The organism is Xanthomonas codiaei (assembly GCF_002939785.1).
Classification (GTDB): Bacteria; Pseudomonadota; Gammaproteobacteria; order Xanthomonadales; family Xanthomonadaceae; genus Xanthomonas; species Xanthomonas codiaei.
Genome location: NZ_MDEC01000012.1, coordinates 1 through 57,671 on the forward strand (window position 1 = coordinate 1; position 57,671 = coordinate 57,671).

Consider the following 57,671-nt stretch of genomic DNA (forward strand, 5'->3'; position numbering starts at 1 on the left):
TCTGCGTATGCCCAACAACTGGCAAACGCCGCTATCATCAACCCTGGATTCTAAACCCGGCCGCTACTCAGGACGGGGGGGCGTCGTTGGCAAAAAGTCTTCGCACCTTGCTGTATGGCGGATGGTCGAACTTCTTAGGCCGGTTCATTTCCTCTTGGATGACATGGGGCAGCTGGCCCATCAAAAAGAGGCTGAAAAAGGTGAGAGTCTTCCTCTAGTGCCGCACTTTGAAGACTTCTTCTGGTTCCTCTTGGCAAATCGGTCTGACATCATAAAGAGGAAGTCGTCGTGGTTGCGCCTATTCAATTCCTGAGCTGAATGGGTCTACTGGGGGCTCTTATCGGCGTTCTGCGCCCTTGCGCAAGCGACTCCGTTTCTGCTCCCGTAGCAGGCTTGAACCGCCATTCCTGCTGCTTGAATAACGGTTCGAATAACGGTTCCAGGTTAACTTTCTTTACCATCGCGCCCATACCGCCACGCGGCAGGCATGGGCGCAACATGCTGGGATCTAGAACTTGTAGGTCAGCCCAAGGTACGCCAGCCGGCCTGCGTAGCCGCCGGTATAGAAGCGGGCGCGGGTGTCCTCGCCCAGGTGCGAGCGGGACTCCTGCTTGGTCAGGTTCAGCACCGAGGCGGTGAGGCTGAGCGCGGGGGTGATGTTGTAGGCCGCATTGACATCGATCTGGTAGTACGGCTCCTCGAAGACGTTCAAGCCGTTGACCAGGCCTTGCACCAGCTCGCCGCGACGGTTGTAGGAGGCGCGCAGCAGCAGGCTGTCGGTCTCGTAGAACACGGTGAGGTTGGTCTGGTTCCTGGCGCTGCCCGGCATGGCGGTCTCGCCGGCCTCGGTGCCGTCCTCCAGCCGCACCGCGGCCTTGCTGGCATCGTTGTAGGTGTAGTTGAACTGCACACCGAGGCCGGACGGCAGCGTGTGCTGCGCGTAGAGCTCCACACCCTGCGAGACCGCGTCCTGGCCGCCGGCCTGGGTGCTGTAGTTCTGCACGGTGACCGGTTGCCCGTCGACCATCATGTTGACGTCGCTGATCACGTCGACCGCAAAGTTCTCCACGTTCTTGCGGAACAGCCCCACCCCCGCCACCGAACCCGGGCGGAAATACCATTCCAGCCCCAGGTCGAACTGGGTGGCCTTGTACGGCTCCAGGTTCTTGTTGCTGCCCGAGCCGTACCAGCCCTGCTCGCTGGCGCCGCCGGTCAGGCGCCGGTCGGCCACGTACTCGGGGCTGTAAAACTCCAGGCTGCCAGGGGCGGCGATGTCGTTGTAGCTGGGACGTGCGATCACCTTGGCGGCTGCCGCGCGCAGCAGCAGGTTTTCGGTCAGGTCGTAGGCCAGGTTGAAACTCGGCAGCACGTCGGTGTAGTTGCGGTCCAGCCCGCTCACCACAAACGATTCGGTGCGTTGCACGCTGTCGGCCAGACGCCAGTAGCCTTCGGTTCCGCAATAGGTGTCGGCCGGGGCGCCGCCGGGGGGGGCGGCGCCCTGCTGGCAGGCCAGCGGATTGCCGTCGGCGCCGTCGAAGAAATAGTCGTTGTAGGCGGTCACCTTGTCGGTGGACTCGGCACGCTGGCCGGTGCGCGCCACCCGCACGCCGACGTTGCCACGCAGCCGCTCGGTGTGGAAGTTGAGCTGCAGGTAGCTGGAATAGATCTCTTCGTCGACGTTGTAGACGAAGTTGTCTTCGCTGCGGGTCTGCATCGCGCCGTAGGTCTGGTTCAAGTAGCCGATGTAGCCCGGGAAGTTGATCGCCGGGAACGCGCTGGCGTTGACGCCACCGGCCAGATTGTCCTGCGCGAACAGCAGCCCCGGCGAGAATTGGGTGGCGATGGCATTGCAGCGCCCGTTCCAGTAGCGGTTGTCGTAGTCGCCCGGGTCGGTGCCCGGGCACACCCAGTAATTGTTGCCGGTACTGCGGTGGATGCCGCCGTCGCGCCGTTTGATGCCGAACTGCAGCGAGTCGAAGACCTCGCCGTCGAAATGCCAGGTGGTATCGATCTGCGCGTACTGCTGCTGATTGGTGTTGCGGGTCCACGACGAGCCGGTCGAGCCCAGGTCGACCTGCAGGATGCCGTTGCGCAGGTTCTGCATCAGCTCCGGCGAGAACGTCATGGACGGCGTACCGGTCAGGTCCCAGGCGCTGGCGAAGTTGCCATTGGTCCAGCTGCCGTCGGCGTTTTGCAGGCGCGGCTTGATCGGCAGGGAGAACTGCAGCTCCGGCCCGCCCTTGGCCCAGGTGCGGCCGGCCTTGAAGGCCACGTCCACCTGCTCGCCACGCCATTCGCCGCCCAGGTCCACCGTCTGCGACTGCGATTTCTCGATGTTGTAGCTGCCGGTGATCTGCGGCGTCGGGACTGTGCAGTCGTCCGAGCCCCAGCCGCCCGGCGGCAGGCCGGCTGCGGCGGCCTCGGCCTCGCTGCAATAATAGGTCTTGCCCGGACGCAGGCTGTAGGCGGCGCCGGTGACGATGGTGCCGCTGGGATCGAACTGCAGCCGGTCGAGCAGACGGCCGCCGCGCCAGTTGCCGTCGCCGTTGTAGCGGGCGATGTTCCACTCGGGAACCTTGATGGTATTGGTCTGCGAGTCCTGCGACAGGTCGAAGCGGAAGTAGTTCGCGGTCAGGGTCAGGTCGTCTGTGGGCTTGAACTGCAAGGTCAGTTGCCCGCCCTTGCGCTCGCGCTCCTCGCGTTTGGCGCCCAGGCTGACTGCCGTGGGCATCATGAAACCGGTGGAGTAATTGCCGTCCTGGTCCCAGAACCCGGTACCGCCCCACCAGTTGGCGTTGAAGTCCGACGGATTTCCGTTCACGTCGACCGCCGGGCCGACTTCGTCGCGTCCATACCACTGCCAGCTCTCGGTACTGGCATCGAGGGTACGTGCGGTGCGCTTCTGCTGCGTGTAGCCAACGAAGACACCGAAGCGGTCGTCCTTGTCGTGCCACGAATACGAACCGGAGAACTGGCCGTCGGTCTTCCTGCTGGTATCGGACCAGGTGCCCTCGGCAGAGACGAAGCCGGAGTTTGGCTCCAGTTCCAGCGGGCGCCGCGTCTGCAGGATCACCGTGCCGCCGATGCCGCCTTCGTCGATGCGCGCTTCCGGGGTCTTGTACAGCTCGGCGCTGCCCAGCAGGTTCGACGGCAGCAATGTGTAGTTGAACGAGCGCGTCGGGTCGCCGTTGGACTCGGCGGTGGCGATGTAGTTGCCGTTCAATTGGGTCAGTACCAGCTCCGAGGACAGGCCGCGCACACTGACGTTCTTGCCCTCGCCGCCGTCGCGGCTGATCACCACGCCGGGCACGCGCTGCAGCGCATCGGCCACGTTCTTGTCGGGGAACTTGCCCACGTCCTCGGCGGTGATCACATCGACCACGGCGTTGGCGTTGCGCTTCTGCTCCAGGCTTTTTTCGATCGCATAGCGGTAGCCGGTCACCGTCACCGCGTCCAGGTCCGTGGCCTGCACCGCGGTCTGGCCCGTGGGCGCCGGCGTGCCGCCGGCCTGCTGGGCGGCGGCGGTGGAGGCGGCGCCCGCGAACAAGGCGATGGCGATACCGGCGGACAGCCTGCTGCGGTGGCGTGCGAATGGCATGCAGTTCATGTCGATCATGCTCTCCCAATGGTGATCGGCTTCGGCGGACTGCGTCGATCCCAACGATCGGACAACAACGCCGCGCGAAGTGGCACAGAAATATCCGGCGCCGTTGCGGCGACCCGGTCCCCCCTCCTCTTGCGTCCGCTTCTGCGCGGACGCAATTAGATCGTTCTAATACAGTGGGAAACTAAGTACCACAGCCCATGCAGCAACGCATTCTGCCGCGCAGCAGGCCCGCGGCGTCGTGGGGCATCCACGCTATGAGAAAGGCTTGCCACGCTTGAACGCTGCACGGTACAGCCTGCCTGCAGCAACGCGATCGCGAACAGCAAAACACCGCGTCCGCAACCAGGCGCAAGCGGTTTAGCGAAGCGACTGCACTCCTCCCTTCGTTCGCAACCGAGCTCAATGAGAGACAAGGCCGACATGCGTGTTGGCACACGCCAGGAGACGGCCCAGCACACGCCGCCTGGCTGCCATGGCCATCCCAGGGATGTACCGTGACGGCGAGTCATAGAGAATGTTTGGAAAGCCGAAGAGACGACTCCCAGCGGCGCTCGCGCTCCTCATCGAAGCCGGCGACCGAAAGCCGCGCCTGGACGTACCCTCACCCCAACCCCTCTCCCGCAGGAGAGGGGCTCAAGAACGCGCAGGCCGTGCGTTCTCTCTGCTCTCCTAAAGCAGGGCTGACGCTAGGCATCACTGAGTTCGTTGAGACGTTTCCCGACCGAGGACCGATCCCCGGCCGGGCATACCGCCCGCAACGAAGCCGGCAATTGAAGACCCATCCCCCAGAACGACAACTTTCTGGCGCTCTCAACCATCTGGCTCTATCAAGTCCGCCGCGCCTGGGCCGATACCGCTTGCATGGACAGATTGAGCATCATCGGACTGGTGCTGGCGATCGTGGCGATCGTCGGCGGCAGCGTATTGAAAGGCGCCGGCATTTCGTCGCTGTGGTCGCCGGCTGCCTTCGTGATCGTCATCGTTGGCACGGTGGCGGCGATCCTGCTGCACACCTCGCCGGCGGTTTTCCGGCGCGCCTTCAAGATCCTGCGCTGGGTGATCCGGCCGCCGGCCAGCGACCGGCCGCAGCTGGTCGCCCGCATCGTGGAATGGAGCAATACCGCACGTCGCCAGGGCCTGCTCGGCCTGGAAGACCAGTTGCCGCGCCTGGATGACCCGTTCCTGCGCAAGGGCCTGCAGATGCTGGTCGATGGCGTGGAGCCGGAGGCCATGCGCCACATGCTGGAAATCGAAGTGGACAACCAGGAGCGTCAGGATCTTGCCGCGGCCAAGGTGTTCGAGGGCATGGGCATTTACGCGCCTACGCTGGGCATCATCGGCGCGGTCCTTGGCCTGATGGCGGTGATGAAGAATCTGGCCGACCCGGCCATGCTCGGCCACGGCATCGCGGCGGCCTTCACGGCCACCATTTACGGCATTGCCTCGGCCAACCTGTTGTTTCTGCCGGTGGCGGCCAAGCTCAAGAGCGTGATCCATTGCAGCACCAACGAGCGCGAAATGGCGATCGAAGGGCTGATTGCGATCGCCCAAGGCGAGAACCCGCGCAACATCGAATCGAAATTGGCAGGCTACTTGCATTAGAGCGTGTCATGGACGTTGAGATGAGATGCAACCCGCTCGGGAAGTGGTCTGTGGCGCGCCGGCATTGCGTTGCCCGCCTTGCCCGGGCAGCCAGCCTGGGCAGCAGTGCAGGCCTTGTCTCGACGCACCACGGACCGCTTCGCACTCACCTCAACGCCCATCACACGCCCTGACCCCCCATGGCCCGTCGTCACAAACACCACGAAGAGCACGGCAACCACGAAGCGTGGGCGATTCCCTACGCCGACCTGATGACGTTGCTGCTGGCGTTCTTCGTGGTGATGTACGCCATTTCCTCGCTCAACGAGGGCAAATACAAGGTGATGGCGCAGGCGCTGACCAGCGCCTTCGGGGGTTCCTCGAACACCGCAAGCCCGGTGCAGATCGGCAAGACCCAGACCCTGGGCGCCGACTACGACCGCCCGTCGGTGATCAAGGCCGGCGTGCCGATGGCCGCCACCCATGGGCAGACCGACGCCACCTTGCTGCCGTCGATGGCCGCGCAGATGCGCATGCCGGTGTCGTTGCGCAACCAGGCGCAGCTGGCCCGCGCACAGCGCCAGATGGACGCGGTGGCGCAGCAGCTGAGCAAGACGCTGTCGCCGCTGATCGACAAGAAACTCATCACCATCCGCCGCAACGATCTGTGGATCGAGGTGGAGATCAACAGCGACATCCTGTTCGGCACCGGCTCGGCCACCCTGGCTGGCGGCGCCCGCGAGACCCTGTCCACGCTGGCCTCGGTGCTGCGCGATGCGCCCAACGGCGTGCGCGTGGAGGGCTATACCGACAACCAGCCCATCGCCACCGCGCAGTTCCCCTCCAATTGGGAGCTGTCGGCGGCGCGTGCGGCCAGCGTGGTGCACCTGTTCGCCGACGACGGCATCGCCCCGCAACGATTGGCGATGGTGGGCTATGGAGAATTCCGCGCACGTGCCGATAACAGTACCGAGGCGGGACGGAATGCGAACCGGCGTGTGGTGTTGATCATCCTCGCTGACTCGGCTGGCTCACTCGCACCCGATCCGCCATCGCAGTTGCATGCGACCGCCGCCGGGGCGCCGAAGCTTCCCAAGTCTGACGGCGGCCAAACGGCCGTCACCACCGAAAGCGGCACAAGTTCCGTCCCCGCCGTAATTGAAGGAGTGCAGTGAGATGCGTATCTGGGCAATCGCCAACCAAAAGGGCGGCGTAGGCAAGACCACCACGACGCTGGCGCTGGGTCGCGGCCTGGCCGCGCTCGGCCATCGGGTGTTGTTGATCGACCTCGACCCGCACTCCTCGCTCACCCGCGCGTTCGGCGTGGCGGTCGACCCGCCGCCGCGCGGGGTATTGGAGCTGTTCGGCACCCCGCCGAGCGATCTGGCCAGCCTGGCCCACGAAAGCGCCATCCCCGGCCTGTCCTACGTCTGCGCACAGGCCGCCCTGGCCACGCTGGAGCGCCGCAGCGCCAACCAGCCCGGCCTGGGCCTGGCCTTGCAGAACGCGATGACCCGCCACGCCGGCCAGCACGACTACATCCTGCTGGACTGCCCGCCCACCCTGGGCCTGTTGATGATCAACGCCCTGGCCGCCTGCGACCGCGTGGTGGTGCCGACCCAGGCCGAACCGCTCGCCCTGCATGGCCTGGCCAGCATGGTGCGCACCGCCGACATGGTGCAACGCTCGCGTCGCCGCGAACTGCCGGTGTCGATCCTGCCGACCCTGTTCGACCGTCGCACCCGCGCCGGCAACGAGACGCTCAAGGAAATGCAGACCACCTACGGCCCGGCGGTGTGGGAAGACGCGGTTCCGATGGATACCCGTATCTGCAATGCCGCCGCACTCACCGTCCCGGCCACTGGCGGCGACTACCAGGGCCGCGGCCTGTCCGCCTATCGCCGCGCGCTGGAATGGGTGCTGGCCGATGACGCGATGCGCATGGAGCAAGCCGCATGAGCAACCACACCGCCAACGGTGAGCTGGACGATTATCTGGAGGGCCTGCTGCACGATGCCGGCGTGGAGATTCCCGCTGCCGCACCCGCGGTGGCAGAGCCGCCGGCCGCGCTGGCCGCGTTCGACCAAGCCGATGTCGCAGTGGCCGAACCACCGGCCGCCGCCGTCGCCTCGCCCGAGGCCATCGCCGCCGACCTGCTGGCCGAGATGCATTCGGATCCGGCCTTCGGCGCACCGGTAGCCGCCGCGCCCACGCCCGAGCAGATCGCCGCCGACCTGTTGGCCGAGATGGATTCCGATCCGGCCTTCGGCGCACCGGTGGCCGCCGCGCCCACGCCCGAGCAGATCGCCGCCGACCTGCTGGCCGAGATGGATTCCGATCCCGCCTTCGGCGCACCGGTGGCCGTCGCGCCCACGCCCGAGCAGATCGCCGCCGACCTGTTGGCCGAGATGGATTCCGATCCGGCCTTCGGCGCACCGGTGGCCGCCGCCCCCACGCCCGAGCAGATCGCCGCCGACCTGTTGGCCGAGATGGATGCCGACCCGGCCTTCGGCAGTGCCGTCCCAAGCGCGGACATGATCGCTGCCGATCTGCTGGCCGAAATGGATTCCGATCCCGCCTTCGGCAGCGCCGTTCCCAGCGCGGACATGATCGCCGCCGATCTGCTGGCAGAAATGGATGCCGACCCGGCCTTCGGGCTGGAGCCCGCAGCGGTCGCCGTGCCGGCGCCTGCACCGGCTCCCGCCGCGCTGCCGTCACGCGCCGCACCGGCAGCTGCACGTGCCGCGCCGGCGCCGATCGCGCCGACCGGGCTGCAGGCGCTGCTGGCTCCCGGCCAGGCCGACAAGATCCACGCCGAGCGCCGTGCCAGCGAACGCAGCACCCGCTGGCTGCGCCTGCGCTGCGGCGAACAGACCTATGCGCTGGAACTGCTCAAGGTGCAGGAAGTGGTGCTGCCAGTGCCCTTGCTGCCACTGCGCGGCACACCCAGCGCCATGCTCGGCATCATGAACCTGCGTGGGCAGGTGGTGCCGGTGATCGACCTGGGCATCCACCTGGGCTCGTCGCCGGTGGACATGGACCTGCAGACGCGTGTGGTGGTGCTGGAAGAGAACGGCGAAACCATGGGCCTGCGCGTGTCGGCCGTGGAAGACGTCACCAGCCTCACCGACCAGCAGATTGAACCGCCGGACAACGCCCGACTGTGCCGCATCTCCAACAACCTGTTCCGCGGTGTCGCGCGCCTAGGTCATCAGCCGATGATCCTGCTCGATGCCACGCATCTGCTGCACTGACACGCGTGTGGAACCTGATCCCAGGCTTGCACAATCTGGCGTGTCACCGATTCACCGTTAAAGCTTTCCCGCCCCCCGCCGTTAGTACGCATAGAACCATCCGTTCGGAGCAACAATGAGCACAGTGACATTGGGTGAGGATCTCGGCATCGAGACCAGCGCCGACCTCAAGCAGAAGCTTGCCGGATTCCTCACCCAGGACGGCGACCTGGTGCTTGATGCCGGCGAAGTCCGGCGTATCCACACCGCCAGCGTGCAGTTGCTCTGCGCCTTCGTGCAGAGCCGCCGCCAGGCCGGCCTGCATACCGAATTCGATGGCTGTAACGACACTTTTAGAGATGCGGCGCGTCTGCTCGGCGTCACCGACGCCCTCGGGCTTCCCGCATCCAATGACAACCTGAAATCTGTGGAGAACGCCGCATGAGCGCACGTATCTTGGTGGTGGACGATTCGGCGTCGATGCGCCAGATGGTCTCTTTCGCCCTCACCTCTGCCGGCTTTGCCGTCGAAGAAGCCGAAGACGGCGCCGTTGCGCTGGGCCGCGCGAAGGGCCAGCGCTTCAATGCGGTGGTCACCGACGTGAACATGCCCAACATGGACGGTATCTCGCTGATCCGCGAGCTGCGCCAGCTGCCGGACTACAAGTTCACCCCGATGCTGATGCTCACCACCGAATCGGCGGCCGACAAGAAATCCGAAGGCAAGGCGGCCGGTGCCACTGGCTGGCTGGTCAAGCCGTTCAATCCCGAACAGCTGATCGCCACTGTCCAGAAAGTTCTGGGTTAACCCTTACTCGCTCCACGATCGGATCTCACGCCCATGAGCATGGACCTGCAACGTTTCCACGCCACCTTTTTCGAGGAAAGCCGCGAAGGGCTCGACGCGATGGAGGCCGGGCTGCTGTCCCTTGAAGAAGGCAACCGCGACCCGGAAATCATCAACTCGGTGTTCCGTGCCGCGCACTCCATCAAGGGCGGCGCTGCCACCTTCGGGTTCGAGGCCGTCGCCGGCCTGACCCATGTGCTGGAGACGCTGCTGGACGAGTTGCGCTCCAACAAGCGCCAGCTCGAAGCCAATGCGGTCGATGCCATGCTGGGCTCGGTAGACGTGCTGCGCGCCCTGCTGCGCGAAGCCGAACACGGCACCCCGGCCGACCCGGCCGCGGTCAAGGCCGTGCATACCCGCCTCAACGCAGTGCTGGCCGGCGAAGCGCCGACCGCGGCGGCGGCCAAGCCGAAGGAAGAAGAACCCGAAGCCTGGCACATCGGTTTCACCCCGGCACCGTCGCTGTTCATGAGCGGCAACGACCCGCTGCGCATCATCCGCGAGCTCGAACACCTGGGCCCGCTGCAGATCGCCGCGCGCCTGGAGCGCATGCCGGGCTTTGAGAACATCGACCCGCTGGAAGCCTACCTGGCGTGGGATCTGGGCCTGATCGGCAAGATTCCGCGCAGCAAGATCGAAGATACCTTCGCCTGGGTCGTGGACGACTGCGAGCTGGATATCCGCCCGATGCCGGTGCCGGGCCCGCCGCCGAGCCTGGCGGTGGAAGCCGCTGCGCCGGCGCCAGTGGCCACTGCTGCCCCGGCCGCACCTGCAGCCGCTGCCGAACCCGCCGCTGCCGCCGCCACGCCGGCCAAGGCCGCCGCGGCCGAAGCCGAAAGCTCGATCCGCGTCAGCGTGGACAAGGTCGATGCATTGATCAACCTGGTCGGCGAACTGGTGATCACCCAGGCCATGCTCAAGCAGGTCTCCACCGGCCTGGACCCGGCGCATGCCGAACGTCTGTTCGCCGGCCTGGATCTGCTCGAGCGCAATACCCGCGATCTGCAGGAAGCGGTCATCGGCGTGCGCATGCTGCCGGTCGACGCGGTGTTCCGCCGCTTCCCGCGCCTGGTGCGCGACCTGTCCAGCCGCCTCGGCAAGCAGGTGCGCCTGCGCACCATTGGCGAGGGCACCGAACTGGACAAGGGCCTGATCGAGAAGATCGCCGACCCGCTGGTCCACCTGGTACGCAACTCCATCGACCACGGCCTGGAACTGCCCGATGCGCGTCGCGCCGCGGGCAAGGACGAGACCGGCACGATCACCCTGGCGGCCTCGCATCAGGGCGGCCACATCGTGATCGAAGTCAGCGACGACGGCCGCGGCCTCAATCGCGCCAAGATCCTGGAAAAGGCGGCCGAACGCGGCATCGCCGTGCCGGACAACCCGACCGACGCGCAGGTCTGGGACCTGATCTTCGCACCGGGCTTCTCCACCGCAGATGCGGTCACCGACCTGTCCGGTCGTGGCGTGGGCATGGACGTGGTCCGCCGCAACATCCAGGGCCTGGGTGGCGAAGTGCAGCTGGAAAGCAATGCCGGCAGCGGCACCCGCGTGCTGATCCGCCTGCCGCTGACCCTGGCCATCCTGGACGGCATGACCGTCTCGGTGGCCGGCGAAACCCTGATCCTGCCGCTGGCCTACGTGCTCGAAGCGCTGCAGCCGGCGGCCGAAGACATCCGCTCGATGGCCGGCGACGGCCGCGTGCTGCGGGTGCGCGGCGAGTACCTGCCGATCCTCTCGCTCACCAACTACTACGGCTTTGGCGGGCAGCAGTCCTCGCAGGAACCGCTGGTGGTGGTGGTCGAAGGCGACGGCCAGAAGATCGCGCTGGAAGTGGACGAACTGCTCGGCCAGCAACAGGTGGTGGTCAAGAACATCGAGAACAACTACCGCCGCATCCCCGGCGTCTCCGGCGCCACCATCCTCGGCGATGGCCGTGTGTCGCTGATCGTGGACATCGGCGGACTGGTGCGCTCGCTGAAGGTGCCGCAGGCGGCGTAAGCCAACACCACCGCGGCATGGAGGCCGCGGCCGCCCGACTCCACCACGCGATCGACGAACGATCGGCGCTGGAGTGATCGCCGGCAGTATGGGGACTGCCGGCATCAGCAACACCCGTCCGGCCCGACACGACCGGCGGGAGATTCTGGCCCTTTGTCCGGATCTTTCGACTCTGCCATCGTCCCTCGCCCAACACCGACGGGCGCCCACGAGGCCAGTCGTTCTCTGCAACACGAGAAGACCGTTATGAACTGGTTCCGTAATCTTGCCGTTGCCCGCAAGTTGGCCGTGGCGTTTTCCTTCACCGCATTGATCACCCTGAGCCTGGGCGTGTTCGCGCTGGCGCGCATGCAATCCAGTGCGCACCTGTTGCGCGAGATCGGCAATGTGTGGGCGCCGGCAGTGCAGCAGCTGAGCGAAATGCGCGCCTTGCTGGGCGAATTCCGCACCTACGAACTTGCCCAGCTGGCACACGCCGACGATCCGAAGGCGGTGCAGAATTATTTCGAACGCATGGACAAGGCGCGTGCCGAGATCGACGCGGCGCAGAGCGCCTATGCCAAGACCACCACACCCGGCAAGGAAGCCGAACTGTACGACCAGGTCAAGCAGAAGCTGGGCGACTACTACAAGGCCAATGCCGCGCTCAGTGCCGCCGTGCGTGCCGGCGATCTGGTCACCGCAAACAGCGTGTCCGATGAGCAATCGCGGCCGGCGCGGCGCGAACTGTTCGCCAAGCTGGTGGAGCTGACCAAGTTCAACACCGCCCACATGGACGAGGAAATCGCCAGGGCAGAAGCCACCTACCAGCGCTCGGTGCAGGTGATGATCGCGGCGATGGTGCTGGTGGTGCTGCTGGCCGCATTTGCCGGCTGGTTCATCGCGCGCAGCATCGCCGGCCCGCTCGGCCGTGCCACCCGCGTGGCCGGGGCCATTGCCCGTGGCAAGCTGGACAACGCCATCCAGGTCGATAGCCGCGACGAAGCCGGGCAGCTGCTGGAAAGCATGCAAGGCATGCAGCATCAGCTGCAGGCCGTGCTGGCCGCGCAGTCGGAAATGGCGCAACGCCATGATGCCGGGCAGATCAGCTACCGCATGGATCCGCAAGCATTTCCCGGCGATTTCGGCACGATGGTGCACGACACCAACAGCCTGGTCGGCGCGCATGTCACCGTGCAGACCAGTCTGGCGCAGATCATGTCGCGCTATGCCATCGGCGACCTGAGCCAGGACATGCAGCGTTTGCCGGGCGAAAAGGCCGTGCTGAGCGACACCATGGATACCGTCAAGGCCAACCTCTCGGCGATGAACCGCGAGATCAAGATGCTGGCGCAGGCGGCGGCCAATGGCGATTTCAGCGTGCGCGGCGATGCGCAGCGCTTCCAGTACGATTTCCACGCCATGGTGGACAGCCTCAATCAGCTGATGGCCACCGCCGATGCCAACCTGGCCTCGCTGTCCAAGGTGCTGCAGGCCATTGCCGCCGGCGACCTGAGCGAGCGCATGCACGGCCAGTTCCACGGTGTGTTCGCGCGGATGCGCGACGATGCCAACGCCACCACCGAGCAGCTGTCGAGCATCGTCGGGCGCATCCAGCACGCCACCACTTCGATCAATACCGCCGCCAGCGAAATCGCCGCCGGTAATCAGGATCTGTCGCAGCGCACCGAGCAGCAGGCCGCCAACCTGGAAGAGACCGCTGCGTCGATGGAAGAGCTCACCTCCACCGTCAAGCAGAATGCCGAGCACGCGCGCCAGGCCAACCAGCTGGCGATCGGCGCCGCCTCGGTCGCCTCGCAGGGCGGCGCAGTGGTGGCGCAGGTGGTCACCACCATGTCCGGTATCGAGGTCTCGTCGAAGAAGATCGCCGAGATCATCAGCGTGATCGATGGCATCGCTTTCCAGACCAACATCCTGGCCTTGAATGCCGCAGTGGAAGCAGCACGTGCCGGCGAACAAGGCCGCGGATTCGCGGTGGTGGCCAGCGAAGTGCGTACCCTCGCCCAACGCTCGGCCGGCGCGGCCAAGGAGATCAAGCACCTGATCGACGATTCGGTCGGCAAGGTCGCCGAAGGCGCATTGCTGGTGGACCAGGCCGGCAAGACCATGGCCGACATCGTGGCCAGCGTGCAACGCGTCACCGACATCATGGGCGAGATCTCCGCAGCGTCGCAGGAACAATCGGCCGGTATCGAGCAGGTCAACCTGACCGTCACGCAGATGGACGAGGCCACCCAGCAGAACGCGGCCCTGGTGGAAGAAGCCACCGCCGCCGCACGCGCGATGGAAGACCAGGCCGGCCAGTTGTCCGATGCCGTGGCGATCTTCAAGCTGCAGCCCACCGATGTGCTGACGGTGGCACCGGCACGCACTACGCCGACGCCGCTCAAGCCGGTGAAAAAGACTGCCATCAAGTCCGCTGCCGCTCCGGCTGCCACTGCACCCAGGACGCGCGCGGCTGCACGCCCCGCGCTGGCAGCCGCTTCCAACGGCGACACCAGCTGGCACGAGTTCTGACCCAGCCGGTTCGATCGGCGGCCGTTGCAGCCTCCATGCACAGGCCCCGGCAGCGATGCCGGGGCCTGTGCGTTTGTGCAACTGCGTTCTGTGCCACTCGATCCAGTGCCGGCGACTGCAACGCCATCGGCGGAGATCGCGCCTTGCACGGCGTCCCAGCCGTGCCGGGGCCCGCTGCCGTCCAGCCCTGCATGCTGCTGATCGTGCATCGAATGCGCGCGGTGCCCGTTCGGATTTCACGAAACCAACGATTCACCGTGCGGACCTGCCGCTGGTCGAAACGTGATCAAGCGCAAGCACATGCGGCCGATACAAACAGCACTGAGGGCCGCATTGCCCGCGCCAGATTGGAGGACGTCCGCATGCACATCGCCAATTCCATCCGCTCCGCTCGTCCGCTGCTGGCTGCCGTGTTCGCCGTTGCCCTGCTGGCAGCCGGCGCCTCGATGCCGCCCTCGTTCGCGGCTCCGGCCGCCCCGGTCTCGGTTCTGCTGGACAGCGTGCCGGTCACGGCATTGCAGTCGCTGGCCGTCGATCTGGTGCAGCTGCGCGAAGAACAGCGTGCCCAGCTCGCCGCTTCGCACGACCCCGCGCGGGTGCAGGCCTACGACGAACGCCTGGGCAAGCTGCGTCAGCGTATCGCCCGCCACGCCGGATACTTTCAGGCCACCGCGCCGCAAGGCGAGCAGGCACGCCAATTCGCCGTGGTGCAGCAGCAGCTCGGCCAGTACCTGGCGCAACACCGCCAGGCCAACCGCGCCCTGCATGCCGGCGATCTGCACGACGCCCAGGCCTTGTCGCTGGGCCATGCCGGCGACACCCGCCAGGTGCTGTGGGCCGAACTGCAGAACCTGCAGGCCTCGGTGGCGGGTAACGGCAAGCCGCCGCGCAATTGAGCGCATCTGGCAATGCGGCCGACGCGGCCGCACTGCCACCACCGCTATCGTCGCCAGCCCCACGCCGGCCGCTCACGCATCGCCGCGCTGCAGCCGGTCGTGCCCGCGGCGCCGTGCACGCCGACCTCGGCGCCGGCCAAGCCTGCGGCTCCGGTCGTAGTGGCGCCCAGGGCGCGGCACCGTCTCCCGCAACCGGTGCGCGGCGCTAGCACACCGTGCGTCGCCCAATGCTCAATCTTTCTCTCTTCGGGTCGTTATTCGACTTATCCCGGTCACATTCCCTTCGCTGGATACCTGTCATGACGTTCAAGAGTTCGCTCGCAAAGACGTTGGCCAACGTGCCGCTCAAGCGCAAGTTTCTCGCCCAGACCGCGCTGATGGCGCTGGGCATCATCGCGCTGGCCATCGTTGCGGCACGCATGCAGTACGTTGATCTCACCGACACGCGGCGCGATGGCCTCAAGAGCCAGATCGAAATGGCCATTGCGGTGGTCAACGGCTACGCCGAGCGCGCCGAGAAAGGCGAGATGGACGTGGACGCCGCCAAGAAGGCGGCGTTGAACACCTTGTCCACCATGCGGGCACGCGGTGGCGTGGACTACATCTACGTCACCGACCAGGCGCCGGTGATGCTGATGCACCCCACCCGCCCGGACCTCAACGGCAAGCCGCTGACCGATGTGCTCAGCCCCGACGGCAAGCGCATCTTTCCGGCGTTCGTGACCGCCGCGCAGGCCGGTGGCGGCTATGTCGATTACACCTGGGCCAAGCCGGGCCAGAAAGACCCGGTGCAAAAGACCTCCTACGCGGCGCTGTACAAGCCCTGGGGCTGGGTGATCGGTACCGGGGTGTACCTGGACGACACCCAGTCGCAGGCGCTGGCATTCACCGGCATCGTGACCCTGGCCGGCGGCGTACTGGTGCTGCTCAACCTGTTGGTCGGCTGGATGATCGGCAATTCAATCCTGGAGCCGGTGGCACGTGCCCTGACGGCGATCAAGGGCGTGGCGCGCGGCGACCTCAGCGTGCGCACCGCAGCCCATGGCAACGATGAAATCGGCCAGATGCTCAAGGCCACCGACGACATGGTGCACACCCTGGAGCGCTTCTCGGCGCAGACCAAGGTGATGGTGCACATGCATGCCGGCGACGATGTGACCCACCGCATGCCGACCGATTTCCCGGGCGTGTATGGCGAGCTGGCTGTCGGCATCAACACCATGATCTTCGAACACCTGGACGCCATCGTCGATGCCATCGGCATCCTCAACGAGTATGCGCAGGGCGATCTGTCGCGCGATGCCGCGCGCCTGCCCGGCACCCGCGCGGTGCTGCACGAAGCGATGGACGCCGCCAAGGCCAGCCTGCTGGCGATCAACACCGAGATCAAGCGGCTGGCGCAGGCGGCGGCCGAAGGCGACTTCAGCCAGCGCGGCGATGCCACGCGCTTCAAGCACGATTCGGCACGCATGATCAACGATCTCAACGCGATGATGGAGGTGAGCGACCGCAACCTGGGCAAGCTGTCCGAGCTGCTGGCCGCATTGGCCGAAGGCGACCTCACCGCACGGATGGAAGGCCAGTTCCACGGCGTGTTCGCACGCATGCGCGACGATGCCAACGCCACCGCCACGCAGCTGGCCGGCATCGTCGGGCGCATCCAGCAGGCGGCCGGGTCCATCACCGGCTCGGCCAGCGAGATCGCCGCCGGCAACAACGATCTGTCGCAGCGCACCGAGCAGCAGGCCGCCAACCTGGAAGAAACCGCCGCCTCGATGGAGGAGCTCACCTCCACCGTCAAGCAGAACGCCGAAAGCGCGCGCCAGGCCAACCAGCTGGCCATCGGTGCGGCCAGCGTGGCATCGCAGGGCGGCCAGGTGGTCAGCCAGGTGGTGGAGACCATGTCCGGCATCCAAACCTCGTCCAAGAAGATCGCCGAGATCATCTCGGTCATCGATGGCATTGCCTTCCAGACCAATATCCTGGCCTTGAACGCTGCGGTGGAAGCGGCGCGTGCCGGCGAACAGGGCCGCGGCTTTGCCGTGGTCGCCAGCGAAGTGCGTACCCTCGCCCAGCGCTCGGCCGGTGCGGCCAAGGAGATCAAGCACCTGATCGACGATTCGGTCGGCAAGGTGGCGCAGGGCTCGGCGCTGGTGGATCAGGCCGGCAAGACCATGGCCGAGATCGTGTCCTCGGTGCAGCGCGTCACCGACATCATGAGCGAGATTTCCGCCGCCTCGCAGGAGCAGTCGGCCGGCATCGAGCAGGTCAACCTCACCGTCACCCAGATGGACGAGAGCACCCAGCAGAACGCCGCATTGGTGGAAGAAGCCACCGCCGCCGCCAACGCGATGCAGCAGCAGGCACGCCAGCTGGACGATGCGGTGGCGATCTTCCGGATCGAGGCCACGGCGCAATCACGCGCCACTGCAACCGCGCGCGCGCCCAAGCGCGCCGCCCTGGCAGCCTACTGAGCGTGGCAGCAAAGGGAGCTGCGCAATCGTCAGCCGGGTGTGGCCGGCATGCGGGAGCGCCGGGGTGTACCAGCGATACATGAAGGTTCCGCGCACCTGCCACGCCGGCCTTGCGGCTGCGCAATAGCGTTACCAGCCGTTCCAGACGCACCACCCCGCTTCGGCGGGGTCATCCCTTCCTTCTGCGGCCAACGCCCATGACCTCTTCCACGCACTCACGTTTGAGCGGACGCCTGGCGTACCGCCTGATGGTCGGTACTGCGGTCATCGCCTTGCTGTGCTTCGGCCTGACCGCAGCCATCACCTACTGGCAGAGCAGCCGTGCCTTGAGCACCTCGGCGCAGGCCACGATGCAGAACGCCGCGCGCTACCAGGCCGAGCAGATCGGCAGCGAACTCGGGCAGGCGCTGACCACCGGTCAATCCCTGGCCACCACCATGCTGGTGCAGCGTGCCAGCGGTGGCCTCAGCCGCGATACCGCCGCGGCGATCGTGCATGACCAGCTGCTGGACCATCCGGAATGGGTGGGCATGGGCACCTTGTGGGAAACCCAGGCCTTCGATGGCAGTGACGGCGATTTCGCCAATGCCAAGGGCCACGACGCCACCGGTCGTTTCATGACCTATTGGGGACGCGACGGCCAGAAGCTGGTGCGCGAACCGCTCACCGATTACGAAACCCCAGGCCTTGGCGACTGGAACCTCAAGCCGCGTGCACTGCTGCGCCAGACCGTGGCCGAACCGTACGATTACAAGATCGGCGGCAAGACCGTGCTGATGACCACCCTGTCCACGCCGATCCTGCAGGATGGCAAGTACCTGGGCGCGGTCACCGTGGACGTGGCGCTGGCCGCCTTGCAGCAGCGCCTGGGTGCGCTGCGCCCGATGCGCAGCGGTTATGTCGAACTGATCTCGCCCGCCGGCGTGGTGCTGTCCTCGCGCGATGGCGCACGCATCGGCAAGCCGGTGACCGATGCGCGGCATCGCCGCATGCTGGAGGCGATCAAGGCCGGCAAGGACTCGGTGGATTTCGATCCCGATGCCAACGGCAGCGTCAGCGCGTATGTGCCGTTGCAGATCGGCAAGGCACAGGAGCGATTTGCGCTGGGCGTAGTGGTGCCGTATGCCGCCATCATGCAGCAGGCGCACCGCTTGTTGTTGACGATTCTGCTGGTAGGCCTGGGCTCGGCAGTGGTGCTCAGCGGCGCCTTGTTCCTGCTGCTGCGCCGCCAGGTGGTGCGTCCGCTGGAATCGGCGGTGGGCGTGGCCGATGCGATCGCCTCCGGCAAGCTCGACAACCACATCGCCGTGCAGCGGCAGGACGAAGTGGGCCGCCTGATGGGCGCCATGCAACGCATGCAGAACGACCTGCGCGCGCGCATCGAGCGCGACACCGCCATCGCCAACGAAAACCTGCGTATTCGCACTGCGCTGGAACACTCGGAAATGGAAGTGTTGCTGGCCGACGAACAACACAACGCGGTGTTCATCACCGAAGCGCTGCACACGTCGTTCAAGCGGGGCGAGCCCGCGTTCCATGCCAAGGGCCAGAACGGCTTCAGCGCCGATGCGGTGGTCGGCAAGCCGCTGGACTATGTGTTCGGTAGCGACAGTGAAGGCCGGGCGCGCACGCAACGCCTGCAGCAATTGCAATCCACCACCCAGGAGCGCTACACCTTCGGCCCGGTCACGCTGGACCTGACCATGACCCCGCTGTACGCAGCCGATGGCCGTCGCAGCGGCAGCATGCTGCTGTGGCGCAATGTCAGCGCAGAAGTAAGCACGCAGAAGGAAGTGGCCGCGCTGGTGCAGTCCGCCTTGATGGGCGATTTCGGCCAGCGGCTGGCGCTCGAAGACAAGCACGGCTTCTACCTGGAATTCGGTCGCCAGCTCAATGGTTTGCTGGAAACCACCTCGCAAGGCCTGGAACGCATTTCCAGCCTGCTCAGCGCGCTGGCCGAGGGCGACCTCACCGTGCGCATGGATGGACAGTTCGAAGGTGTGTTCGCGCGTATGCGCGACGATGCCAATGCCACGGTGGCGCAGCTGACCGGCATCGTCTCCGGTATCCAGACCTCGGCCACGCAGATCAATGCCGCCGCCAGCGAGATCGCGGCCGGCAATCAGGATCTGTCGCAGCGCACCGAACAACAGGCCGCCAACCTGGAAGAAACCGCCGCCTCGATGGAAGAGCTCACCTCCACCGTCAGGCAGAATGCTGAACACGCGCGCCAGGCCAATCAACTGGCCATCGGTGCGGCCGGTGTCGCCTCGCACGGCGGCAGCGTGGTGGCGCAGGTGGTCACCACCATGTCCGGTATCGAAACCTCCTCGAAGAAGATCGCCGAGATCATCAGCGTCATCGACGGCATCGCCTTCCAGACCAATATCCTGGCGCTCAACGCCGCAGTGGAAGCGGCGCGTGCCGGCGAGCAGGGCCGCGGCTTCGCCGTGGTGGCCTCCGAAGTGCGTACCCTCGCCCAGCGCTCGGCCGGTGCTGCCAAGGAGATCAAGCACCTAATCGACGACTCTGTCGGCAAGGTGGCCGAGGGCTCGCATCTGGTCCACCAGGCCGGCACCACCATGGCCGAGATCGTGGCCAGCGTGCAGCGCGTCACCGACATCATGGGCGAGATCTCCGCCGCCTCGCAGGAACAATCGACCGGCATCGAGCAGGTCAATCTCACCATCACCCAGATGGACGAGGCCACCCAGCAGAACGCGGCCCTGGTGGAAGAAGCCACCGCCGCCGCACGCGCGATGGAAGAACAGGCCGGCCAGCTCACCGACGCGGTGGCGGTATTCAAACTCGGCCAGACAGCCGCACCTGTGCAGGCCGCCGCGGCCAGCAGCGCGGTGCAGCATGCCCAGCCCCGATCCAACCGTGCAGCGGGCGGCGGCAAGCGCGTGGCTGCCCCGCTACGCCACACCACCAAGCCTTCTGCCAACAACGCCGGCAACGACAGCCAGTGGCAGGATTTCTGAGCGCACGCGCACGCCGGCATTCTCGCGGTCCGGATGCCACCGTTGCGCCAAGCTTGCGTCACTGACGGCGCCGATGGAAAAAAAGCCCGCCGTGCGGTGACGCAAGAGCGGGCATTGCAGACCATCGACCCACGTCGCCCGGTGGTCGAACGCGCCTGCAGGCATGCCAGGCAAGCCAATCGCACACCGACGCACATCGCCGCGACGCCAGCGCACTGGCGCCGCCGACATTGTCGTTGCGCACGCTTGCCGCGCCACCGCGCGCCATCCATCGGCCACGCGTAAAGATTTATCTGGCATTGCCGTTAGCGGGAGTGACAGCGACCGTCTGCGTCCCCCACAGCGACCGTCGCCCACGCTCCGTATGCGTGCTGGTGCAGGCAGTCGCCAGAGGCATGCGTCCGTTGCTGGTTGATTGCAGGGGTCGCCATGAAGTCATCCGTTCTCGTCAGCTGTCTTGCACTGTGCGGCGTTGCCGGTCATGCCTGCGCAGAAGATCCGATCGCCACCGATCGCCCGGATTTCGTCGAATCCAGCCTCACCGTGGGCCACCAGCGGCTACAGGTGGAAACCAGTGCCGCCTGGGAACGCGATGCGTCCGTGGACGCGTATTCCACGCCGACGCTATTCCGCTACGGGCTGGGCCAGACCTGGGAATTACGGCTGGAAACCGATGGCTGGCAACGCATCGATGCGCCCGGCGAGCCCAGGCGCAGCGGCATGTCCGATACTGCACTGGGCATCAAGCACCATCTGGCCAGTTCCGACGATGGCAAGACCTCGCTGGCCTGGCTGCTGCATGTGGATCTGCCCAGCGGCGCGCGGGCGCTGCGCGGCCATGGCGCGCGCCCATCGTTCCGGCTGGTGGCCGAGTGGGACCTCAGCGACAGCGTCTCGGCCGGCATGATGCCCGGGGTGATCCGGGACGACGATGGCGAAGGCCACCGCTATACCGCCGGCATCTTCGGTGCGGTGATCGGCAAGGCCTGGAACGAGCGTGTACGGTCCTTCGTCGAAGTGGCGCTGCCGCAGATCGCCAACACCGACGATGGTGGCACCGTAGCCCTGCTCGACGTCGGCTCCGCCTGGCTGCTGAGCAACGATGTGCAACTGGATGCGGTCTACAGCCGCGGCCTCAACGACCGCTCGCCCGACCACGCACTCGGCGTCGGTCTGTCCTTCCGCTTCTGACACGGACTGCACGATGAAGATCATGCACATGCTGGGCATCCTGGTGCTGGTGGCCGCGCTGGCCCTGCTCGCCCTGGGCGGTGTCGGCTACAACGGACAGCGCGGCCTGCTGCACGCCATCGCCGCGCAGGTCACCTCATCGGACGCGCTGCGCAGCCATATGCAGGCGGACATGATGCACGACGCCCTGCGCGGCGACGTCACTGCCGGGCTGCTGGCTGCCGCACGGCAGGACGATGCCGGCATCGCCGCTGCGCGCAGCTCGCTGGGCGAGCATGCCGACGAGTTCCGCCAGGCGGTGGAGGCCAACCGCAAGTTGCCGCTGGACCCGGCATTGCGCAGCGAACTGGAAGCCGTCGCCCCCGCACTGCAGGCCTACATCGCGTCGGCCGGCCAGGTCATGACGCTGGCCGAAACGCATGCCGACAGCAGCGCCGCCTACACAGATTTCACCGACAAGTTCGGCCAGCTCGAAACCCGCATGGGTGCGATCAGCGAACGCATCCTGGCCCTGAATGAGGCCAACCGCAGCCAGGCCGAGCAGTACAGCCATCGCGTGATGTGGCAGCAGGGCAGCGCCGTGGTAGTAGCGTTCGTGTGCCTGGCCCTGGCGGCCGGCTGGATCCTGCGCTCGGTGTTCGGTCTGCTCGGCGGCGAGCCGCAGCTGGCCATGGCCGCCGCGCAACATATCGCCGAAGGCCGCCTGGACCAGCCGATCCCGGTAGCCGCACACCACGCCAGCAGCCTGATGGCCGCGCTGTCGCGCATGCAGCGCGACCTGCGCGAACGCCTGCAGCGCGAGCGCAGCATCGCTGCAGAAAACCTGCGCATCCGCACCGCACTGGATAACGCCTCCACCGGCATGTACATCGCCGACCCGGACCTGACCATCATCTACACCAACAACGCGTTGCAGACCTTGTTGCAGACCCATGCCGAGGACATCCACGCGTGCGCACCGGCATTCGACCGCAGCTCGGCCGTGCTCGGGCAGCCGGTCTCGCTGCTGGAGATCGGCAACGCGCAGGATGCGGAAATCTACCAACGCCTCGATCGCCAGGGTGCAGCGCAACGCGACGTGCACTACCGCAGCGCCTGCATCACCCAGAACGTGTCGGCCATCCGCGATGCCGCCGGCGCGCATCTGGGATTCGTCTGCGAATGGCGCGACCGCACCGCCGAGGCGCGGGTCGAAGTCGAGGTCGCCGACGTGGTGCGCAGCGCTGCCGCCGGCGATCTGTCCAGGCGCATCGACAGCGACGGCAAGCAAGGCTTCTTCCTGCAACTGGCGCAACAGCTCAATGCACTGCTCGATGCCAATGCGGTCAGCATCGCCGAAGTCTCGCGCCTGCTCAGCGCACTGGCCGAGGGCGACCTGAGCGCACGCATGCACGGCGACTTCCATGGCGTATTCGCCCGCATGCGCGACGATGCCAACACCACTGCCGAGCAACTGGCGCAGGTGATCGGGCGCATCCAGCAGGCCGCCGGCAGCATCCATACCGCTTCCAGCGAGATCGCGGCCGGCAATCAGGATCTGTCGCAGCGCACCGAACAACAGGCCGCCAACCTGGAAGAAACCGCCGCCTCGATGGAAGAGCTCACCTCCACCGTCCGGCAGAATGCCGAGAGCGCGCGCCAGGCCAATCAACTGGCCATCGGTGCGGCCGGTGTCGCCTCGCATGGCGGCAGCGTGGTGGCGCAGGTGGTCACCACCATGTCCGGCATCGAAACCTCCTCCAAGAAGATCGCCGAGATCATCAGTGTCATCGACGGCATCGCGTTCCAGACCAATATCCTGGCGCTCAACGCCGCAGTGGAAGCAGCGCGTGCCGGCGAGCAGGGCCGCGGCTTTGCCGTGGTCGCCTCCGAAGTGCGTACCCTCGCCCAGCGCTCGGCCGGTGCTGCCAAGGAGATCAAGCACCTGATCGACGATTCGGTCGGCAAGGTCGCCGAAGGCTCGCATCTGGTCCACCAGGCCGGTACCACCATGGCCGAGATCGTCGCCAGCGTGCAGCGCGTCACCGACATCATGGGCGAGATTTCCGCGGCCTCGCAGGAACAATCGGCCGGCATCGAGCAGGTCAATCTCACCATCACCCAGATGGATGAAGCCACCCAGCAGAACGGCGCACTGGTGGAAGAAGCGACCGCCGCTGCACGCGCGATGGAAGATCAGGCCGGTCAGCTGGCGCAGGTGGTGGCGCGCTTCACGCTGGCCGATGCGCCCCACGCCATTGCAAAGCGCAGTGCCATGCACGTATCGCCCGCGCCCGGCGCGCATGCACTGGCCGCCACCCGATAGTGCGCTCGACGACACAATGGTCGCGCTCGGTTATCGCGGCCAGTGACCGGCGCATCGAGCCAGAACGCGCGGCCTTGCAGCAGCAGTCGCAAAGGCTGTCGTAGCAAGCCGGCTGCTGGTAAATCAGCAGCTTTTCGCAGTAAATCCGCACATTTGCAGTGTGCGGCGGTGCTGCCGTTCATCCTTGAAAAATAAAGTATCGAGCCCCGGGGCCGCTAGCGTGCAGGACAACATTGCGACGCGACATCCCTGGAGTAATAGATGAACAAGTTCAACGACTGGCCCATCCGCCGCAAGCTGATGTTTGCGTTCTGCCTCAGTGCCGCCCTCACTGCCCTGCTTGGCGGGCTGGGCTTCTCGCGCATGAAGCAGATGCAGCAGCAGGCCGTGCTGATCAACGAAGATGTGGTTCCGGTGCTGACCCGGCTCTCGGAGCTGCGCGCATTCGGCGGTGAATTCCGTATCTACGAATCGGGCCAGTTCGTCAATCTGCAGAACCAGGAACGCTACGACTACTTCCTGACCCGCATGGACGAAATCCAGGGCAAGTACGCGCAAACGCAGAAGGCGCTGGAAGCCAAGATCGCTGCCGGCTCGCCGCTGAAGGCCGGCTACGACAAGCTCGCCAAGGAAAGCGCCAGTTACTTCGAAGCCAACAAGACCTTGCGCGCGCTCTACAAGGATCCCGACTACGCGGCCGCGGTGGCTGCGAACAAGCAATCCGGCGACATCCGCAAGGTGCTGTTCCAGACCATCGACAAGATGTATGCCGAGCAATCCACCGCGCTGGCCAACATGGTGGCCGCCAGCAGCGCCTCGTTCAAGATGACCAGTGCGGTGCTGTTGATCGGCACGCTGCTGATGGCGGCCCTGTCGGTCACCTTCGGCTGGTTGATCGCGCGCAGCATCACCACGCCACTGTCCAAGGCGCTGGGCGCCATCCAGGCGGTCTCGCGCGGCGATCTCGGCGCGCAGATCGGCACCACCAGCAAGGACGAAATCGGCCAGATGCTGCAGGCCACCGGCGACATGACCCGGTTGCTGCGCCGCTTCTCCGACGAGACCACGCGCATGTCGCACCTGCACGCGGCCGAAGACATCACCCATCGCATGCCGGAGGATTTCCCCGGCGTGTACGGCAATCTGGCTGTCGGCATCAATACGATGATCTTCGAGCACCTGGATGCCATCGTCGATTCGGTCGCCATCCTCAACCAGTACGCCCAGGGCGACCTGACCCAGGATGCGCGCCGCCTGCCCGGCAGCCGCGCCGTGCTGCACGAAGCCATGGACGCGGCCAAGGCCAGCCTGCTGGCGATCAATACCGAGATCAAGCAACTGGCGCAGGCCGCCGCTGCGGGCGACTTCAGCGCACGTGGCGATGCCGCACGCTTCAAGTACGACTTCGCTGTGATGGTGGCCGACCTGAATTCGATGATGGAAGTCAGCGACCGCAACCTGGGCAAGCTCTCGCAATTGCTGGGCGCCGTGGCCGAGGGCGACCTGACCGCCCGCATGGACGGACAATTCCACGGCGTGTTCGCGCGTTTGCGTGACGATGCCAATGCCACCGTGCAGCGCCTGACCGACATCGTTGGCCGCATCAAGCATTCCACTCTGGCCATCAACACGGCCGCCGGCGAAATCGCCGCCGGCAACCAGGATCTGTCGCAGCGTACCGAGCAGCAGGCTGCCAACCTGGAAGAAACCGCCGCCTCGATGGAAGAACTCACCTCCACCGTCAAGCAGAACGCCGAGCACGCACGCCAGGCCAACCAGCTGGCCATCGGCGCGGCCGGCGTGGCCTCGCATGGCGGCGCAGTGGTCGGCCAGGTGGTCACCACCATGTCCGGCATCGAAACCTCCTCCAAGAAGATCGCCGAGATCATCAGCGTCATCGACGGCATCGCGTTCCAGACCAATATCCTGGCCTTGAACGCGGCCGTGGAAGCGGCACGTGCAGGCGAGCAGGGCCGCGGCTTTGCCGTGGTGGCCTCGGAAGTGCGCACACTGGCACAGCGTTCGGCGGGTGCAGCCAAGGAGATCAAGGGCCTGATCGACGATTCGGTGAGCAAGGTGGCCGAAGGCTCGGCGCTGGTGAATCAGGCCGGCAGCACCATGAGCGAGATCGTCTCCTCGGTGCAGCGCGTCACCGACATCATGAGCGAAATCTCTGCTGCCTCGCAGGAACAGTCCGCCGGCATCGAGCAGGTCAACCAGACCGTGACCCACATGGACGAAGCCACCCAGCAGAATGCGGCGCTGGTGGAAGAAGCCACGGCCGCAGCCCGCTCGATGGAAGACCAGGCGCAGCAGCTCACCGAAGCGGTGGCGCTGTTCCGTCTGTCGGCCGAGCTGGAGTCGGTGACCCGCGCCACCCCGGTGGTGCGTCAGATCACGGCCAGCAAGCCTGTTCCCGCCAGCAGGGCCGCCAAGCCGGCGAGCCGGCCGGCGCCGCGTGCGGCCGTGGCTGCGGCGGTGTCCAACGAATCGGATTGGGCAGAGTTCTGAGCGCTCACTGCAAACCGATGACTGGCTGACGACAAAGCCGCGCGATGCACCTCGCGCGGCTTTGTCGTTGCTAGAGGTGGCGCACACCGCTGCGGTGCGGCGGGACAGCGTGAAAGCAGGCCCGTCTATTTGTCGAATCGTGTCACGCTATGCAATTTTTGCGACAAGGTATTCAAGAAGGCACACCAGGCGCCGCTAATTACGATAGTCGCATGGATTATGTCAAGCGCCGCGCGACGCATCAAAAGTCACCTACCTGACCCTGAGCGAAGGCCCGTCATGAATGCCCTACTGCAACGCTACAACGTCGGCCCGCGGCTTGCCGCTGCGTTTGCCGTCCTGATCGTCCTGTCTGCTGCAATCGCGGTCATCGGATACCGTGGCCTGTCCTCTGCGCGCGATCTGGTCGACGATATCGTGCACCAGAACATGGTGAAGATTCGCTTGTCCAACGACATGATGAATGCCAACTTCATTATCGGCATGCAGTTGCGCAATGTGGTGCTGCCGACCACCGATGAAGAGAATCGTAAGTTCATCGCCATCATCCAGTCGGCACGTGCCGATTACACCAAAGCCCGCGAAGCGCTATATGCCATGCCGCCTTCGGAGCAAGGCAAAGTCCTTCGTGCCGAGATCGATGCACGCCGCGCCGAAGTCAAGGTATTGAACGACAAGGTCATCGATCTGGTGATGACCGGCCACAGCGATGAAGCCCTGCCCTTGCTGCTCACCAAGGCTGCACCGGCCATGCAGGTCTGGCAGGACAAGATCGCCGAGAACATCGCGCTGCAGGACAAGATGGCAGCCGATGCATCGGCCGTCGCGCTGAAGTCGATGGACGATTCGCGCAAGTTGCTGGTTGCCGGTACCGCGCTGGTGATCCTGCTGAGCACCGCGCTGGGCCTGCTGATCACGCGCAGCCTAACTCAGCCGCTTGGCCGCGCCACCCGCGCTGCAGAAGCCATCGCCAGCGGCAAGCTGGATAACGATGTCGATACCCCGTTCAACGACGAAGCCGGCCGCCTGCTCAAGGCCATGCACAAGATGCAGTCGCAGTTGCGCAACCTGCTGGCCGCGCAAACCGACATGGCACGTCGCCATGACGAAGGCCAGATCAGCTTCCGCATCGATGCCAATGCGTTCCCGGGCGACTACGGCCGCATGGCCAACGACACCAACAACCTGGTGGCCTCGCATATCGCAGTGAAGATGAAGCTGGCGCAGATCATGGGCCGCTATGCCGTTGGCGATCTCAGCCAAGACATGGACAAGCTGCCCGGCGAAAAGGCCGTGCTTACCGACACCATGGCACAGGTCAAGCTCAACCTCGGCGCGATGAACACCGAGATCAAGCACCTGGCGCAGGCCGCCGCCAATGGCGACTTCAGTGCGCGCGGCGATGCCGAGCGCTTCCAGTACGACTTCCGGGTGATGGTGGAAAGCCTCAACACCTTGATGGCCACCGCCGATGGCAATCTGCAGTCGCTGTCGGGCCTGTTGCAGTCGATCGCAGCCGGCGACCTCACTGCACGCATGAGCGGCGAGTTCCGCGGCGTGTTCGCGCAGATGCGCGATGATGCCAATGCCACCGCCACCCAGCTGGCCGACATCGTCACCGGCATCAAGCAGTCGGCCGTGTCGATCAAGGGCGCCGCCAGCGAAATCGCCGCCGGCAACCAGGATCTGTCGCAGCGCACCGAGCAGCAGGCGGCCAATCTCGAAGAAACCGCCGCCTCGATGGAAGAGCTCACCTCCACCGTCAGGCAGAATGCCGAAAGCGCGCGTCAGGCCAACCAGCTGGCGATCGGCGCTGCCGGTGTGGCCTCGCAGGGCGGCGAGATCGTCAGCAAGGTGGTCGAGACCATGAGCGGCATCGAAGCCTCGTCCAAGAAGATCGCCGACATCATCTCGGTCATCGACGGCATCGCCTTCCAGACCAACATCCTGGCCTTGAACGCGGCAGTGGAAGCGGCACGCGCCGGCGAACAGGGCCGCGGCTTTGCGGTGGTGGCTTCGGAAGTACGCACCCTGGCGCAGCGCTCCTCGGGCGCGGCCAAGGAGATCAAGGACCTCATCGACGACTCGGTGCAGCGCGTGGCCGACGGCTCGGTGCTGGTGCACAGCGCCGGCAAGACCATGGGCGAGATCGTGGCCAGCGTGCAGCGCGTGACCGACATCATGGGCGAGATCTCGGCCGCCTCGCAGGAACAGTCGGCCGGTATCGAGCAGGTCAACCAGACCGTGACCCAGATGGACGAAACCACCCAGCAAAATGCCGCATTGGTAGAAGAAGCCACCGCCGCGGCACGTGCGCTGGAAGAGCAGGCGGTTGGGCTGACCGAGGCAGTGGCGGTGTTCAAGACCGATGCGGCCTACGCGCAGCCGGCCGTACGTGCCGCGCCTGCGCGCCCGGCAGTGACGCCCGCGCTGAAAGCGCAGGTGGCGGCGGCCGGTCGTACCGCCGCGTCCAAACCACGCGCGGTGGTCACCGCCTCCAGCAACGACACCAGCTGGCAGGAGTTCTGAGGCAAGCGGACACAACAAGCTGAACGGAGCCGGTCGGCAGCAGTGCCGACCGGCTCAAGGCATAACAGGTATCGGCCGATAGCCAGGGTACGCCCAAGAGACGCCCCGATGACCCTTTCGCCCGCGCTGCCGCTGCATCCCGCTCCGTCCGCTCCGCTCCGCTGGACCCGCCGCTGGGACGATCTGGGCATCGCCAGAAAGCTCGGCGCGATCGGGGTGCTGGCGCTGGTCGGGCTGGTCATTCCGGTGCTGCTTTACCGCGGCAAGCTCAATGAGAGCGTGGCCATCAGCAGCAACGAGTTGCGCAGCTACGCGCCGCTCGGGCAGATGCTGGACCTGATCACCGACCTGCACGCGGCCCATGTCGACAGCGGCGCCACCGCCAGCGCAGCGGCGCAGCGTGCCGAACGCGACCTGCAACAGCTGCTTGCCGCCACCGCCGCCCTGCCCGGCTTCGAACGCAGCCAGAAACAACTGCTCGCGCTGCAGCAGCGCCACGTGGCCGGCGTCGCCGCCAAGGACTACGCCAGCGTGAGCGAACAGGCATTCACCGCGCTCGATGCACTGCGCGACGACAGCCAACTGGTCTATACGCCCTATATCGAAAGCTACCACCTGGTGGTGGCCACGCTGATCTACAGCCCCGACGCCACCGAGTCGCTGACCCGCCTGGATGCCGCCAGCGACCCGTCGCAGGCCGGCGACAGCCGCGCCATGCTGCGCGAGCAGCTCGGTCAGCTGCAGCGCAATCATGTGCGCTTCCGGCATGAGCTGGACAAGGCCATGGGCCTGCTCGAACAGCCAGACCCCGCGCTGGCCGACGCCGCCGCCACCGAAGCGGCGCGCGCGAACGCGGCACTGGCCGCCCTGGGCAGCGCGCTGGAAGGCAGCGATGCGCAGGCCGACACGCAATGGAACGCCGCGCTCGATACGCTGGGCCAGGCCATGCAGGATCTCAGCCGCACATCGCTGCAGGCCTTGCAGCGACAGTCCGAACGCCACCTGGTGGCTGCACGCAATGCGGTCTGGCAGGCGATTGCCGGGCTGTCGCTGCTGGCGGTGCTGATTGCCGCGCTGTGCTGGTACACCCTGTCCAGGCTTACCCGCAATGTGCGCCGTGCCGCCGCGGTGGCCGCCAACATCGCGCAGGGCGACCTGGACGAGCACATTCTTCCGCCGTGCCGCGATGAAACCGGCCAGCTGCTGGACAACATGCGCCAGATGCAGGAACAGCTGCAGCGCGTGCTGGCGGCGCAGAGCGAGATGGCGCAGCGCCACGACGCCGGGCAGATCAGCTTCCGCATGCAGGACGAGCGTTTCCCGGGCGCCTACGCAACCATGGTGCGCGACACCAATGCCCTGGTTGGCTCGCATATCGCGGTGAAGATGCAGCTGGCGCAGATCATGTCGCGCTATGCCATCGGCGACCTGAGCCAGGATATGGAACGCCTGCCCGGCGAAAAGGCCGTGCTCAGCGAGACAATGGACACCGTCAAGGCCAATCTGTCGGCGATGAACAGCGAGATCAAACTGCTCGCCCAGGCCGCGGCCAACGGCGACTTCAGCGTGCGTGGCGATGCGCAGCGCTTCCAGTACGATTTCCGCGCGATGGTGGACAGCCTCAACCACCTGATGTCCACCGCCGATGCCAACCTGCACGCGCTGTCCACGGTGTTGCAGGCGATCGCCGCGGGCGATCTCACCACCCGCATGCAGGGCCAGTTCCATGGCGTGTTTGCGCGCATGCGCGACGACGCCAACGCCACGGTGGCGCAGCTGGCCGATATCGTCGGGCGCATCCAGCAGGCCACCGATGCCATCAACGAGGCAGCCAGTGAAATCGCCTCCGGCAACCAGGATCTGTCGCAGCGCACCGAACAGCAGGCCGCCAACCTGGAAGAAACCGCCGCCTCGATGGAAGAGCTCACCTCCACCGTGCGCAACAACGCCGAGCATGCCCGCCGTGCCAACCAGCTGGTGGTCGGCGCCGCAAGTGTCGCCTCGCAAGGCGGCGAGGTGGTGGGCCAGGTGGTGGGCACCATGGCCGGCATCCAGGCCGCGTCCCGCAAGATCGCCGACATCATCGGCGTGATCGACGGCATCGCCTTCCAGACCAACATCCTGGCGCTGAACGCGGCGGTGGAAGCGGCGCGTGCCGGCGAGCAGGGCCGCGGCTTTGCGGTGGTGGCCTCGGAAGTGCGTACCCTCGCCCAGCGCTCCGCCGCTGCGGCCAAGGAGATCAAGCACCTGATCGACGACTCGGTCAGCCGGGTCGACCACGGCAACCAGCTGGTCGGCCAGGCCGGCCGAACCATGCAGGACATCGTCGATTCGGTGCGCAACGTCACCACCATCATGCAGGAGATCAGCGAGGCCTCGCAGCAGCAATCGCAAGGCATCGAGCAGGTTGGCCAGACCGTGGCGCAGATGGACCAGGCCACCCAGCAGAACGCCGCGCTGGTGGAAGAAGCCACCGCCGCGGCACGTGCGATGGAAGAACAGGCGCAGCAACTGCGCGACGCGGTTTCGGTATTCCAGCTGCAGGCCGCGGCACCGGCCCGCTTCGGCCAGGCCGCCTGATCGCCAGAGCGTCTTGAGGAAACCCGTCTGCGGCGCAGCCCGCAGGCGGACAGCGGTGCAGCCGCTGCAACAGGTGGCATGCATCGTCCGTTGCCATGCTGACCGCGCTGCTCGTGCTGCCGCTACGTCACGCATCACGGCATTCCCGCATGCGGCATGCGGCAAGAGATCCTGCAACACCGATTCCCGCGCCATGCCCGATCCCGACGCCGCGATTGCCATGCAAATCGCACTAGTCGCCTATCGCGAACGCTCTGGCGTATTCACCGCCCTTTCCCGCGCCATGCCCGATCCCGGCGCCGCGATCGCCATGCGAATCGCACCAGTCGCCCATCGCGAACGCTCTGGCGTATTCGCCGCCCTCTCGCATCCCGTGTCGACGCACACACAGCCGTCACGCCTTGGCACGTGATCGAACAGTGAAGCCCACGATTCCTCGCCGATCGCTGATTGCGCTCCCATAAGGCGTTTGGAGGCACTCGTGCACATCCGCATCACCTCGGTGACGGCCGCCCATACGTGGCCCTGGCAGCAGCGTTCAGCCCGAATCTGCAGCGCCGTTACCGACCACAAGCATGCAGACCCGCCCTGCCATCGCGCCCGGCACATCCATCGGTCGGTGGATGGATCGGCCGGATGCCTGCCCACGGCCGGCTCGACGCGGGGACGACACGGCGCCGATGCATTCCCCCTTTCCACCCCTCGCTCCTGGAGACCAACATGATCGCTCTTCTACAACGGTACAACGTCGGCAAGCGGCTGACCTTCGCCTTCGGCACCCTGATCCTGCTGTCCTGCGGGCTGGTCGCCGCCGGCCTGTACACCGTGGCCCAGGCGCGCGAGCGCATCGACACCGTGGTCAATCGCAACATCGCGATCATGCAGCATCTGGAGGACATGACCAATGCCAGCTCCGTGGTTGCCGTGCAGTTGCGCAACATCGTGCTGCCCACCTCACAGCAGGACAATCTGCGCTTTGCCGGCATCATCAAGGACAAGCTCACGGCCTACGAAGACAGCCGACGCACGCTCTACGTATTTTCCGCATCGCCGGAGGCCGCCGCGCTGCGACAGAAGATCGACCAGGCCAGCGCCGCCGCCGGCAAGCTCAACGCGCAGGTCGCCGATCTCGGCCTGAACGCCAGGGCCGACGAAGCGCTGGCCCTGCTGTTGCAAAAAGCCGCACCGGCCACCGAACAGTGGCAGAACGCCCTGGCCGACTATTCGGCGCTGCAGCGCCGGCGCGCCACCGAAGCCTATGAAGCTGCCACTGCGGCGATGGCGCGCGGCCGTGCCATGTTGATCGGCGGCGGTGTGGCGGTGGTGCTGATCAGCGCCCTGCTCGGCTGGGCGATCACCCGCAGCCTGGTGCGTCCGCTGACCCAGGCAACCCGCGCCGCCGAGGCCATTGCCAACGGCCATCTGGACAACGACGTGCGCACCGATGCCAGCGACGAAACCGGCCGCCTGTTGCAGGCCATGGACAAGATGCAGGACCAGGTACGCACGCTCATCGGCGCGCAGCTGGACATGGCCAAGCGCCACGACGAGGGCCAGATCAGTTTCCGCATGGATGCCAGCGTGTTTCCCGGCGATTTCGGCCGCATGGCGCGCGACACCAACGAGCTGGTGGCTGCCCACATCAAGGTCAAGATGCAGACCATCCACCTGGTGGAACGCTATGCCATCGGCGACCTGAGCGAAGACATGCCGCAACTGCCTGGCGAGAAGGCCGCAATCACCACCGCGATGAATCAGGTCAAGCACAACCTGTCCACGATGAATCGCGAAATCAAGCATCTGGCGCAGGCAGCGGCCAATGGCGATTTCAGCGCACGCGGCAACGCCGAGCAGTTCCAGTACGACTTCCGCCTCATGGTCGAAAGCCTCAACCACCTGATGGCCACCGCCGACGGCAACCTCGCCTCGCTCTCCGGCCTGTTGCAGTCGATTGCCGCCGGCGACCTCACCGCGCGCATGAGTGGCCAGTACCAGGGCGTGTTTGCGCAGATGCGCGACGACGCCAACGCCACCGCCGGACAGCTGGCCGGCATCGTCGGCCGCATCCAGCAGGCTGCCGACGCGATCGGCCTGGCATCGGGCGAGATCGCCTCCGGCAACCAGGACCTGTCGCAGCGTACCGAGCAGCAGGCCGCCAACCTGGAAGAGACCGCCGCCTCCATGGAGGAGCTCACCTCCACGGTCCGGCAGAACGCCGAACACGCCAGCCAGGCCAACCAGCTCGCCATCGGCGCCGCAGCGGTGGCCTCGCAAGGCGGCAACGTGGTGGCCGATGTGGTCGCCACCATGTCCGACATCCAGGCCTCGTCGAAGAAGATCGCCGAGATCATCTCGGTCATCGATGGCATCGCGTTCCAGACCAACATCCTGGCACTGAACGCAGCGGTGGAAGCGGCGCGCGCCGGCGAACAGGGCCGCGGCTTCGCGGTGGTGGCCTCGGAGGTGCGCACGCTGGCCCAGCGCTCGGCCGGCGCCGCCAAGGAGATCAAGCAGCTGATCGACGACTCGGTGGACAAGGTCGCGCAAGGCGCAACCCTGGTCGATCAGGCCGGCACCACCATGGCCGAGATCGTCGCCAGCGTGCAGCGCGTGACCGACATCATGGGCGAGATTTCCTCCGCATCGCAGGAGCAGTACGCCGGTATCGAACAGGTCAACCAGACCGTCACCCAGATGGATGAAACCACCCAGCAGAACGCCGCGCTGGTGGAGGAAGCCACCGCCGCCGCCCGCGCGATGGAAGAGCAGGCGCAGCAACTCACTGCCGCGGTGGCGGTGTTCAAGGTCGATACCCAGGCACCGGTGACACGCCAGCTCGCTGCCATCGCCAGCGCACCTGGCCATGCGCGCAAGACAACGCGTGCAGCCGCCGCACCGGCAAGCGCACCGCGCCCCGTGGCACGCGCGCCTGTGCCGGCCACCGATGCCGCCGATTGGCAGGAGTTCTGAATCGCGTCCGTGCGCGCCCGGGTTTGCCCGCGGCGCGCAGGCCGCGGGCTTCGATCACCATGCCGCGTTGCCCGGCTGCGTTGCGCAGGCCATGGACGAACCGCAAGGGCAAGCTGGAGCGGCTGACAGAACCTCGCAAGCCATCGTCAGCCGGGCGTGAACGGCGCGCCCGGAACCGCAGTGGACGCGTGTCCCATGCCGCGCCGCAACCGCCTGACGGCTGCGCAGTCGTCCATCGACCGCTCCTGCCGGCGTGCAGGCACCGGTTTTTAGTAGCTGCCTATCGAAGGAGCCAGTTGGTGCGCCGCAGGCGACACCGCTTACCCGCTACAAAATTCACCTAAAATTTACAAAGGACGTCTTTGGGTCGCCTACCTGGAAACGCTTCCACACACCCGAAGCTGAACATATCGCACGTTTTCATGCAGAATTGAGCATAAAAGATCAATTTTGAGCATGGGTGGCCGCTAACGCATTCACGCATCCGTAACGCCCTCCCCCGGGCAAGGTCGATCCCTCATGCATTTCTTCAACCGACTGTCCGTCGGCACGCGGCTGTCCGCGCTGCTGACCCTGATCATTGCGATCTCGCTGGGCCTGCTGGCCTTGACCATCTACCGGCAATCGGCCGGCGACATCGAATCGCAGGTCAAGGCCGAACTGCGCTCGAGCACGCGATTGATGCAGCAGTCGGTGGCGATGTACGACGTCACCCTGACCGAGGGCACGCAGCGCCTGGGCAGCGTGTTCGACGACATGCTGCCGCGTGGCGCACGCGAACTGGACACCGCCAGCACCATCACCATCGGCGAGCAGAACACGCCGTCGCTGCGCGTCGGCAATCAGGCGCTGAACCTGAACTTCGAGGCGGTGGATCGCTTTGCGCAGGCCACCGGCGGCGTGGCGACCCTCTTCGCGCGCACCGGCGACGACTTCGTGCGTATCACCACCTCGCTGCGAAACAAGCAGAACGAGCGCGTGATCGGCACCCTGCTCGACCGCAAGGGCAAGGCCTATGCCGCGCTGTCCGCAGGCAAGCCCTTCACCGGCCAGGCGCAGCTGTTCGGCGAGCAGTACATGACCCATTACGCCCCGCTGCGCAACGCCGCCGGCGACGTGATCGGCGCCCTGTTCGTGGGCCGCAACTACACCCAGGGCCTGGCAGCGCTCAAGGCGCAGGTGAGCGCGACCAAGCTCGGCCAGGACGGCTATTTCGTCATCGTCGACATGGCCCCCGGCGAGCATTACGGCCAGGTCATCGCCGCTCCGGCGGGAACGCCGGCCAGCCTGTCGGCGCTGGTTCCGGACGATCAACTGGCCACCCTGCAAGCGGTGCTGGACGGCAAGCAGCCCAGCGCCACCCTACAGTTGCGCGACGCCAAGGGCAGCAGCCAGGCCTTCGAAGTCACCGCCCAACGCTATGCGCCGTGGCAGTGGGCGGTGATCGGCACCCAGCCGCGCAGCGCCATCGACGGCCCGCTGGACGCGCTGATGGGCAGCATGCTGCTGTTCTCGCTGGTGGTGCTGGCGCTGTGCATCGCGGTGGTGTTCGTTGCCGCGCGCAAGATGGTCACCCGCCCGCTGGTGGCGGTGGAACGCGTGCTCGGCGACGTGGCCGCCGGCCGCCTGGACGGTCACATCGAGATCGACCGGCACGACGAGCTTGGCCGCCTGCTGCTCAATGCCCGCACCATGCGCGACGACTTGCGCGCGCGCCTGGAGCGCGATCACCTGATCGCCAGCGAAGCGCTGCGCGTGCGTACTGCGCTGGACGATGTCAGCACCAACGTGATGATCGCCGATGCCGACCGCCGCATCATCTACGTCAACCGCCCGCTGCAGCGCATGCTCAAGAGCGTGCAGGACGAGCTGCGCCGCGACCTGCCGCATTTCGATGCCGATGCGCTGATCAACGCCAGCATCGACCAGTTCCACCGCAAGCCCGAACACCAGGCGCGCATGCTCGACCAGCTCACCGGTACCCACACCGCGCAGATCCACGTCGGTGGCCGCACCATGCGGCTGGTGGTCAGCCCGGTGATCGGCGCGGCCGGCGAACGCATGGGCTTTGTGGTCGAATGGGCCGACCGTACCCAGGAAGTACAGGTGGAACAGGAGGTCGCTCGCATCGTGCAAGCCGCCGCCGCCGGCGATTTGAGCGAGCGCGTCAGCCTCGATGGCAAGCACGGCTTCCTGCTGCTGCTCGCCGAGCAGCTCAACACGCTGCTGGACAATAACGCCGACGGTCTGTCGCGGGTATCGGCGCTACTGTCCGCGCTGTCGCAAGGCGATCTTACCGCGCGCATGGAAGGCGACCTGCAGGGCGTGTTCGCCAGCATCCGCGACGACGCCAACGCCACTGCCGACCAGCTGGCCGGCATCGTGCGCCGGATCAAGGATTCTTCGCTGGCGATCAATTCGGCCGCCACCGAAATCGCCACCGGCAACGGCGACCTGTCGCGCCGCACCGAGCAGCAGGCCGCCGCGCTGGAAGAAACCGCCGCCTCGATGGAAGAGCTTACCGCCACCGTCAAGCAGAACGCCGACAATGCCGACCAAGCCAACCGCCTGGTGCTCGACGCCGCCGGGGTCGCCGCCCAGGGTGGCGATGTGGTCGGCCGCGTGGTCACCACCATGGCCGACATCGACACCTCGTCCAAGAAGATCGCCGAGATCATCTCCGTCATCGACGGCATCGCCTTCCAGACCAATATCCTGGCCTTGAACGCGGCGGTGGAAGCGGCGCGTGCCGGCGAACAGGGCCGCGGCTTTGCCGTGGTCGCCAGCGAGGTGCGCAGCCTTGCGCAGCGCTCGGCCGGCGCCGCCAAGGAGATCAAGCACCTGATCGAAGACTCGGTGGCGCGTATCGGCAATGGCGCCGCGCTGGCGTCGGAGGCCGGCAGCACCATGCAGCAGGTGGTGAGCTCGGTGCAGCGCGTCACCGACATCATGGGCGAGATCACCAGCGCCTCGCGCGAGCAGGCCGCCGGCATCACCCAGGTCAACCAGACCGTCACCCAGATGGACGAAACCACCCAGCAGAACGCCGCGCTGGTGGAAGAAGCCACCGCCGCCGCACGCGCGATGGAAGACCAGGCCGCGCAGTTGGTGGACGCGGTGGCGGTGTTCCGCCTGGAACAGCAGGACCAGTTGAACACCCTGCTGAGCAACGCCCGCCACGCCTACAGCTGAGACGGCAACCGCGATTGCTTGCAGCGAAATCGCAGCATCGAGGGCGCGGCAAGGACGCCGCACCAGGCAGCTTGCTGGTGGTCTTGCTGAAGAACGAAACTGCCGCCTCGTGCGCTTTGCTGGTTGCTGTGCCGAAACGTTGCGCACCGATCGACTCGACTGGCCCTTGCCCGCCCACCGTCGCGGGACCCTTGGCGGCATGGATGCCGCCAAGGAGCTTACAAGGACCTACTTGCAGCGTGTGCCGCGATGATGGGCGGGCAAGGGCCCTGCAGCAAACGCGAAGGCCTGGAGTGCGCGGCGCCCTCACCGCTAGTGGGACACGCCGTGAACCCATCCATGGGGCTCGATGGCGGCATCCATGCCGCCACACGGTCCCGCAAGCGGCGAGGACACCGCGCCAGACAGTTGGCTGATGGTTTTGCTGAAAAACCAGCAAGCCGCGTCCCACGCAACGTAGCAACGTCACCGCCTCCAGTGAGTCGTGAGAAAGAGCGCTGCCAGGCCGTTGCGCGCCGGCGGAAACCACAAGGCCAGCTGCGCACACCTATCGGTAGGCAGACGATGTTGGGCGACAGTCCTTAAAGATTTGGGTTTGCCGCCGATATCAAGGCGACGCCGGGACAACCCGCCGGGCGTCATCCCGCTTCCACTGTGCTTGTGCCCATGTCCCAAGGCGATACCTCCGAGCTGGACCACGACGATCACCTTGCCGAAGGTGACGAACGCTATCTGCTGCGCAACAAGCGGCAGATCCGTGGCCTGCTGCGCCAGCTGCTGGACCAGCGCGCCGTGGTCACCATGCACGTTGCCGGCCGCGACATGGCCGTGCCCACCGCCGTGCTGGAGGTGGACGAAGACGACGATTGCGTGATCCTGGACGGCAGCCACAACGACACCTCCAACCGCGCCATCGAAGACGCCAAGTACCTGCTGTGCTATGCGCAGCTGGAGCGGGTCAACATCCGCTTCCGGCTGGAAAAGGCCGAGCGCATCGAGCGCGACATCCACGTGGCCTTCCGCGCCGACCTGCCCGAGGCCATGTACCACATGCAGCGGCGCGAGTCGTACCGGCTGGAAACGCCGATCACCGATTCGCCCATCTGCACCATCCGCCAGGAAGACGCCCAGGGCGGCAATCTCAATCTGCAGCTGCGCGTGATCGATATCAGCAGCGGCGGCCTGGCGGTCTCGCTCACCGCCGGCATGCCCCTGCTGGAACCGCAGCGCACCTACCGCAACTGCACCCTGCAGCTGCCCGACACCGCGCCGATCTCGTTGCCGCTCACCGTGTGCAGCCAGCACAAGCAGACCCTGCCCAACGGCAGCGAAGGTTTTCGCGTGGGCATGCAGTTCAGCGACCTGCCGCGCGGCGCCGACGAAACCATCCAGCGCTACATCTTCCGGGTGGATCGCCAGCGCAACGCACGCAAGAGCGGCGTGTTCTGAACCCTCCAGCACTACGCCCAGCGCATCCCTAAAGTTGCCGGGCGCTGCGCCGATGTTGCTATGGCAACCCTCTTTCAACCCTGTGCCGCACCCGACACTCAGCCGCAACGCCCGGAGTTTCCATGAACGACAAAAGCACGACCACCGGCACCGGTGGTGAATTCCTCAGCTTCGCCCTGGGCGAAGAGCACTACGGCGTGGACATCCTGAAGGTGCAGGAAATCCGCGGCTACGACTCGGTCACCCGCCTGCCGGACGCGCCGGACTACATCAAGGGTGTGATCAATCTGCGCGGCACCATCGTGCCGGTGATCGACCTGCGCCTGAAGCTGCGCCTGAAGGAAGCGCGCTACGACGCCTTCACCGTGATGATCGTGCTAAATGTCGAAGACCGCGTGGTCGGCATCGTGGTGGACAGCGTCTCGGACGTGATCCCGCTCAACGACGACCAGATCCGTCCGACCCCCGAGTTCGGCGCCTCGGTCGATACCCGCTTCATTTCCGGCATCGGCACCCAGGACGACCGCATGCTGATCCTGCTGGACATCGAGACCCTGCTGGACAGCACCGAACTTGGCCACCAGCAGCTGACCGAAGAAGCCGCCTGATTCGACGCGGCACTGCGGTCTGCGCGGCCGTCAGAGGGCGATGGGTGCGTCGGGGGTGCGATGCGGCGGGTGCGCATCGCAAGCCGGCGGTCCCGTCCCCACCTGACGGCCGCAGCCATGTACGGGCCAGCGAAGTTGCGACCATCGGGTGTCAGGAGCGTCCCGACACGCGACGCACTGCCGAATCGAAGTGCGATGAGATTCACGCTTTTTGCATTCAAGTTGAACCGGAGCTCGCCGATAGCTGAATGGAAGCCCGCGTACACAAACGGGTCACCGTTCGACTTTCGATTCTGGAGAATCCACATGAAGTTCCTGCTCTCGCTCCTCCCCGTCGCTACTCTCGTGATCGTTGCTCCCACGCTGTCGGCCCAGTCGCAGGAAATGATTCCGCCGGAGATGGCCACCCGTTTCGTCGGCAAGGACGGCATGGTGTGCGGCAAGGTCGAAAAGGCCAAGTACGCACAGAGCTCGGAGGGTGAGCCGACCTTCCTGTACATGGGCGGCATGTTCCCGCGCCACACGTTCTCGGCCCGCATCGACGGCGCCAACCGCGGCAAGTTCAGCTTTGCCCCGGAAACCCTGGAAGGCAAGGACGTCTGCGTCCTCGGCAAGATCCAGCGCGACAGTTCGCGTGCCGAAATCGAAGTCAGCTCGCCGGCCAGCCTGAAGCTCGCCACCATCAAGTAATCGCATCTCACATCGCCACGCCCATGCGTGGCGATGTGCTGTCTGGATTATGCGGACTGACTTCTACGGGGGAATCGTGTCAATGCAATGGATCAATAATCTGAAATTGATGCCGCGGCTGATGCTGGCGTTCGGCATCGTGCTGCTCATCATGCTGGTGCAGGGGATCATCGCGTATTCGGGCCTGGCATCGCTCAACAACGTCACCCGCGACCTGGCCGGCAACACCATGTCCAGCGTGCGCGAGGCCGGCGATCTGCGCGGCATGCTCGGCGAATACCGGAATGCGTCTTACCAAAACCTGGTACGCGCCAGCGATGCGGTCAAGCAGGAAGCCAAGGTCCGTGCCAAGCGGCTGCATGGCGAAATCGAGGCGACGATCAAGGGCTACCCCCGCCTGATCGAAAGTCCGCAACAGAAAAAGCTGTTCGATGTATTCGTGGCGGACTGGAAGAAGGCCTCGGCCTCCTATGCCAGCGTCGACGAAATGATCGAGCTCAATCTCCCGGACGACGCCATCGACACCTTCGTCGGTGAAACACGCACCCTGCACAACAAGGCCAAGGATTCGCTGGCGGCGTTGATCGCCGAAGACAACCTGCTCGCGCAGGCGGCCAAGACCAAGGCCGAGAAGGTCCACGCCACGTCGGTTTCGCTGACCGTGATGGTGCTGCTGATCGGCATCGCCGGCGGCCTGGGCCTGGCCTTCCTGTTCGCCCGTTCCATCGTCAAGAGCATGCGCGGCGCGGTCACCACCGCCACCGAAATCGCCGGCGGCAAGCTGGATGGCCAGATCAACGTGCAGGGCCAGGACGAAGTGGGCGAACTGATGCGCTCCATGCAGCGCATGCAGCGCGACCTGAAGGAGCGCATCGAACGCGATCGCACCATTGCCGACGAGAATCTGCGCATCCGTACCGCGCTGGACAAGTCCTCCACCGGCACCTTCATCACCGACCCCGAGCGGGTCATCATCTACGCCAACGACGCCTTCAAGAAGATCGTGGCGCAGTACGAAAGCAGCATTCGCCTGGCATCGCCGGAGTTCGATGCGAGCAAGGTCATCGGCCAGCACATCAGCTACCTGGGCCTGTCCGATGCCACCGTGCGCAAGGCCATTGCCGCACTGGAACGCGATGGCGTCACCAGCTTCGAAGAGCGCTTCGGCGAAGTGGTGCTGGCGCAGACCGTCACCGGCATCAAGAACGAGGAAGGGCAAACCACCGGCGAAGTCTGCGAGTGGCGCGACCGCACCATCGAAGTGCAGGTCGAAGAGGAAGTCGCCCGTATTGTGCGCGCCGCCGCCAGCGGCGACATGAGTGGCCGGGTGGAAACCGACGGCAAGCAGGGCTTCTTCCTGCAGCTGGCGCAGCAGCTCAACGGCTTGCTGGACGCCAACGCCGCCAGCATCGAGCAGATTTCCGCGCTGTTGTCGGCGCTGTCGCGCGGCGACCTCACCGTGCGCATGCACGGGCAGTTCAGCGGCGTGTTCGCGCAGATGCGCGACGATGCCAATGCCACCGCCGAGCAGCTGGCCGACATCGTCGGGCGCATCAAGTCCTCGTCCACGGCCATCAATGCGGCGGCCGGCGAGATCGCCTCCGGCAATACCGACCTGTCGCATCGCACCGAACAGCAGGCCGCCAACCTGGAAGAAACCGCCGCCTCGATGGAAGAGCTCACCTCCACCGTCCGGCAGAACGCCGAAAGCGCCCGCCAGGCCAATCAGCTGGCGATCGGCGCCACCGGTGTGGCCTCGCAGGGCGGCGAGGTGGTGTCGCAGGTGGTCACCACCATGTCCGGCATCGAAGCCTCGTCCAAGAAGATCGCCGACATCATCAGCGTCATCGACGGCATTGCGTTCCAGACCAACATCCTGGCCTTGAATGCCGCGGTGGAAGCCGCGCGTGCCGGCGAACAGGGCCGCGGCTTTGCGGTGGTGGCCTCGGAAGTGCGCACGCTGGCACAGCGCTCGGCCGGTGCGGCCAAGGAGATCAAGGGCCTGATCGACGATTCCGTGCACAAGGTCGCCGAAGGCTCGGCACTGGTGCGCAAGGCCGGTGCCACCATGGCCGACATCGTGGCCAGCGTGCAGCGCGTCACCGACATCATGGGCGAGATTTCGGCCGCTTCGCAGGAGCAGTCGGCCGGCATCGAGCAGGTCAACCAGACCATCACCCAGATGGACGAGACCACCCAGCAGAACGCCGCGTTGGTGGAAGAAGCCACCGCCGCCGCCCGCTCGATGGAAGAGCAGGCCGGCCACCTGGCCGAAGCGGTGTCGGTGTTCAAGCTGGACGAACCGGCCGCCGCCGCCGCGCAGGCCCGCGTGCGTCCGGTGGCATCGCGTCCGGTTGGCGTCAAGACCGCCGCCAAGCCGGCCCCGCGCACTGCGGCAACGTCCGCGCGACCTGCCACGCCACAGGCCGCCCTGGCCGACGGTAACTGGCAAGAGTTCTGATCCACCGCTGTCACCCACAACGCCCCGGCCCTGCCGGGGCGTTGTGCATTTGGAGCCACTGCTGGAGCGTGGATCTACGTTGCCCCCTGCGCGGGCACGCTGCCGGGGATGTCACGGCGTGCGGCTTCAGCGCGCCGCGCCCGACAAACGCGCAGCCCGGCCCAGTCACACTGCCGACCGAACACAACCGCACGCAATCCACGCATTGGCGCTTCAGTTGCGCGGCTCCGTGGCCGATATCCAGTGATAGCTAACGACGCGTATGGATATGACGACTACGACTCCTGCTTCAGACACACGCGAATTCGATTTCGGCGACCGCGATTTCAAGCGCGTTTGCGACCTGATCTATCAGCGTGTCGGCATCGCCCTGGCCCCGGCCAAGCGCGACATGGTGTATGGCCGCCTGTCGCGCCGCCTGCGCGTGCTCGGCCTGCGCTCGTTCCGCGATTACCTCGACCAGCTGGAAGCCGGCAACGACGAAGAAGAATGGCAGGCGTTCACCAACGCACTGACCACCAACCTGACCTCGTTCTTCCGCGAGCCGCACCACTTCGACAAGCTGCGCGAAGAACTGCAGAAGCGCGCCTCGCAGGCGCCATTGAAGATCTGGTCGTGCGCCGCCTCTACCGGCGAGGAGCCCTACTCCATCGCCATCACCGCCTGCGAAGCCTTCGGCACACTGACCCCGCCGGTGAGCATCGTCGCCACCGACGTCGATACCCAGGTGCTGGAGACCGCCTCGCGCGGCGTCTACGCCATCGACCGCGTCGCCTCGCTGGATGCTTCGATCAAGCGCAAGTACTTCCAGCGCGGCAGCGGACCCAACGAGGGCAAGTGCCGGGTGATTCCGGCGCTGCGCCAGCTCATCGAATACCGCCAGCTGAACCTGCTGGCCCCGCGTTACGACGTGGGCGGCCCGTACGCGGCGCTGTTCTGCCGCAACGTGATGATCTATTTCGACAAGCCCACCCAGCGCGGCATCCTGTCGCGTCTGGTCAGCCACATGGGCGACGACGGCCTCCTCTACACCGGGCACTCGGAGAACTACCTGCACGCGGCCGATCTGATCCAGCCGTGCGGCCGCACGCTGTATCGGCGCGCCCCGCGCGCAGGAGCCTCTGCATGAGCACCGCCGTGCAAGTCGATGACGTGATGCGGTACCGCGATTCGCGCTTCCAGACCATCACCGCCAAGCTGCTGCCCACCCAATACCTGGTGGTGGACGACGACACCGCGTTGACGACCACCTTGGGATCGTGCGTTGCAGCCTGCTTGCGCGACCCGGTGCTCAAGATCGGCGGCATGAATCACTTCCTGCTGCCCGAAGGTCAGGTCGGCGATGGCGCACCCGCGCGCTACGGCAGTTATGCGATGGAGTTGCTGATCAACGACATGCTCAAGCGCGGCGCGCATCGCAAACGCATCGAAGCCAAGGTCTTCGGCGGCGCCAACGTGCTCAAGGGCTTCACCAGCAACCCGGTCGGCACCCGCAACGCCGAGTTCGTCCGCCAGTACCTGCAGGCCGAACACATTCCCATCATTGCCGAAGATCTGTGCGGCATCCATCCGCGCAAGGTGTGGTTCTTCCCGACGACCGGCCGGGTGGTCGTGCAGCGTCTGCCGCACGCACACGAAGCCGAAGTCGCCGCCGCCGAATCGGCCGTGCGTGCCCGTCTGTCCAAAGCACCGGTCACCGGTGGAGTGGAGCTGTTCGAATGACGCTGGAAACTCCCGTACGTGTCCTCATCGTCGACGATTCGGCGGTGGTACGTCAGATGCTCACCGAAATCCTCTCGCGCGACGCCGGCATCGAAGTGGTCGGCTCCGCCGCCGATCCGTTGCTGGCGCGCGAAAAGATCAAGCGCCTCAATCCGGACGTGATCACGCTGGATGTGGAAATGCCGCGCATGGACGGCCTGGTGTTCCTGGAAAACCTGATGCGCCTGCGCCCCACCCCGGTGGTGATGATTTCATCGCTGACCGAACGCGGCGCAGACACGACCTTGCAGGCGCTGTCGCTGGGCGCGGTGGATTTCGTCTCCAAGCCCAAGATCGATGTCGCGCGTGGGCTGGAAGGCTACGCAGAAGAGATCGTCAGCAAGGTCAAGATGGCCGCCAAGGCCAAGGTCAGCGCCCTGCACCGCCCCAGCACGCCCAAGGTCACCCTGGACATGCAGTCCGCGCCGGTGCCGGGCAGCGCGCTGCGCTTTCGCACCACCGACCGCCTGATCGCGATCGGCGCTTCCGCCGGCGGCACCGAAGCGCTGCGCGTGGTGCTCGAACACATGCCGGCCGACGCGCCGGCGGTGGTGATGACCCAGCACCTGCCGGCCAGCTTCAGTACCGCCTTCGCCGAACGCCTCAACCGCCACTCGGCGATGTCGGTGCGCGAGGCCAGCGATGGCGAAGCGATCCTGCCCGGCCATGCCTACCTGCCACCGGGCGGCCAGCATCTGCGCATCATCCGCGACGGTGCGCGCTGGCGCTGCCGCATCGACGACGGCCCGCCGGTCAATCGCCACAAGCCGGCGGTGGACGTGCTGTTCCGTTCGGTGGCCGCCAACGCCGGCCCGAATGCGGTTGGCGCCATTCTCACCGGCATGGGCGATGACGGTGCGCGCGGCCTGCTGGAAATGCTGCAGGCCGGCGCCCCCACGCTGGTGCAGGACGAAGCCAGCAGCGTGGTCTGGGGAATGCCCGGCGCCGCCTACAAACTCGGCGCTGCGCAGGAAGTGGTGCCGCTGGATCGCGTGGCCGAGCGCCTGATCGCCTTGTCGGCCCAGGCGCGCTGATCGCCCATGCCAGCGCTCCCCCCGCACCCGAACGACCCGGCGGAGGCACCTGGCGCTGTGGATGCCGCGCCGCTCGTCGTTGCGGCGGGCGCGGCCGGGCGCACCGCCGAGGGTGTGGCCATCGTGGCTGGCCCGCTCACCGCCGGCATGCGCATGCAGGGCGAAAGCCCGCAGGACAGGCGTTCGCGGCTGCTGGCCGAAGCCCTGGACGGCAGCAGCAGTGCCATCCTGATCTGCGACCTGCAATCGCGCCTGCTGTACGCCAACGATGGCTTCCAGCGCATGTTCGGCTATACCGAGGCCGAACTGGTGGGCCAGCGCCCCTCCGACGTGCTGACCCGCGCGCAGAGCGACCAGACCGAAGTCGCACGCATCCGCGAGCGCGCCGATGCCCTGCAGCACACCCGCGCCGATCTGCTGGTGTATCGCAAGGACGGCTCGCCGCTGTGGATCTCGCTCAATTTCAATCCGATCTACGACGCCCGGCATCACCCGTCGCATTACGTTGCGGTGCTGACCGACATCACCGATACCAAGATGCACGAGGTGCTGCAGCACCGCGTGCTCGAAGCCCTGGTGCAGGAACGCCCGCTGATCGAAGTGATGACGCTGATCTGCAGCGAAGTGGAGCGCATCGCACCGGATGTGCTTGCCACGGTGATGAGCGCCGACAACCAGGGCTGCCTGCATTCCCTGGCCGCGCCCAGCCTGCCGCCCGAGTACGCCGATGCGGTCAACGGCCTGAAGATCGCACCGGGTGCCGGCGCCTGCGGCACCGCAGCCTGGCGCGGACGACCGGTGATGGTGGAAGACATCGCCACCGACCCGTTGTTCGCGCAATACCGCGATCTCTTGCTGCCGATGGGCCTGCACGCCTGCTGGAGCGCCCCGATCCGTTCCAACAGCGCACGCGTGCTGGGCACCTTTGCGCTGTATTACCGCAAGCCGCAACGCGCCGACGCCTGGCATGTCCGGTTGACCGAACTGTGCCAGCAGCTGTGCACGCTGGCGCTGGAGCGCGAGCAGATCCGCCAGCGCGTGCACCAGCTCGCCTTCTACGATGCATTGACCGGCCTGCCCAACCGCATCATGTTCAGCGCACGCGCCGAGCAGGCGCTGACCCAGGCCGAATATGCCGGCGAGCCGGCGGCACTGATGTTCATCAACATCGACCGCTTCAAGCTGATCAACGACAGCCAGGGACATGCTGCCGGCGATGGCCTGCTGCGCGACATCGCGCTGCGCGTCACCGACCAGCTGGCGGCCACCGCCATGCTGGCGCGCGTAGCCGGCGACGAATTCGCCCTGGCACTGCCGCACTGCAGTGCCGAGCAGGCCAGCGCCGCGGCCGAGCGCGTGCTCGGCACCATCGCCAGCCCGCTGACCGTGGGCCACATGACGGTGCACTCGTCGGCCAGCATCGGCGTGGCGATGTTTCCCGAGGACGGGCGCGACATCAACATCCTGCTGCGGCACGCCGACCTGGCGATGAACCGTGCCAAGAAGGAAGGCGGCGGCCGCTTCCGCTTTTTCAGTTCCGATATGAACCGCATGGCGCAGGAGCGCGTGGCGCTGGAGGCCGAGCTGCGCCAGGCCATCGGTCGCGGTCAGCTGCAGCTGCATTACCAGCCGCAGATGCATAGCGCCGCACCGCACGCACTGTATGGCGTGGAAGCGCTGCTGCGCTGGAACCACCCGCAGTTGGGCGCGATCTCGCCGGCGCGGTTTCTGCCGGTGGCCGAAGAGCAAGGCATGATGCCGCAGCTCAACGACTGGGTGCTGCGCCACGCCTGCGAACAGGTGGCCGACTGGCGCCAACGCGGCGTGCCGGTGGCGCGCGTGTCGGTCAATCTGTCGGCCAGCGGCTTCGAAAGCCCGCGCATGCTGCCCGACCTGCTCCGGCTGATGGCCGATACCGGCGTGCAACCGTCCGACCTGACCCTGGAGCTGACCGAGAGCGTGATGCTCTCCGGGCAGTCCGGCGTGCTGGACAACCTGCACGCGATCCGCGAAGCCGGCATTTCGCTGTCGCTGGACGACTTCGGCACCGGCTACTCCAGCCTCAGCCACCTGCATCGCCTGCCGATCGACGAACTCAAGCTGGACATGAGCTTCGTACGCGACATCGAACACAGCGAGGACGCGCGCGCACTCACCACCTCGGTCCTGCGCATCGGCGAGCACCTGCGCAAGCACGTGGTGGCCGAAGGCGTCGAAAACGAGGCCCAACGCCTGTTTCTCGCCGACCTGGGGTGCGAGGTGTTGCAAGGCTATCTGTTCTCGCGCCCGTTGCCGGCTGCGGCACTGGAAGCCTGGCTGGGCGCGCAGCCTTAGCGGGTTGCTGCCCCGGCGGCTGGCGGTACCCGAGTCACCCGTCCCCTCATCCAGCGCTGCGCGCCACCTTCTCCCCTATGAAGGAGGACAATGTCCCGATGGGAGAAGGGAGTTAGCCCCTCTCCCATCGGGGCGAGAAGGCACGGCTTGCGCGTCACTGGCGCGCGTGCCTTAGAGCGCCCGCGCCGCAAGCGCGGGCCGGGGCGTGGAGCGGGGGTTGGGGTGAGCGTACGGGCTGCATCCCGCACTCACTCAATGACGCAGGCATCACCGCAACGTCCACGCTCAGTGCAACGTACGCTTCAACCACCCCAGCAACTGCGCATTGACGAACGCCGGGTTTTCCAGCGAGGCGATATGCCCGGCATCGGGCACCAGTTCGTAATCGCAACAGATCGCCTCGGCCATCATCCACACCTCTTCCGGCGGGCGTGCCACATCGGCATCGCCGCCGAGCAAGAAAGTGCGCGCCGGATCCAGTGCAGACAGCGCGTCCAGGCGATCGGCCCGCCCGAAGATCAGCCGCCCGAGCGGCACGATCGAAGCACGCAACTGCTCGACCGAAAGCTGTGCCAGGCGCTGCGCAAATGCAGCCGGCAACGCCGAGGTCAGATCGATCCCCGGACGGAAGAAGATCGGCACGATCGCCTCGATCAGCGCAGGCATCACCTGCCCCGCCGCCTCGATCGCATCGAGCATGCCGAAGTAACGCGTCCGCGTGGCCTGCGGCTCGGCACCGAGGAAGGTGTCCATCAACACCAGGCTGCGGACACGCTCCGGCGCCAGCAGCGCCAGCTCAGCGCCCCACATGCCGCCAACCGACAAGCCCACCACTGCGCACTGCGGCAGCTGCAGCGCATCCAGCAGGCCAAGCATCTGCCGCGCCAGATCGTCGATGCCCCGGGTCTGGTCGGGCAATCCGCCCGATTGTCCGTGGCCCCAGAGCTCCGGAACGATGACCTGGTAGTGCTGCGACAGGACCTGGATCTGCGGCTCCCACATGGCCGCATCCCAGAGGTAGCTGTGGCCGAGCAGGACCGGAAAGCCCTGGCCGTATTGTGCGTAGTGCAATGGTTGACCAGCGATCGTGCAAGTGGGCATGGCATCGAAGGTAAGTGGGGGAAGTGCCGGACACTAGCTCCCCCGACTTCAGATTTTTGTTGCAATGCGCCACGTCAGTCAGCTGTTGGTTGCCTTATCGCCCGTCATCGTGGATGCAACGCGAAGCCAACGCGCAAAAAGCGAAATGCCCGGCAGTGCCGGGCATTTCGGGACAACACACAGCCATGACGGCATCAGGCCGCGACGGTCTCCGCAACGCCCTGATACTCCTGGATCTGATCGAAGTTCATGTAGCGGTAGATCTGCTCGCCACTGGTCTTGATCACGCCCACGTCGGCCATGTACTCCTCCTTGGTCGGAATCCGGCCAAGACGCGAGCAGATCGCCGCCAGCTCCGCCGAGCCCAGGTACACATTGGTGTTGCGGCCCAGGCGGTTGGGGAAATTACGCGTGGAGGTGGAGAACACCGTGGCGCCCTCGCGTGCCTGCGCCTGGTTGCCCATGCACAGCGAGCAGCCGGGCATTTCCATGCGTGCGCCGGCCGCGCCGAAGGTGCCGTAATGGCCTTCCTTGGTCAGCTCGGAGGCGTCCATCTTGGTCGGCGGTGCCACCCACAACCGGGTCGGGATGTCGCGCTTGCCTTCCAGCAACTTGGCGGCGGCACGGAAGTGACCGATGTTGGTCATGCACGAACCGATGAACACCTCGTCGATCGCCGCACCGGCCACCTCGGACAGCGTCTTGACGTCGTCCGGGTCGTTCGGGCACGCCACGATCGGCTCGTGAATGTCGGCCAGGTCGATCTCGATGACCGCGGCGTATTCGGCATCGGCATCGGGCTGCAGCAGCTGCGGGTCGGCCAGCCACTCTTCCATCTTCTTGATGCGGCGGCCCAGCGTGCGTGCATCGGCATAGCCTTCGGCAATCATCCAGCGCAGCAGGGTGATGTTGCTGGTCAGGTATTCGATGATCGGCGCCTTGTCCAGGTGCACGGTGCAACCTGCCGCCGAACGCTCGGCCGAGGCGTCGGACAGTTCGAAGGCCTGCTCCACCTTCAGGTTCGGCAGCCCTTCGATTTCCAGGATGCGGCCGGAGAAGATGTTCTTCTTGCCCTGCTTGGCCACGGTCAGCAGACCGTCCTTGATTGCATACAGCGGGATCGCGTTGACCAGGTCGCGCAAGGTCACGCCCGGCTGCATCTCACCCTTGAAGCGCACCAGCACGCTCTCGGGCATGTCCAGCGGCATCACGCCGGTGGCGGCGGCGAAGGCCACCAGGCCGGAGCCGGCCGGGAACGAAATACCGATCGGGAAACGGGTATGCGAGTCGCCGCCGGTGCCCACGGTGTCGGGCAGCAGCATGCGGTTGAGCCAGCTGTGGATCACGCCGTCGCCCGGACGCAGCGACACGCCGCCACGGGTGGAGATGAATTCCGGCAGGGTGTGGTGGGTCTTGACGTCCACCGGCTTCGGGTAGGCCGCGGTGTGGCAGAACGACTGCATCACCAGGTCCGAGGAGAAGCCCAGGCAGGCCAGGTCCTTCAGCTCGTCGCGGGTCATCGGGCCGGTGGTGTCCTGCGAGCCAACCGAGGTCATCTTCGGTTCGCAATAGGTGCCCGGGCGCATGCCCTGGCCTTCCGGCAGCCCACAGGCGCGGCCGACCATCTTCTGCGCCAGCGAGAAGCCCTTGCCGGTGTCCGGCGGGTCCATCGGCAGGCGGAACAGGTCCGAGGCCGGCAGGCCCAGGAACTCGCGCGCCTTGGCGGTGAGGCCACGGCCGACGATCAACGGAATGCGGCCACCGGCGCGCACTTCGTCGAACAGCACGTCCGACTTCATCGCGAACTCGGCAATCACTTGCCCGTTCTTCAGCGCCTTGCCGTCGTACGGACGCAGCTCGACCACGTCGCCGTGCTCCATCTGCGACACGTCCAGCTCGATCGGCAACGCGCCGGCGTCTTCCATGGTGTTGTAGAAGATCGGGGCGATCTTGCTGCCCAGGCACACGCCGCCGAAGCGCTTGTTCGGGATGTACGGAATGTCTTCGCCGGTCCACCACAGCACCGAGTTGGTCGCCGACTTGCGCGAAGAACCGGTGCCCACCACGTCGCCCACGTAGGCGACCAGGTGGCCCTTGTCCTTGAGATCGGCAATGGCCTGGATCGGGCCGCGCTTGCCGTCTTCCTCCGGCTCGAACGCCGCGCCGTCGCGCTTGTTCTTCAGCATCGCCAGCGCATGCAGCGGGATGTCCGGGCGGGTGGTGGCATCCGGGGCCGGCGACAGGTCGTCGGTATTGGTTTCGCCCGGCACCTTGAACACGGTGACGGTCAGGCTCTGCGGCACTTCCGGCTTGCTGGTGAACCACTCGGCGTCGGCCCAGCTCTGCAGCACGGCCTTGGCGTGCACGTTGCCGGCTTCGGCCTTTTCCTGCACGTCATGGAACGCGTCGAACACCAGCAAGGTGTGCTTGAGCGCCTCGGCGGCGGTGGCGCCCAGCTCGGCATTGTCCAGCAGGTCGATCAATGGCTGGATGTTGTAGCCGCCCAGCATGGTGCCAAGCAGCTCGGTGGCGCGCGTGGGGCTGATCAGCGCAGTTTTTTCGGTGCCGAAGGCCACCGCGGCCAGGTACGAGGCCTTGACCTTGGCGGCATCGTCCACGCCGGCCGGCACGCGCTGGCTCAGCAGCTCGACCAGAAACTCCTCTTCGCCGGCTGGCGGTGCCTTCAACAGCTCGATGACCTCGGCGGTCTGCTGCGCGGTCAGCGGCAGCGGCGGGATACCGAGCGCGGCGCGCTCTGCAACGTGGTGGCGGTAGGCTTCCAACATGCGGGTTCTCCAAAAAAGACAGCGGTGAATGTGTAAAAACGTCAGACGTGGATCAGAAGGCGTGGATCAGGCAACGGGCTTGGGGACGGTGATCTTCAAGCCCTTGAAGTAGTCGCGGAAGAAGCCTTCGTCGCGGGTTATCAACCCGTCGCACTGGAGCATCGCGTGGGCGCCGATCAGAAAATCCGCCACCACTCGTTCGCGCTTGCCGCCGCGTGCACGGAAGCGCTTGTTCATATGGCCGGCGCGTACCGCCGCCGCTTCCTGGGTGGCTTCGTAACGCACCCCGATCGAGGCCAGGGTTTCCATCAGGTCGACCTGGGTGTCCAGCATGGCCAGCACCTCGGCCACCACCGCATCGCAGACCACCACCTCGTCGCGTGCCAGCGCGTCGCCAATGCAGATTTCCGACACTTCGCCATAGACCGGGTCGCCGATCAGGATGTCCAGCAGTACCGAAGAATCCAGGGCGATCATGGGTCGAACGGGTCCCCGGGCGCGCGGCCGCGAATGGCGCGCATGGCCTCGTCCGTGCTGGTCAGGCCATCGACCAGCTTGAACTTGCCGCGCACCTTGCGCAGCGCCTCGCTGACATCCTTGCGCAAGATGATGCGCCCACCATCGAGTTCGATCTTGAGCGTGGTGCCCTTGGTCAGGCCCAGGGCATCGCGCACGGCCTTGGGCAGGGTGATCTGTCCGCGTTCGGCAACGGTGGCTTCCATGAGCATGCTCCAGAAAGTATGCACGCATGATACGTACTTCGACCGTCGTACTCAAGCCGGCAGATCGTTCCAGACACACCGTACGTACACACTGAATCGCTCAGAATGAGCGCCTACCTAAAGCCCTCGACGCCATAGGAGTGACGCATGAGCGATTCCTTTTCCACCCGCACCTCGCTCGAGGTCCACGGCAAGCGCTACGACTACTACAGCCTGCCGAAGCTGGGCGAACGTTTCGATATCGCCCACCTGCCTTACTCGATGAAGATCCTGCTGGAGAACCTGCTCCGGCACGAAGACGGCGGCGTGACCGTCGGCAAGGACCACATCGAAGCGGTGGCCACCTGGGATCCCAAGGCCGAGCCGGATATCGAGATCGCCTTCATGCCCGCGCGCGTGGTGCTGCAGGATTTCACCGGCGTGCCCTGCGTGGTCGACCTGGCTGCGATGCGCGACGCGGTGGTCAAGCTGGGCGGCAAGGCCGACCAGATCAACCCGCAGATTCCCTCCGAGCTGGTCATCGACCACTCGGTGCAGGTGGATGTGTTCGGCAAACCCGATGCGCTCGACCTCAACGGCAAGATCGAATTCCAGCGCAACCAGGAGCGCTACGGCTTCCTGCGCTGGGGGCAGAAGGCATTCGAAAACTTCAAGGTGGTGCCGCCCAATACCGGCATCGTCCACCAGGTGAATCTGGAGAACCTGGCGCGGGTGGTGATGAGCGCCGACAGGGACGGCACCCTGATCGCCTACCCCGACACCGTGTTCGGCACCGACAGCCATACCACCATGATCAATGGCATCGGCGTGCTGGGTTGGGGCGTGGGTGGCATCGAGGCCGAGGCCGCGATGCTGGGCCAGCCCTCTTCGATGCTGATTCCGCAGGTGGTCGGCTTCAAGCTCACCGGCAAGCTGCCCGAAGGAGCCACCGCCACCGATCTGGTGCTCACCGTCACCCAGATGCTGCGCAAGCTGGGCGTGGTGGGCAAGTTCGTCGAGTTCTATGGCGAAGGCCTGCAACACCTGCCGCTGGCCGACCGCGCCACCATCGGCAACATGGCCCCGGAATACGGCGCCACCTGCGGCATCTTCCCGGTCGATGAGGAATCGCTGACCTATCTGCGCCTGTCCGGCCGCAGCGAAGAGCAGATCGCGCTGGTGGAGGCCTATGCCAAGGCCCAGGGCCTGTGGCACGACGCCAATACGCCGCACGCGCAGTACAGCGCCACGCTGGAGCTGGACATGGGCCAGGTCAAGCCGTCGCTGGCCGGGCCCAAGCGCCCGCAGGACCGCGTGCTGCTGGAAGACATGCAGCGCAACTATCGCGAAAGCCTCAAGCCGTTCGCCGAGGCACGCAGCAAGAAGCCGACCGATCTCAAGCAGGAAGACCGCCTCAAGAACGAAGGCGGCGGCGGCACCGCGGTCGGCGCCAAGGCTGCGCAGGCCGAGCATGCCGGCGACAGCGGCGCCGGCTGGCAGCTGCGCGACGGCTCGGTGGTCATCGCCGCCATCACCTCGTGCACCAACACCTCCAATCCGGCAGTGATGCTGGGCGCCGGCCTACTCGCGCGTAACGCCGCAGCCAAGGGGCTGAAGGCGCAGCCATGGGTGAAGACCTCGCTCGGGCCGGGCTCGCGCGTGGTCACCGACTATCTGGAAAAGGCCGGCGTACTCGCCGACCTGGAGAAACTCGGGTTCTACGTGGTCGGCTATGGCTGCACCACCTGCATCGGCAACTCCGGCCCGCTGCCGGAAGACGTGTCGGCCGCCATCGCCAAGGACGATCTGGTGGTGACCTCGGTGCTGTCGGGCAACCGCAATTTCGAAGGCCGCGTGCACCCCGAAGTCAAGATGAACTACCTGGCCTCGCCTCCGCTGGTGGTGGCCTACGCCATCGCCGGTACCACCGATATCGATCTCACCACCGAGCCGCTGGGTACCGGCAGCGATGGGCAGCCGGTGTATCTGCGCGATATCTGGCCGAGCAACAAGGAGATCGGCGACACCATCGCCGCCACCGTGGGCCCGGAGATGTTCAAGCAGAACTACGCCGATGTGTTCAAGGGCGATACGCGCTGGAACACGATCGCCTCTCCGGATGGCGCGCTGTACGAGTGGGATGCCGCATCGACCTACATCAAGAACCCGCCCTACTTCGACGGCATGACCATGCAGGTGGGCAGCGTGGACGACGTGCACGGCGCGCGCATCATGGGCCTGTTCGGCGACTCGATCACCACCGACCACATCTCCCCGGCCGGTAACATCAAGAAGGATTCGCCGGCAGGCCGTTTCCTGCAGGAGCGCGGCGTGCAGCCGGCCGACTTCAACAGCTACGGCAGCCGCCGCGGCAACGACGACGTGATGGTGCGCGGCACCTTCGCCAACATCCGCATCAAGAACCTGATGTTCGGCGGTGAGGAAGGCGGCAACACGCTGTACTACCCGGCCGACGGCGGCCAGCCGGAAAAGCTGGCCATCTTCGATGCGGCGATGAAATACAAGGCCGATGGCGTACCGCTGGTTGTGCTGGCCGGCAAGGAGTACGGCACCGGCTCCTCGCGCGACTGGGCCGCCAAGGGCACCAACCTGCTCGGGGTCAAGGCGGTGATCGCCGAGAGCTTCGAGCGCATCCACCGCTCCAACCTGGTCGGCATGGGCGTGCTGCCGCTGCAGTTCCTGGACAACGAGAACGCGCAGAGTCTGGGCCTGGACGGCTCCGAAGTGCTGGACATCACCGGCCTGCAGGACGGCGCCAGCCGCCGTGCCACAGTCGATGCGAAGAAGTCCGACGGCAGCGTCAAGCAGTTCCAGGTCAAGGTGCTGCTGCTGACGCCCAAGGAAGTGGAGTACTTCAAGCACGGCGGCCTGCTGCAATACGTGCTGCGTCAACTGGCTGCACGCAAGGCGGCGTAATTCCCGTCACCGCGTACTGGCCCCGACATTCCCGCCTGCTGGCGGGAATGTCGTTTTTCGGTCCGGCAATGCCTGGCTCTGGAGGGCTGGGCAACGTAGAGGCCGCCGTCTGGCGCAACGCCCCCACCCGACTTTCCGGCCTAGCGACCTGCCGGCGCCCATTGCGCGTGGTAGAGCCGCCAGTCGCCGTCCTGCAGGCGCCAGCCGGTGGTCAGCTGGTAGGTCTGGGCCTGCTCGGGCAGCCAGCGGCCGTCGCCCACGGTGAGCAGCGCGGTGAAGCTGGCGGTGGCGGTCGCGCCTTTTAGCTGCACGTCCACCGGTCCCAGGGTGACGCCGATCTTGCGGTTGCCCAGCAATTGCAGCTGCAGCAGGCGGCGTAGACCGGCCGCATCCAGGCCCTGCTCGCCCACGAAGTCTGCCGCCACCGGCTGCATCGCCTTGCCGACATCGCGCGCCTCGATCGCGGCCTGCATCTGCGCCACAGCCTGGCGCACCCGCAGCTCCGGCGCCGGGCGTGCGCACCCGGCAAGCAGCGCCATCCAGGCGAGCACCATCGCCCACCGCCACCAATGAATATTGCCCTGCATCACGCTTCGCCTTTTCCATTCATGACGGTATGCTGCCAGCTGTTGCAGCGCCGTGGAACACACCGCGGCGCATCGAGAATACCCTGGAGGGGGGCAGATGAATCAGGCACGTCCTTGGTTGCAAAGTTATCCGGCCGGCGTAAGTGCCGAGATCGATCTGGAACAGTTCCGCACGGTGGCCGAGGTATTCGCCACCTCCGTCGCGCGCTTTGCCGATCGTCCCGCGTATCACAGCTTCGGCAAGACCATCACCTATCGCGAGGCCGACCAGCTGGTCGAACAATTCGCCGCCTACCTGCTGGGCGAGCTGCAATTGAAGAAGGGCGACCGCGTGGCGCTGATGATGCCCAACTGCCTGCAGTATCCGATCGCCACCTTCGGCGTGCTGCGTGCCGGGCTGACGGTGGTCAACGTCAACCCGCTCTACACCCCGCGCGAATTGAAGCACCAGCTGATCGACTCCGGCGCCAGCGTGCTGGTTGTCATCGACAACTTCGGGACCACCGTGCAGCAGGTCATCGCCGAGACGCCGGTCAAGCAGGTGATCACCACCGGCCTGGGCGACATGCTCGGGTTCCCCAAGGGAACGCTGATCAACTTCGTCGTCAAGTACGTCAAGAAACTGGTGCCGGACTACCGCATCGACGGCGCGATCCGCTTCCGCGAGGCATTGGCGCTTGGCCGCAAACACAGCGTACCCACGCTGCAGATCGAAGCGGACGACATCGCGTTCCTTCAATACACCGGCGGCACCACCGGCGTGGCCAAGGGCGCGATGCTGACCCACCGCAACCTGGTCGCCAATATGCAGCAGGCGCACCAGTGGCTGTCCGGCACCGGCAAGATGGAGGAAGGCAAGGAGGTAGTGATCACCGCGTTGCCGCTCTACCACATCTTCGCGTTGACGGCTAACGGCCTGGTCTTCATGAAGATCGGCGGCTGCAATCACCTGATCAGCAATCCGCGCGACATGCCGGGCTTCGTCAAGGAACTGAAGAAGACCCGCTTCACCGCGTTTACCGGCGTCAACACGCTGTTCAACGGCCTGCTCAACACCCCCGGCTTCGACCAGATCGATTTTTCCTCGCTCAAGATGACCCTGGGCGGCGGCATGGCGGTGCAGCGTTCGGTGGCCGAGCGCTGGAAAAAGGTCACCGGGCAGACCCTGGTGGAGGCCTATGGCCTGACCGAGACCTCGCCAGCGGCCTGCATCAACCCGATGGATCTAAAGGACTACAACGGCTCGATCGGCCTGCCGATTCCCTCCACCGATGCCTGCATCAAGGACGACGCCGGCGCCACCCTGCCGATCGGCGAGATCGGCGAGCTGTGCATCAAGGGCCCACAGGTCATGAAGGGCTATTGGAAAAAGCCCGATGAAACCGCCAAGGTGATGGATGCCGACGGCTGGTTGCATACCGGCGACATCGCACGCATGGACGAGCAAGGTTTCGTTTACATCGTCGACCGCAAGAAGGACATGATTCTGGTGTCCGGCTTCAACGTCTACCCGAACGAGATCGAAGACGTGATCGCCACCCTGCCCGGCGTACTGGAAGTGGCAGCCGTCGGCGTGCCCGACGAAAAATCCGGTGAACTCGTCAAGGCGGTGATCGTAAAGAAAGACCCTGCCCTGACCGCCGACGACGTGAAGGCGCATTGCCGCGCCAACCTCACCGGCTACAAGCAGCCCCGGGTGATCGAATTCCGCAAGGAATTGCCCAAGACCAACGTCGGCAAGATCCTGCGCCGCGAACTGCGGGACGCGCCGAAGGCGTAGTCGCAAGCACGACCACTACGCG

General features: G+C 65.9%; 36 protein-coding genes and 1 other RNA gene. 30 read left to right on the plus strand and 7 right to left on the minus strand.

Annotated features, from left to right (window positions below; genetic code table 11):
* The coding region (locus XcodCFBP4690_RS23070; protein ID WP_430523611.1) for a hypothetical protein at window positions 1–313 on the plus strand (313 nt) is incomplete at its 5' end.
* A 195-nt stretch (window positions 314–508) separates the two neighbouring features.
* Here XcodCFBP4690_RS23070 and XcodCFBP4690_RS10305 read toward each other — a convergent pair.
* Window positions 509–3,607: a TonB-dependent receptor gene (locus XcodCFBP4690_RS10305; RefSeq protein ID WP_167394559.1), complete on the minus strand. Its 3,099-nt coding sequence runs from the start codon at window positions 3,605–3,607 to the stop codon at window positions 509–511.
* Window positions 3,608–4,468: 861 nt separating this feature from the next.
* On the opposite strand from XcodCFBP4690_RS10305, the gene XcodCFBP4690_RS10310 reads away from it, so the two are divergent.
* The 18 genes from XcodCFBP4690_RS10310 (at window position 4,469) to XcodCFBP4690_RS10390 (ending at window position 34,228) form a co-directional block, all read left to right on the plus strand.
* The gene (locus XcodCFBP4690_RS10310; RefSeq protein ID WP_099206848.1) at window positions 4,469–5,209 is read left to right on the plus strand and encodes a flagellar motor protein; all 741 of its coding nucleotides are present in this window, start codon (window positions 4,469–4,471) and stop codon (window positions 5,207–5,209) included.
* Window positions 5,210–5,388: 179 nt separating this feature from the next.
* Entirely contained in the window at window positions 5,389–6,363 is a 975-nt protein-coding gene (gene motD, locus XcodCFBP4690_RS10315) for a flagellar motor protein MotD (protein WP_104540867.1), read from the plus strand.
* Window position 6,364: 1 nt separating this feature from the next.
* A complete protein-coding gene (locus XcodCFBP4690_RS10320) occupies window positions 6,365–7,147 on the plus strand; it encodes a ParA family protein (protein WP_104540868.1) in 783 nt (260 codons plus the stop codon).
* Entirely contained in the window at window positions 7,144–8,442 is a 1,299-nt protein-coding gene (locus tag XcodCFBP4690_RS10325) for a chemotaxis protein CheW (RefSeq protein ID WP_104540869.1), read from the plus strand. Before XcodCFBP4690_RS10320 ends, XcodCFBP4690_RS10325 begins: the two co-directional genes overlap by 4 nt.
* Window positions 8,443–8,557: 115 nt before the next feature.
* The gene (locus XcodCFBP4690_RS10330; protein ID WP_003489692.1) at window positions 8,558–8,866 is read left to right on the plus strand and encodes an STAS domain-containing protein; all 309 of its coding nucleotides are present in this window, start codon (window positions 8,558–8,560) and stop codon (window positions 8,864–8,866) included.
* Complete coding sequence (locus XcodCFBP4690_RS10335) at window positions 8,863–9,228, plus strand: response regulator (RefSeq protein WP_002806565.1); 366 nt, start codon at window positions 8,863–8,865, stop codon at window positions 9,226–9,228. The genes XcodCFBP4690_RS10330 and XcodCFBP4690_RS10335 overlap by 4 nt, the downstream gene beginning before the upstream one ends.
* A 33-nt stretch (window positions 9,229–9,261) precedes the next feature.
* Window positions 9,262–11,271, plus strand: a complete 2,010-nt coding sequence (locus tag XcodCFBP4690_RS10340; protein ID WP_104540870.1) for a chemotaxis protein CheA — start codon at window positions 9,262–9,264, stop codon at window positions 11,269–11,271.
* A gap of 246 nt (window positions 11,272–11,517) precedes the next feature.
* Window positions 11,518–13,788 carry a methyl-accepting chemotaxis protein gene (locus XcodCFBP4690_RS10345; protein WP_104540871.1) on the plus strand — a complete coding sequence of 757 codons (2,271 nt, stop codon included), beginning with the start codon at window positions 11,518–11,520 and terminating at the stop codon, window positions 13,786–13,788.
* Between the two features lie 362 nt (window positions 13,789–14,150).
* Window positions 14,151–14,684 (plus strand): MCP four helix bundle domain-containing protein, encoded by a 534-nt coding sequence (locus XcodCFBP4690_RS10350; RefSeq protein ID WP_104540872.1) that lies wholly within the window; start codon window positions 14,151–14,153, stop codon window positions 14,682–14,684.
* Window positions 14,685–14,983: 299 nt separating this feature from the next.
* Window positions 14,984–17,158: a methyl-accepting chemotaxis protein gene (locus tag XcodCFBP4690_RS10355; protein WP_146091877.1), complete on the plus strand. Its 2,175-nt coding sequence runs from the start codon at window positions 14,984–14,986 to the stop codon at window positions 17,156–17,158.
* 197 nt (window positions 17,159–17,355) lie between these two features.
* On the plus strand, window positions 17,356–20,142 hold the full coding sequence (locus tag XcodCFBP4690_RS10360) for a methyl-accepting chemotaxis protein (protein ID WP_167394560.1): 2,787 nt from the start codon (window positions 17,356–17,358) through the stop codon (window positions 20,140–20,142).
* Between the two features lie 429 nt (window positions 20,143–20,571).
* Window positions 20,572–21,333 carry a transporter gene (locus XcodCFBP4690_RS10365; protein ID WP_104540873.1) on the plus strand — a complete coding sequence of 254 codons (762 nt, stop codon included), beginning with the start codon at window positions 20,572–20,574 and terminating at the stop codon, window positions 21,331–21,333.
* A gap of 13 nt (window positions 21,334–21,346) precedes the next feature.
* A complete protein-coding gene (locus XcodCFBP4690_RS10370) occupies window positions 21,347–23,638 on the plus strand; it encodes a methyl-accepting chemotaxis protein (RefSeq protein ID WP_104540874.1) in 2,292 nt (763 codons plus the stop codon).
* A gap of 261 nt (window positions 23,639–23,899) precedes the next feature.
* Window positions 23,900–26,149 carry a methyl-accepting chemotaxis protein gene (locus XcodCFBP4690_RS10375; protein ID WP_104540875.1) on the plus strand — a complete coding sequence of 750 codons (2,250 nt, stop codon included), beginning with the start codon at window positions 23,900–23,902 and terminating at the stop codon, window positions 26,147–26,149.
* A gap of 279 nt (window positions 26,150–26,428) precedes the next feature.
* Entirely contained in the window at window positions 26,429–28,678 is a 2,250-nt protein-coding gene (locus XcodCFBP4690_RS10380; RefSeq protein ID WP_104540876.1) for a methyl-accepting chemotaxis protein, read from the plus strand.
* Window positions 28,679–28,786: 108 nt separating this feature from the next.
* Window positions 28,787–31,258, plus strand: coding sequence for a methyl-accepting chemotaxis protein (locus XcodCFBP4690_RS10385; protein ID WP_104540877.1), 2,472 nt, complete (start codon window positions 28,787–28,789; stop codon window positions 31,256–31,258).
* 193 nt (window positions 31,259–31,451) lie between these two features.
* Window positions 31,452–31,670, plus strand: coding sequence for a hypothetical protein (locus XcodCFBP4690_RS22405; RefSeq protein ID WP_146091878.1), 219 nt, complete (start codon window positions 31,452–31,454; stop codon window positions 31,668–31,670).
* Between the two features lie 308 nt (window positions 31,671–31,978).
* The gene (locus XcodCFBP4690_RS10390; protein ID WP_104540878.1) at window positions 31,979–34,228 is read left to right on the plus strand and encodes a methyl-accepting chemotaxis protein; all 2,250 of its coding nucleotides are present in this window, start codon (window positions 31,979–31,981) and stop codon (window positions 34,226–34,228) included.
* A gap of 120 nt (window positions 34,229–34,348) precedes the next feature.
* Here XcodCFBP4690_RS10390 and XcodCFBP4690_RS10395 read toward each other — a convergent pair.
* A non-coding RNA gene (locus tag XcodCFBP4690_RS10395) (sX9 sRNA) lies at window positions 34,349–34,425 on the minus strand.
* A 322-nt stretch (window positions 34,426–34,747) separates the two neighbouring features.
* Here XcodCFBP4690_RS10395 and XcodCFBP4690_RS10400 point away from each other — a divergent pair.
* The 9 genes from XcodCFBP4690_RS10400 (at window position 34,748) to XcodCFBP4690_RS10440 (ending at window position 47,757) form a co-directional block, all read left to right on the plus strand.
* Window positions 34,748–37,420, plus strand: coding sequence for a methyl-accepting chemotaxis protein (locus tag XcodCFBP4690_RS10400; RefSeq protein WP_104540879.1), 2,673 nt, complete (start codon window positions 34,748–34,750; stop codon window positions 37,418–37,420).
* Between the two features lie 666 nt (window positions 37,421–38,086).
* Window positions 38,087–38,869: a flagellar brake protein gene (locus XcodCFBP4690_RS10405; protein ID WP_167394561.1), complete on the plus strand. Its 783-nt coding sequence runs from the start codon at window positions 38,087–38,089 to the stop codon at window positions 38,867–38,869.
* A 122-nt stretch (window positions 38,870–38,991) separates the two neighbouring features.
* Window positions 38,992–39,477 (plus strand): chemotaxis protein CheW, encoded by a 486-nt coding sequence (locus XcodCFBP4690_RS10410; protein WP_104540881.1) that lies wholly within the window; start codon window positions 38,992–38,994, stop codon window positions 39,475–39,477.
* Between the two features lie 306 nt (window positions 39,478–39,783).
* Entirely contained in the window at window positions 39,784–40,167 is a 384-nt protein-coding gene (locus XcodCFBP4690_RS10415; RefSeq protein WP_167394562.1) for a hypothetical protein, read from the plus strand.
* Window positions 40,168–40,249: 82 nt separating this feature from the next.
* A complete protein-coding gene (locus XcodCFBP4690_RS10420; protein WP_167394563.1) occupies window positions 40,250–42,628 on the plus strand; it encodes a methyl-accepting chemotaxis protein in 2,379 nt (792 codons plus the stop codon).
* Window positions 42,629–42,890: 262 nt separating this feature from the next.
* Window positions 42,891–43,757, plus strand: a complete 867-nt coding sequence (locus tag XcodCFBP4690_RS10425; protein ID WP_039408156.1) for a CheR family methyltransferase — start codon at window positions 42,891–42,893, stop codon at window positions 43,755–43,757.
* Window positions 43,754–44,350, plus strand: a complete 597-nt coding sequence (cheD, locus tag XcodCFBP4690_RS10430) for a chemoreceptor glutamine deamidase CheD (RefSeq protein ID WP_024937701.1) — start codon at window positions 43,754–43,756, stop codon at window positions 44,348–44,350. Before XcodCFBP4690_RS10425 ends, cheD begins: the two co-directional genes overlap by 4 nt.
* Window positions 44,347–45,423, plus strand: coding sequence for a protein-glutamate methylesterase/protein-glutamine glutaminase (locus XcodCFBP4690_RS10435; protein WP_064508754.1), 1,077 nt, complete (start codon window positions 44,347–44,349; stop codon window positions 45,421–45,423). The genes cheD and XcodCFBP4690_RS10435 overlap by 4 nt, the downstream gene beginning before the upstream one ends.
* 6 nt (window positions 45,424–45,429) lie before the next feature.
* Entirely contained in the window at window positions 45,430–47,757 is a 2,328-nt protein-coding gene (locus XcodCFBP4690_RS10440) for an EAL domain-containing protein (protein WP_146091879.1), read from the plus strand.
* A gap of 285 nt (window positions 47,758–48,042) precedes the next feature.
* Here XcodCFBP4690_RS10440 and XcodCFBP4690_RS10445 read toward each other — a convergent pair whose 3' ends face one another.
* The 4 genes from XcodCFBP4690_RS10445 to XcodCFBP4690_RS10460 form a co-directional block, all read right to left on the minus strand.
* Window positions 48,043–48,858 carry an alpha/beta fold hydrolase gene (locus XcodCFBP4690_RS10445; RefSeq protein WP_104540882.1) on the minus strand — a complete coding sequence of 272 codons (816 nt, stop codon included), beginning with the start codon at window positions 48,856–48,858 and terminating at the stop codon, window positions 48,043–48,045.
* Between the two features lie 194 nt (window positions 48,859–49,052).
* The gene (gene acnB, locus XcodCFBP4690_RS10450) at window positions 49,053–51,644 is read right to left on the minus strand and encodes a bifunctional aconitate hydratase 2/2-methylisocitrate dehydratase (RefSeq protein ID WP_104540883.1); all 2,592 of its coding nucleotides are present in this window, start codon (window positions 51,642–51,644) and stop codon (window positions 49,053–49,055) included.
* Window positions 51,645–51,710: 66 nt separating this feature from the next.
* A complete protein-coding gene (locus tag XcodCFBP4690_RS10455) occupies window positions 51,711–52,121 on the minus strand; it encodes a type II toxin-antitoxin system VapC family toxin (protein WP_011259444.1) in 411 nt (136 codons plus the stop codon).
* Window positions 52,118–52,366 carry an AbrB/MazE/SpoVT family DNA-binding domain-containing protein gene (locus XcodCFBP4690_RS10460; RefSeq protein WP_016903180.1) on the minus strand — a complete coding sequence of 83 codons (249 nt, stop codon included), beginning with the start codon at window positions 52,364–52,366 and terminating at the stop codon, window positions 52,118–52,120. The genes XcodCFBP4690_RS10455 and XcodCFBP4690_RS10460 overlap by 4 nt, the downstream gene beginning before the upstream one ends.
* A 147-nt stretch (window positions 52,367–52,513) precedes the next feature.
* Between XcodCFBP4690_RS10460 and acnA the strand changes: the two genes are divergently transcribed.
* Window positions 52,514–55,282 carry an aconitate hydratase AcnA gene (acnA, locus tag XcodCFBP4690_RS10465; protein ID WP_104540884.1) on the plus strand — a complete coding sequence of 923 codons (2,769 nt, stop codon included), beginning with the start codon at window positions 52,514–52,516 and terminating at the stop codon, window positions 55,280–55,282.
* Window positions 55,283–55,422: 140 nt separating this feature from the next.
* On the opposite strand, the gene XcodCFBP4690_RS10470 is transcribed toward acnA, so the two are convergent.
* Window positions 55,423–55,869: a nuclear transport factor 2 family protein gene (locus XcodCFBP4690_RS10470; protein ID WP_104540885.1), complete on the minus strand. Its 447-nt coding sequence runs from the start codon at window positions 55,867–55,869 to the stop codon at window positions 55,423–55,425.
* 97 nt (window positions 55,870–55,966) lie between these two features.
* Between XcodCFBP4690_RS10470 and rpfB the strand changes: the two genes are divergently transcribed.
* A complete protein-coding gene (rpfB, locus tag XcodCFBP4690_RS10475; protein ID WP_104540886.1) occupies window positions 55,967–57,649 on the plus strand; it encodes a fatty acyl-CoA ligase RpfB in 1,683 nt (560 codons plus the stop codon).
* The last annotated feature ends 22 nt before the right edge of the window (window positions 57,650–57,671 follow it).

Excerpts from the sequence above, each read along its gene's own strand:
- XcodCFBP4690_RS10305 (WP_167394559.1), bottom strand. The coding sequence starts at position 3,607 with ATGAACTGCATGCCATTCGCACGCCACCGCAGCAGGCTGTCCGCCGGT.
- XcodCFBP4690_RS10310 (WP_099206848.1), top strand. The coding sequence starts at position 4,469 with ATGGACAGATTGAGCATCATCGGACTGGTGCTGGCGATCGTGGCGATC.
- motD (WP_104540867.1), top strand. The coding sequence starts at position 5,389 with ATGGCCCGTCGTCACAAACACCACGAAGAGCACGGCAACCACGAAGCG.
- XcodCFBP4690_RS10320 (WP_104540868.1), top strand. The coding sequence starts at position 6,365 with ATGCGTATCTGGGCAATCGCCAACCAAAAGGGCGGCGTAGGCAAGACC.
- XcodCFBP4690_RS10325 (WP_104540869.1), top strand. The coding sequence starts at position 7,144 with ATGAGCAACCACACCGCCAACGGTGAGCTGGACGATTATCTGGAGGGC.
- XcodCFBP4690_RS10330 (WP_003489692.1), top strand. The coding sequence starts at position 8,558 with ATGAGCACAGTGACATTGGGTGAGGATCTCGGCATCGAGACCAGCGCC.
- XcodCFBP4690_RS10335 (WP_002806565.1), top strand. The coding sequence starts at position 8,863 with ATGAGCGCACGTATCTTGGTGGTGGACGATTCGGCGTCGATGCGCCAG.
- XcodCFBP4690_RS10340 (WP_104540870.1), top strand. The coding sequence starts at position 9,262 with ATGAGCATGGACCTGCAACGTTTCCACGCCACCTTTTTCGAGGAAAGC.
- XcodCFBP4690_RS10345 (WP_104540871.1), top strand. The coding sequence starts at position 11,518 with ATGAACTGGTTCCGTAATCTTGCCGTTGCCCGCAAGTTGGCCGTGGCG.
- XcodCFBP4690_RS10350 (WP_104540872.1), top strand. The coding sequence starts at position 14,151 with ATGCACATCGCCAATTCCATCCGCTCCGCTCGTCCGCTGCTGGCTGCC.
- XcodCFBP4690_RS10355 (WP_146091877.1), top strand. The coding sequence starts at position 14,984 with ATGACGTTCAAGAGTTCGCTCGCAAAGACGTTGGCCAACGTGCCGCTC.
- XcodCFBP4690_RS10360 (WP_167394560.1), top strand. The coding sequence starts at position 17,356 with ATGACCTCTTCCACGCACTCACGTTTGAGCGGACGCCTGGCGTACCGC.
- XcodCFBP4690_RS10365 (WP_104540873.1), top strand. The coding sequence starts at position 20,572 with ATGAAGTCATCCGTTCTCGTCAGCTGTCTTGCACTGTGCGGCGTTGCC.
- XcodCFBP4690_RS10370 (WP_104540874.1), top strand. The coding sequence starts at position 21,347 with ATGAAGATCATGCACATGCTGGGCATCCTGGTGCTGGTGGCCGCGCTG.
- XcodCFBP4690_RS10375 (WP_104540875.1), top strand. The coding sequence starts at position 23,900 with ATGAACAAGTTCAACGACTGGCCCATCCGCCGCAAGCTGATGTTTGCG.
- XcodCFBP4690_RS10380 (WP_104540876.1), top strand. The coding sequence starts at position 26,429 with ATGAATGCCCTACTGCAACGCTACAACGTCGGCCCGCGGCTTGCCGCT.
- XcodCFBP4690_RS10385 (WP_104540877.1), top strand. The coding sequence starts at position 28,787 with ATGACCCTTTCGCCCGCGCTGCCGCTGCATCCCGCTCCGTCCGCTCCG.
- XcodCFBP4690_RS22405 (WP_146091878.1), top strand. The coding sequence starts at position 31,452 with ATGCCCGATCCCGACGCCGCGATTGCCATGCAAATCGCACTAGTCGCC.
- XcodCFBP4690_RS10390 (WP_104540878.1), top strand. The coding sequence starts at position 31,979 with ATGATCGCTCTTCTACAACGGTACAACGTCGGCAAGCGGCTGACCTTC.
- XcodCFBP4690_RS10400 (WP_104540879.1), top strand. The coding sequence starts at position 34,748 with ATGCATTTCTTCAACCGACTGTCCGTCGGCACGCGGCTGTCCGCGCTG.
- XcodCFBP4690_RS10405 (WP_167394561.1), top strand. The coding sequence starts at position 38,087 with ATGTCCCAAGGCGATACCTCCGAGCTGGACCACGACGATCACCTTGCC.
- XcodCFBP4690_RS10410 (WP_104540881.1), top strand. The coding sequence starts at position 38,992 with ATGAACGACAAAAGCACGACCACCGGCACCGGTGGTGAATTCCTCAGC.
- XcodCFBP4690_RS10415 (WP_167394562.1), top strand. The coding sequence starts at position 39,784 with ATGAAGTTCCTGCTCTCGCTCCTCCCCGTCGCTACTCTCGTGATCGTT.
- XcodCFBP4690_RS10420 (WP_167394563.1), top strand. The coding sequence starts at position 40,250 with ATGCAATGGATCAATAATCTGAAATTGATGCCGCGGCTGATGCTGGCG.
- XcodCFBP4690_RS10425 (WP_039408156.1), top strand. The coding sequence starts at position 42,891 with ATGGATATGACGACTACGACTCCTGCTTCAGACACACGCGAATTCGAT.
- cheD (WP_024937701.1), top strand. The coding sequence starts at position 43,754 with ATGAGCACCGCCGTGCAAGTCGATGACGTGATGCGGTACCGCGATTCG.
- XcodCFBP4690_RS10435 (WP_064508754.1), top strand. The coding sequence starts at position 44,347 with ATGACGCTGGAAACTCCCGTACGTGTCCTCATCGTCGACGATTCGGCG.
- XcodCFBP4690_RS10440 (WP_146091879.1), top strand. The coding sequence starts at position 45,430 with ATGCCAGCGCTCCCCCCGCACCCGAACGACCCGGCGGAGGCACCTGGC.
- XcodCFBP4690_RS10445 (WP_104540882.1), bottom strand. The coding sequence starts at position 48,858 with ATGCCCACTTGCACGATCGCTGGTCAACCATTGCACTACGCACAATAC.
- acnB (WP_104540883.1), bottom strand. The coding sequence starts at position 51,644 with ATGTTGGAAGCCTACCGCCACCACGTTGCAGAGCGCGCCGCGCTCGGT.
- XcodCFBP4690_RS10455 (WP_011259444.1), bottom strand. The coding sequence starts at position 52,121 with ATGATCGCCCTGGATTCTTCGGTACTGCTGGACATCCTGATCGGCGAC.
- XcodCFBP4690_RS10460 (WP_016903180.1), bottom strand. The coding sequence starts at position 52,366 with ATGGAAGCCACCGTTGCCGAACGCGGACAGATCACCCTGCCCAAGGCC.
- acnA (WP_104540884.1), top strand. The coding sequence starts at position 52,514 with ATGAGCGATTCCTTTTCCACCCGCACCTCGCTCGAGGTCCACGGCAAG.
- XcodCFBP4690_RS10470 (WP_104540885.1), bottom strand. The coding sequence starts at position 55,869 with ATGCAGGGCAATATTCATTGGTGGCGGTGGGCGATGGTGCTCGCCTGG.
- rpfB (WP_104540886.1), top strand. The coding sequence starts at position 55,967 with ATGAATCAGGCACGTCCTTGGTTGCAAAGTTATCCGGCCGGCGTAAGT.